At 67.2% G+C, this 41,964-nt stretch carries 37 protein-coding genes and 1 pseudogene (1 of these 38 cut by a window edge); 22 read left to right on the plus strand and 16 right to left on the minus strand.

What is annotated here, in order from left to right:
* The 8 genes in view from AC56KW_RS22165 to AC56KW_RS22200 are tightly spaced (at most 16 nt apart) and all read left to right on the plus strand, a layout consistent with a single transcriptional unit that may run on beyond the window.
* Positions 1-1,030 carry the 3' portion of a TldD/PmbA family protein gene (locus tag AC56KW_RS22165; protein WP_497172815.1) on the plus strand. The gene continues 608 nt to the left of window position 1, outside the view, so only the last 1,030 of its 1,638 coding nucleotides appear in the window; its start codon lies beyond the left edge, outside the window; its stop codon occupies positions 1,028-1,030.
* A 10-nt stretch (positions 1,031-1,040) separates the two neighbouring features.
* Complete coding sequence (locus AC56KW_RS22170; RefSeq protein ID WP_497172816.1) at positions 1,041-2,378, plus strand: TldD/PmbA family protein; 1,338 nt, start codon at positions 1,041-1,043, stop codon at positions 2,376-2,378.
* A 15-nt stretch (positions 2,379-2,393) separates the two neighbouring features.
* Positions 2,394-3,017: a DUF4159 domain-containing protein gene (locus tag AC56KW_RS22175; RefSeq protein WP_497172817.1), complete on the plus strand. Its 624-nt coding sequence runs from the start codon at positions 2,394-2,396 to the stop codon at positions 3,015-3,017.
* 3 nt (positions 3,018-3,020) lie between these two features.
* A complete protein-coding gene (locus tag AC56KW_RS22180) occupies positions 3,021-4,025 on the plus strand; it encodes an AAA family ATPase (RefSeq protein WP_497172818.1) in 1,005 nt (334 codons plus the stop codon).
* A gap of 16 nt (positions 4,026-4,041) precedes the next feature.
* A complete protein-coding gene (locus tag AC56KW_RS22185; RefSeq protein WP_497172819.1) occupies positions 4,042-4,926 on the plus strand; it encodes a DUF58 domain-containing protein in 885 nt (294 codons plus the stop codon).
* Between the two features lie 4 nt (positions 4,927-4,930).
* Positions 4,931-5,914 carry a BatA domain-containing protein gene (locus tag AC56KW_RS22190; protein ID WP_497172820.1) on the plus strand — a complete coding sequence of 328 codons (984 nt, stop codon included), beginning with the start codon at positions 4,931-4,933 and terminating at the stop codon, positions 5,912-5,914.
* Positions 5,898-7,991 carry a hypothetical protein gene (locus AC56KW_RS22195; RefSeq protein ID WP_497172821.1) on the plus strand — a complete coding sequence of 698 codons (2,094 nt, stop codon included), beginning with the start codon at positions 5,898-5,900 and terminating at the stop codon, positions 7,989-7,991. The genes AC56KW_RS22190 and AC56KW_RS22195 overlap by 17 nt, the downstream gene beginning before the upstream one ends.
* Positions 7,988-9,523, plus strand: coding sequence for a hypothetical protein (locus tag AC56KW_RS22200; protein ID WP_497172822.1), 1,536 nt, complete (start codon positions 7,988-7,990; stop codon positions 9,521-9,523). The genes AC56KW_RS22195 and AC56KW_RS22200 overlap by 4 nt, the downstream gene beginning before the upstream one ends.
* Before the next feature lie 12 nt (positions 9,524-9,535).
* Here AC56KW_RS22200 and AC56KW_RS22205 read toward each other — a convergent pair whose 3' ends face one another.
* The 3 genes from AC56KW_RS22205 to AC56KW_RS22215 all read right to left on the minus strand — a co-directional run bounded on the left by AC56KW_RS22205 (position 9,536) and on the right by AC56KW_RS22215 (position 11,530).
* Entirely contained in the window at positions 9,536-9,841 is a 306-nt protein-coding gene (locus AC56KW_RS22205) for a hypothetical protein (RefSeq protein WP_497172823.1), read from the minus strand.
* A 74-nt stretch (positions 9,842-9,915) separates the two neighbouring features.
* A complete protein-coding gene (locus tag AC56KW_RS22210) occupies positions 9,916-10,698 on the minus strand; it encodes a hypothetical protein (RefSeq protein WP_497172824.1) in 783 nt (260 codons plus the stop codon).
* Positions 10,699-10,729: 31 nt separating this feature from the next.
* A complete protein-coding gene (locus tag AC56KW_RS22215) occupies positions 10,730-11,530 on the minus strand; it encodes a hypothetical protein (RefSeq protein ID WP_497172825.1) in 801 nt (266 codons plus the stop codon).
* A 177-nt stretch (positions 11,531-11,707) separates the two neighbouring features.
* On the opposite strand from AC56KW_RS22215, the gene AC56KW_RS22220 reads away from it, so the two are divergent.
* On the plus strand, positions 11,708-13,564 hold the full coding sequence (locus AC56KW_RS22220; RefSeq protein WP_497172826.1) for a caspase family protein: 1,857 nt from the start codon (positions 11,708-11,710) through the stop codon (positions 13,562-13,564).
* Complete coding sequence (locus tag AC56KW_RS22225; protein WP_497172827.1) at positions 13,561-16,914, plus strand: CHAT domain-containing tetratricopeptide repeat protein; 3,354 nt, start codon at positions 13,561-13,563, stop codon at positions 16,912-16,914. Before AC56KW_RS22220 ends, AC56KW_RS22225 begins: the two co-directional genes overlap by 4 nt.
* 33 nt (positions 16,915-16,947) lie before the next feature.
* On the opposite strand, the gene AC56KW_RS22230 is transcribed toward AC56KW_RS22225, so the two are convergent.
* On the minus strand, positions 16,948-19,371 hold the full coding sequence (locus AC56KW_RS22230) for a TonB-dependent receptor plug domain-containing protein (protein WP_497172828.1): 2,424 nt from the start codon (positions 19,369-19,371) through the stop codon (positions 16,948-16,950).
* Between the two features lie 356 nt (positions 19,372-19,727).
* Between AC56KW_RS22230 and AC56KW_RS22235 the strand changes: the two genes are divergently transcribed.
* Positions 19,728-19,925, plus strand: coding sequence for a hypothetical protein (locus tag AC56KW_RS22235; RefSeq protein ID WP_497172829.1), 198 nt, complete (start codon positions 19,728-19,730; stop codon positions 19,923-19,925).
* Between the two features lies 1 nt (position 19,926).
* Positions 19,927-20,436: a hypothetical protein gene (locus AC56KW_RS22240; RefSeq protein ID WP_497172830.1), complete on the plus strand. Its 510-nt coding sequence runs from the start codon at positions 19,927-19,929 to the stop codon at positions 20,434-20,436.
* Here the strand turns inward: AC56KW_RS22240 and AC56KW_RS22245 are convergent.
* The 9 genes from AC56KW_RS22245 to AC56KW_RS22285 form a co-directional block, all read right to left on the minus strand.
* Positions 20,399-21,169, minus strand: a complete 771-nt coding sequence (locus AC56KW_RS22245) for a spermine/spermidine synthase domain-containing protein (protein ID WP_497172831.1) — start codon at positions 21,167-21,169, stop codon at positions 20,399-20,401. The genes AC56KW_RS22240 and AC56KW_RS22245 overlap by 38 nt on opposite strands.
* 59 nt (positions 21,170-21,228) lie before the next feature.
* Positions 21,229-21,543 carry a glutathione S-transferase N-terminal domain-containing protein gene (locus AC56KW_RS22250; protein ID WP_497172832.1) on the minus strand — a complete coding sequence of 105 codons (315 nt, stop codon included), beginning with the start codon at positions 21,541-21,543 and terminating at the stop codon, positions 21,229-21,231.
* 9 nt (positions 21,544-21,552) lie between these two features.
* Positions 21,553-22,914, minus strand: a complete 1,362-nt coding sequence (locus AC56KW_RS22255; RefSeq protein ID WP_497172833.1) for a sensor histidine kinase — start codon at positions 22,912-22,914, stop codon at positions 21,553-21,555.
* Between the two features lie 22 nt (positions 22,915-22,936).
* Positions 22,937-24,268 (minus strand): sigma-54-dependent transcriptional regulator, encoded by a 1,332-nt coding sequence (locus AC56KW_RS22260; protein WP_497172834.1) that lies wholly within the window; start codon positions 24,266-24,268, stop codon positions 22,937-22,939.
* Positions 24,269-24,298: 30 nt separating this feature from the next.
* Positions 24,299-25,528 (minus strand): FtsX-like permease family protein, encoded by a 1,230-nt coding sequence (locus tag AC56KW_RS22265; RefSeq protein WP_497172835.1) that lies wholly within the window; start codon positions 25,526-25,528, stop codon positions 24,299-24,301.
* A 15-nt stretch (positions 25,529-25,543) separates the two neighbouring features.
* Positions 25,544-26,854 (minus strand): ABC transporter permease, encoded by a 1,311-nt coding sequence (locus AC56KW_RS22270; protein ID WP_497172836.1) that lies wholly within the window; start codon positions 26,852-26,854, stop codon positions 25,544-25,546.
* Positions 26,855-26,864: 10 nt separating this feature from the next.
* Positions 26,865-27,578 (minus strand): ABC transporter ATP-binding protein, encoded by a 714-nt coding sequence (locus AC56KW_RS22275; RefSeq protein WP_497172837.1) that lies wholly within the window; start codon positions 27,576-27,578, stop codon positions 26,865-26,867.
* Between the two features lie 38 nt (positions 27,579-27,616).
* Complete coding sequence (locus AC56KW_RS22280; RefSeq protein WP_497172838.1) at positions 27,617-28,885, minus strand: efflux RND transporter periplasmic adaptor subunit; 1,269 nt, start codon at positions 28,883-28,885, stop codon at positions 27,617-27,619.
* A 159-nt stretch (positions 28,886-29,044) separates the two neighbouring features.
* A complete protein-coding gene (locus AC56KW_RS22285) occupies positions 29,045-30,823 on the minus strand; it encodes a YbhB/YbcL family Raf kinase inhibitor-like protein (protein WP_497172839.1) in 1,779 nt (592 codons plus the stop codon).
* Positions 30,824-31,042: 219 nt separating this feature from the next.
* On the opposite strand from AC56KW_RS22285, the gene AC56KW_RS22290 reads away from it, so the two are divergent.
* Entirely contained in the window at positions 31,043-32,611 is a 1,569-nt protein-coding gene (locus AC56KW_RS22290; RefSeq protein ID WP_497172840.1) for a MutS-related protein, read from the plus strand.
* A gap of 5 nt (positions 32,612-32,616) precedes the next feature.
* Here AC56KW_RS22290 and AC56KW_RS22295 read toward each other — a convergent pair whose 3' ends face one another.
* Positions 32,617-32,808: a phytase gene (locus AC56KW_RS22295; RefSeq protein ID WP_497172841.1), complete on the minus strand. Its 192-nt coding sequence runs from the start codon at positions 32,806-32,808 to the stop codon at positions 32,617-32,619.
* A 13-nt stretch (positions 32,809-32,821) separates the two neighbouring features.
* On the opposite strand from AC56KW_RS22295, the gene AC56KW_RS22300 reads away from it, so the two are divergent.
* The 4 genes from AC56KW_RS22300 to AC56KW_RS22315 all read left to right on the plus strand — a co-directional run bounded on the left by AC56KW_RS22300 (position 32,822) and on the right by AC56KW_RS22315 (position 35,062).
* Positions 32,822-33,154, plus strand: a complete 333-nt coding sequence (locus tag AC56KW_RS22300; protein ID WP_497172842.1) for a hypothetical protein — start codon at positions 32,822-32,824, stop codon at positions 33,152-33,154.
* A 198-nt stretch (positions 33,155-33,352) separates the two neighbouring features.
* Complete coding sequence (locus tag AC56KW_RS22305) at positions 33,353-33,844, plus strand: hypothetical protein (protein ID WP_497172843.1); 492 nt, start codon at positions 33,353-33,355, stop codon at positions 33,842-33,844.
* A 22-nt stretch (positions 33,845-33,866) separates the two neighbouring features.
* Positions 33,867-34,097: a hypothetical protein gene (locus tag AC56KW_RS22310; protein ID WP_497172844.1), complete on the plus strand. Its 231-nt coding sequence runs from the start codon at positions 33,867-33,869 to the stop codon at positions 34,095-34,097.
* On the plus strand, positions 34,094-35,062 hold the full coding sequence (locus AC56KW_RS22315; RefSeq protein ID WP_497172845.1) for an alpha/beta hydrolase: 969 nt from the start codon (positions 34,094-34,096) through the stop codon (positions 35,060-35,062). The genes AC56KW_RS22310 and AC56KW_RS22315 overlap by 4 nt, the downstream gene beginning before the upstream one ends.
* Position 35,063: 1 nt before the next feature.
* Here AC56KW_RS22315 and AC56KW_RS22320 read toward each other — a convergent pair.
* Both AC56KW_RS22320 and AC56KW_RS22325 read right to left on the minus strand, forming a co-directional pair.
* Positions 35,064-35,820: pseudogene (locus AC56KW_RS22320) on the minus strand (hypothetical protein); the annotation flags it as partial.
* Between the two features lie 563 nt (positions 35,821-36,383).
* Positions 36,384-37,289 carry an AraC family transcriptional regulator gene (locus AC56KW_RS22325; protein WP_497172846.1) on the minus strand — a complete coding sequence of 302 codons (906 nt, stop codon included), beginning with the start codon at positions 37,287-37,289 and terminating at the stop codon, positions 36,384-36,386.
* A gap of 99 nt (positions 37,290-37,388) precedes the next feature.
* Here AC56KW_RS22325 and AC56KW_RS22330 point away from each other — a divergent pair, with 99 nt between their 5' ends.
* The 5 genes from AC56KW_RS22330 to AC56KW_RS22350 form a co-directional block, all read left to right on the plus strand.
* Entirely contained in the window at positions 37,389-38,129 is a 741-nt protein-coding gene (locus tag AC56KW_RS22330) for an SDR family oxidoreductase (RefSeq protein ID WP_497172847.1), read from the plus strand.
* 342 nt (positions 38,130-38,471) lie between these two features.
* Positions 38,472-38,855 (plus strand): 30S ribosomal protein S12, encoded by a 384-nt coding sequence (rpsL, locus tag AC56KW_RS22335; RefSeq protein ID WP_005663517.1) that lies wholly within the window; start codon positions 38,472-38,474, stop codon positions 38,853-38,855.
* Between the two features lie 139 nt (positions 38,856-38,994).
* Positions 38,995-39,465, plus strand: a complete 471-nt coding sequence (gene rpsG, locus AC56KW_RS22340) for a 30S ribosomal protein S7 (RefSeq protein WP_137172371.1) — start codon at positions 38,995-38,997, stop codon at positions 39,463-39,465.
* A 129-nt stretch (positions 39,466-39,594) separates the two neighbouring features.
* A complete protein-coding gene (gene fusA, locus AC56KW_RS22345; RefSeq protein ID WP_497172848.1) occupies positions 39,595-41,700 on the plus strand; it encodes an elongation factor G in 2,106 nt (701 codons plus the stop codon).
* Positions 41,701-41,775: 75 nt separating this feature from the next.
* Positions 41,776-41,964, plus strand: a 189-nt coding sequence (locus AC56KW_RS22350) for a GTP-binding protein (RefSeq protein ID WP_235531897.1), incomplete at its 3' end; no start/stop codon positions are given.

Below are 41,964 nucleotides of genomic sequence, written 5' to 3' on the forward strand. Positions count from 1 at the left end.
CGACCAGGACATCCACCGCCTGTGGGCCCCGATCAACGCCACCGCCGTCGACAAGGCCACCGGCAAGTTCCGCTCGCGCGGCGGTCTTGGCGCACCGGCGTCGATGGGCTATGAATACTTCGACGCCCGCGCCGAGGACAAGGTGCGCGCCGCCGGCGGCGTCACCACGCTCTACACGCGCTCCTACGACATCGTCGAGGATGCGCGCCTGGCCGGCAAGCAGGCCCGCGAGAAGCTCAGCGCCAAGTCGGTCGAGCCGGGCAAGTACGACCTTGTGCTGTCGCCCGAACACCTGTTCCTGACCATCCACGAAAACGTCGGCCACCCGACGGAACTGGACCGCGTGCTCGGCTACGAAGCCAACTACGCTGGCACCAGCTTCGCCGGCCTCGACAAGTGGCAGACCAAGAAATTCAAGTACGGCGCCGAGCGTGTCAATTTTGTGGCCGACCGCACCACCCCGGGTTCGCTGGGCCTGATCGGCTATGACGACGAAGGCGTGCCGGCCAAGAAGTGGGACATCATCCGCGACGGCATCCTGGTCAACTACCAGGCGACGCGCGACCAGGCCCACATCATCGGCGAAAAGGAATCGCACGGCTGCTCGTATGCCGACAGCTGGAGCACGGTGCAGTTCCAGCGCATGCCGAACGTCTCGCTGGAGCCGGGCAAAGCGCGCCTGACGCCGGACGAGATGGTCAAGGACGTCAAGAAGGGCATCTACATCCTGGGCCGCGGTTCCTACTCGATCGACCAGCAGCGCTACAACTTCCAGTTCGGCGGCACGCTGTACTACGAGATCAAGAACGGCAAGATCACCGGACCGCTGGAAGACGTGGCCTACCAGGCGAATACCCAGGAATTCTGGAATGCCTGCTCGGCCATCTGCGACGAGCGCGACTGGCGCATGGGCGGCTCCTTCTTCGACGGCAAGGGCCAGCCGAGTCAGGTGAGCGCGGTGTCGCACGGATCGAGCACCACGCGCTTCAACGGCATCAACGTCATCAACACCGCACGCAAGATCGGATAAGGAGACCAGGATGAAAGCCCTGAACCAGGAACAAGCAAAACGCATCACCGATCGCGTACTGTCGCTGTCGAAAGCCGACGAGTGCACGGTGGCGATCGAAGGCAGCCGTGTCGGCAATGTGCGCTTCGCGCGCAACAGCGTGTCGACCGCCGGCCTGACCGAAGACATGCAGCTGGTCGTGCGCGTGGCCTTCGGCAAGCGCAGCGGCACTGCCGTGGTCAATGAATTCGACGACAAGTCGCTCGAAAAAGCGGTGCGCCGCGCCGAGGAGCTGGCCAGGCTGTCGCCCGAGAACCCGGAGTTCATGCCGGCAATCGCGCAGCAGGAATACCGCGCCACCAGTACCTTCGTGCCGAAGACCGCCGAGATCGACCCGGACTTCCGGGCCCAGGTCGCGGCCACCAGCATCGAGCTGGCGCGCAAGAACAAGCTGGTCACCGCCGGCTTCTTCACCGACCGCACCGCTTTCTCGACCATCGCCAACTCGAACGGCGTGTTCGGCCACCAGGACTTCACCGACCTGTCGTTCAGCCTCACCGCGCGCACCGAAGACGGCCGCGGTTCGGGCTGGGTCACTCGCTCGGCGGTCGACGCTGCCCGCTTCGACGCGCGCGAAGCGTCGGAAGTCGCGATCGAAAAGGCGCTGCGTTCGGTCGAGGCGCGCGCCCTGGAGCCGGGCCGCTATACCGTGATCCTGGAGCCGGCGGCGACCTCGGAAATCCTGGGCAATATGTTCAGCGCCTTCGATGCGCGTTCGGCCGACGAAGGCCGCAGCTTCCTGTCGAAAGCGGGCGGCAAGAACCGCCTGGGCGACAAGCTGTTCGACAGCCAGGTGAACGTGTGGGCCGACCCGTGGGACAAGGACGTGCCGGTCGCACCTTGGGACAACGAGTCGCTGCTGGCGCGCGAGCGCACGCAGCTGATCAAGGATGGCCGCATCGCTGCGCTGGACTACTCGCGCTACTGGGCCCAGAAGACCGGCAAGCGCGCCACCGCGGGCCACGGCAATATGATCATGGCCGGCGGCACCAAGTCGCTAGAAGAGCTGATCGAAGGCACCAAGAAAGGCATCGTGGTCACCCGCACCTGGTATATCCGCATGGTCGACCCGCAGTCGTTGTTGCTCACTGGCCTGACCCGCGACGGCACCTTCTATGTCGAGAACGGCAAGATCAAGTACCCGCTCAAGAACTTCCGCTTCAACGAGAGCCCCGTCACGATCCTGAACAATATCGACGAGCTGGGCAAGCCGCAGATCATCGGCGGCGACGAAGTGCCGTTCCAGATGGTGCTGCCGCCGATGAAGGTGCGCGACTTCAACTTCACCTCGCTGTCCGACGCGGTCTGACGATCGAGCGTTGACATGGCGAGTTTCGACTTCTACTTCACGCGCCTGATGTATGAATCGGGCAACTGGGACGTAGATATCCGCATGCCCAGCAACGTGCTCAACTCCCTGGTGGAGTACACCACGTTGCGGGTCGATACGACGGAGCGCATGGTGGCCCTGTCGGATCCGAAGATGCTGCAGGCGCCGTTCTGCTACCTGGCCGGCCACAAGCTGGTGCAGTTCACTCCAGCGGAACGGCGCAATTTCGAGAAATACGTGCGCGGCGGCGGCTTCGTGCTGGTGGACGACTGCAACCACGACATCGACGGCCTGTTCGCCAAGTCGTTCGAGGCCGAGATGGCGAAGATCTTCGGGCTGCATGCGCTCAAGAAGATCCCGAACAACCATCCGCTGTACTCGTGCTTCTTCAAGTTCGAGGACGGACCGCCGACGACGTCGATGGAACTCAATGGCTGGGGCGACGACCTGGTGCACGAGTACCTGAAGGCGATCGAGATTGGCGGGCGCATACGCGTGCTGTACTCGAACAAGGACTATGGCTGCGAGTGGGATTACGACTTTCGCAACAAGCGTTTCCTTGCGGTCGACAATACCCGCTTTGCGGTGAACATCATTCAATATGCGTTGGGAGCATGACCAGTGTCGCAACAAGATACAGTAGCGTGGAGTGAACAGGATATCGCCGCCCTGACGGCGAAAGTGGGCGCGCTGAAAGCCAGCATGGCGCGCGTGATCATCGGCCAGGAAGACGTGGTCGATCTACTCGTCACCTGCCTGCTGGCGGGTGGCCACGCGCTGGTCGAGGGCGTGCCGGGCCTGGGCAAGACGCTGCTCGTGAAGTCGCTGGCGCAGGCCACCGACATGCAGTTTCGCCGAGTGCAGTTCACGCCCGACCTGATGCCGTCCGATATCGTCGGCACCGAGATCCTGGAAGAAGACGCAAGCACCCACCAGCGCGTGTTCCGTTTCCAGCCAGGCCCGGTGTTCACGCAAGTGCTGCTGGCCGACGAGATCAACCGCGCTCCGCCCAAGACCCAGTCGGCGCTGCTGGAGGCGATGCAGGAACGCTCGGTGACCTTCGCCGGCCACACGCACAAGCTGCCGCGGCCCTTCTTCGTGCTGGCGACGCAAAACCCGATCGAGCAGGCCGGCACCTATCCGCTGCCCGAGGCCCAGCTCGACCGCTTCCTGTTGCGCATCGATGTGGTCTACCCGACCGAGGACGAAGAAGTGCTGATGGTCTCGCGCACCACCCATGCGGGCCTGTCGGACGCCGAACCGGTGATGGATGTCGAAACGCTCCTGCGCCTGCAGCAGTTGGTGCGCGACATCGAGATCGGCGACCACCTGGTGCGCTATGCCACGCGCCTGGTGCGCGCCACCCGCCCCAGCGAGACGACGGTGGACGCGGTGAAAAGGCATATCGGCTGGGGCGCCGGCCCGCGCGCCGGCCAGGCGCTGGTGCTGGCTTCCAAGGCGCGCGCGCTGATGCAGGGCCGCCTCGCCGTGACCCGCGACGACATCGGGGCCATGCTGCTGCCGGTGCTGGCGCATCGCGTGCTGCGCAACTTCGAGGCCGAGGCAGACGGCATCGCCATCGCCGACGTGCTGCAGGCGCTGCGTAACGAGATCAAGGTGCCGTAAGGGCAGCATTTGCACCATGTCGTTAGCGAATACAGCGCTGATCGCGCATACGCGGAAACTCGACCTCGTGATCCGCCACGTGCTGGCCGGCCTCGGGCACGGCATCCATGCCGGGCGCGAGCGCGGGGCGGGTGTCGAGTTCTCCGAGTACCGCGCCTACGTCCCCGGCGACGAGTGGCGCCGGGTCGACTGGAAACTCGCGGCGCGGGCCGACCGCTACTTCGTGCGCGAGGCAGAGCGCGACAGCCACGTGGCGGTCTGGCTGGTGCTCGACGCCAGCGCCTCGATGGCGGAGCCGAGCCGCAGCGTCGACGGTCTCGACAAGCTGGCCTATGCGCGCATGCTGCTCGGCTGCGTCGCCGCGATCGCCCAGCGCCAGGGCGACGCCTTCGGCCTGGTGGTGCTCGGCGACGGCAAGGTGGCGTTCACGGAAGCATCGCGTGGACCACGTCACCTGCAGCGCGTGCTGGCCCAGCTCCAGCGCGCCGAGCCGGCAGGCAGCCTGCCCGACGCCGCCACCCTCAAGGCCAGCCTGCATTTCGCCCAGGCGCCAAGCGCGATTTACGCGGCCAGCGACCTGCTCGACTGGCCGTCGCCGCTGTCGATCGCCCTGACGAGACTGCGCCAGATGCGCCACGACGTGCGCGTGCTGGGCTTGCAGACGCAGGCCGAGGTCGACGCCAGCTTTGCCAGCGAACTGGCCTACCGCGACCCGGAACAGGAAGAAGGCGTGTTCCGTTTCGGCGCCGACCTCAAGGAAGGCTACCGCCGCAACCGCGAGGCGCACTTCGGCGCGGTCACGGCGCAATGCCGCAAGAACGATATGCCGCTGACGCTGGCTGCGATCGAGCAGTCGCCGATCGAGGTGCTGCGGCGCTGGCTGCGGCGACCGGGAAGGTGACGTCATGAATGCATTCTGGTGGCTCGCGCTGCCCATCCTGCTGCTGCCGGTCTGGTGGCATCGCCGCAAACGCGTGCAGAACAAGGCCGCCTTGCTGTCGACCGCGCGCTTCCTGCCGCGCGCCGAACCGCGCCAGACCCGCATCTGGCGCTGGAGTGATCCGTTGCTGCTGCTGGTGCGCTGCCTGCTGCTTGTGGCGCTCATCGCCTGGCTCGCCGATCCGGTCTATCCATGGCGCGGCGATACGGTCGTCGTCACCCAGGGCGCCGATCCGGCGTGGGTCGAGCGCGAGGTGAAGCAGGCCGGCCTGGCAAGCGCCGAGCGCGTCGCGCTGCCGGCCGCGCAGGTGCTGGGCTGGGTGCACACGCACGAACGTGAATGGCGGTCGGATGCGCGCCTGCTGGTGCTGGGCGACGTGCCGATGCCGGCCGCGAAGCCGGTATTTGGCCGCCAGGTCGAGGTGCGCACCCAGGCCGCGGCGCCTGCCAAGGTCGAGCGCCACGTCCATATCGCCAGCGAACGCGGCGGCGAGTGGCGCCGCATGTTCGCCGCACAGGCAGGGCCGGAAAAGGTCGTCATCGACGACACGCCCGGCACCGCCACGACGCTGATCATCTGGGACCGTGCCGAAGCGCCGCCGGCCTCGCTGCGCGCCGGGTTGTGGTGGGTGACGCACCCATCCGCCTTCCCCGAACTGGCCAAGGCGCGTGACCTGAACGGCCTGCGCTACGCCGACAGCGCGCGCGGCCGCCTGTGGCATCATGCCGCCTGGCCGCCGCAACATCCCGACGCCGCGCGTGCGCTGCTCGACAGTTGGCAGCAGCTGCACGTCGGCCCGCGTCCGTTCATGATGTCGGCGCAGGTGTTCACGGCCACGCAGGGCGCCAAGGCCCCGGCGCCGGGCGGGGCGCTGCGCGGTATCCTGCTGGCCGTCCTGGCCGCACTCTTTGTTCTGGAAAGGAGTCTCACGCATGCACGGAGGCGTTGAGATCACCAAACGGGTATGGCGCGCAGCCCAGCTGCGCCGCCTGCCGCTGTGGATAGGCGGGGCCCTGCCATGGCTGGCGATTCCGTCGGGACCGGGCCTGCTGGCCTGGGCCGGCTGGTGCGCGCTGGACTGGGTCAAGTTGCGCCGCCGCGTCACCTTCGAATGGACCGCCTGGCTGGATGGCGCCGTGCCCGAGATGGAAGACAGCGCGGCCCTGCTCGAGCAGGCCGATTCCCCGATCGCCCGCCTGCAGCAGCAGCGCCTGTTCGACCGCCTGGACGCCGTCATCTCGCCGGCCCAGCTGCGCCAGATCGTCAGGCAGCATGTCTCGGCCGGCTATCCGATCATCCTGGTCAGCGCCGTGCTGGCGGCGATGGTGTGGTACGCCGCCGCCAGGCCGTCCGAGGGCGCCGCCCCCGTGGCGCCAAGCCCGGTCGGCAGCGCGACCGCCGCCACCCTGGCCCGGCTGAGTCTCAAGCTGGCGCCGCCGGCCTATACCGGCATCAAGCCGTCCGAATCGGCGCCGCGCGACCTGCAGGTGCCGGAACGGACCGTCGTCAGCTGGTGCCTGAAGGATGGCACGGCAGGGGACAACACGATTGAACTGGGCAACGGACAGATGCTCGATCCGGGCAAGGAATGCGCGCGCTGGACCGCCACCGAGTCGGTGGTATGGCGCTGGCGCGGCGCACGTCACACCCTGCGCGTGATTCCCGACCAGCCGCCTGAAATCCTGATCAGCGCGCCGACGCAGATGATCCAGGACCTGCGCGAGAATGCGACCAGCACCGCGATGGCCATCCAGGTGCGCGACGACTACGCGATCCGCCGCGCGACCCTGCACATGACGCTGGCGCGCGGTAGCGGCGAGAACGTGAAATTCACCGACCGCGAGATGCCGCTGCCGGCCTCGAGCGACCCGAAACAGCGCAACTGGTCGAAACAGTGGTCGCTGGCAGAGCTGGAGCTGGAGCCGGGCGACGAGCTGTATTTCTTCGTGCGCGCGACCGACAACGCCGGCCGTCCCCAGACCGTGCAGTCGCCCACCTACACCGTGCGCCGGCCGGCGCCGGAACAGGAGGCGGAAGAAGAGAGCGCGGCGATGCCGTCGCTGGTCAAGCCGGCCTCGCTGCGCAGCCAGCGCCAGATCATCATCGATACAGAGCAGCTTATCGCCGACATGCGCGGTACGAAGATGGCGGCGGATGATGTGCGCGACCGCAGCGAACGCATCGCCAACGACCAGGCGCAGCTGCGCCGGCGCTACGGCCAGTTCCTGGGCGAGGAGTCGACCCTGTTCGCCGACAACGCCGGTTCCGGCATGGGTGGCGCAAAAGAGCAGGACGACCACGACGATCATGAAGGCCATGACCACGGCCCCGGCGAGCATCCGCACGAGGAAGGCCACGGCCACGACCATGGCAGCCCCAATACCCGCAAGAGCGCCATCGTCAACGAAACCCAGCACATCCTGGAAACCTACGGACACGCCCACGACGAGGCCGAGAACGCGACGATGTACGACGAGGGCACCAAGAAGGTGCTGCGCCGCGCGCTGGTCGCGATGTGGGATGCCGAAAAGTCGCTGCGCGCCATTTCGCCCAAGACCGCGCTGCCGCCCGAGCACAAGGCGCTCGAAGCGATCAAGGAATTGCAGCAGGCCGAGCGCATCTACCTGCACAAGACCGCTTTTACTCCGCCGCCGATCATGGAAGAAAAGCGCATGACGGGTGAGATGGCGGGCGCCGCCAGCTACCGCCGCGAACAGGCCGGCCAGGATGCTCCGCTACCGGAAGAACTGCGTACGCTGGTCGGCGCCCTGTCCGGCCAGGCCCCGCTGCCGGCCCTGTGGATGCGCACCGCCAACGACTGGGTCCGCACGCGCATAAAGGACGACGAGCAGCGCCTGGCCGCCCAGCGCGCGATCCAGGACGTGGCCGACGGCTGCATCGCCTGCCGTCCCGTACTGCGCGCCTGGCTGCGCAGCGGCGCCGGCGAGGGCCAGGTGCTGCTGCAGGCCACGTCGACAGTCGAGACGCCGTTTGCACGCAACTGGCGCGAGGCGGGCCAGCCATGAACCAGACCTTGACCATCGCCGTCATCGCCCTGGCGGGTACCGTCAGCGCCTTGCTGTACCTGCGCGGGCGCCAATGGCTCGAATCGCTGCTGGTGGTCGTCGCCGCCATCGCCCTGGTCCTGCTCGCCGCCGACCTGCGCGTGCCGGGCGAAGCCGGCCGCACGCTGGCCATCGACCCGGCGGCGGCGCCGCTGTCGCTCGAGGGCGTGAACGCCTTCAGACTGGAAGGCGACGGCCTGCGTGCGGCCGCATGGAACGACTTGCCGGCCCTGCCGCTCGACTGGCAAGCCCCGAAGGACGGCGCGCTGCGCCTGGCGTTCCCGAGCCAGGTCGCGCTGGGCCGCCAGTTCATCCTGCGCGTCGAGCGTGACGACCAGACCGAGGCGCGCCTGGAGCTGCTGGCCGAGAACGGCCAACCCATCGCCCAGGCAAGCGGCGCGGGTACGCTCACGGTCGCATGGATGCCGCCGGTGGCCGAACGCCTCGTGCTCAAGGCGCGCCTGCTGGGCGCCGACGACAAGGTGATCGCCGAAGGCCCGGTGCCGTTCACCGTGCACGCACCGGCGCTGCTGCAGGTGGTGGGCCGTTTCGGCGCGCCATCGTTCGACCTGCGCGTGCTCAATGACCTGATGGCTGGCAGCGGTGCGCTGCTCGACTGGCGGGTCACGCTGGGCCGCGCCATCACCCGCACCGAGGCGCCGCGCGAGGAAATGACGGCCCCGAATCTGATGGTGATCGACGCCGCCTGGTTCGAGCGCATGGGCGGCGCCGAACGCAGCGCACTGCTGAAACGCGTAGCCGACGGCATGCCGCTGCTGGTGCTGGGAGGGAATGCGAACGATCCGGGGATCTGGTCGCGCACCCTGCAACTGCCGCTGCGCGTACAGCCGCTGGGCGGCAAGCTGGCGGCTCCGCTGGAAATGCCGCTGGCGCCGTTGCTGCCGGCGGCGCGCGACGCTGGCCCGTGGCGCGGTTCCGAGAACATGGTCTGGACCCGCGACTGGCAGAAGGGACGCATCGCCTGGCTGGGGGTGACCGAATGGCACCGTCATGCGATCGCCGAACCGCGCGCGCTGGCGTTGTGGTGGCAGGGTGTGCTCGACCGCGCCGGCGTCGAGCGCCGCCAGGAGAGCGAATGGCTGGCCCCGCGCGAGATGCCGCTGCCCGGCCAGCGCCTGGAAGTATGCGCACGCGGCGTCGGCGGCGAGGTCGCTTTCCCGCAACGCAAGCAAGCCATGCGCTGGCAGGCGCGCGCGGACCAGGCCGACGCGTCATGCGTTGCGCTGTGGCCGCAACAATCCGGTTGGCTGGAAATAAACGACAGCAAGGCTGGGGCGCACGCCGTGTATGTGTACGCCGCGGGTGACTGGCCGCAATGGCAGGCGATGCAAAAGCGCGATGCGACGGCGCGTTATGCCGCGCGTACGCCGGTGCAAGGGGAAGACGGGCCGACACGTCCCATGCCGGCCTGGCCGTTCGCGCTGGCGTTCGCCGCCGCGATGCTGCTGCTGTGGTGGCGCGAACGGCGCTGAACCGGCAAGGCCTTACTTGCAGACGTAGGCCTTGCCCACCCATTCGTTGGTCATGCTGGTGCCCTGTTGCGACCAGACCACGTCGGTCGCCTGGAGCCGCACGGCTTCGTTCATGGCTTTCGCTTTGGCGTTCTTGGAGCCGATGGCCGCGCTCAGGCCGACGAAGATGGCGTCGGAACCCTGGACCGGGCCGGCCAGCCTGCATTGCCTGACATGGCTGTCATTGACTTCGCGGATGGTGTTGGGTTGCACCGTGGTGCAGGCAGTCAGCAGGGCCAGGCTGGACAGGCAGGCGAGGGTCGGAATGGATTTTTTCATGGTCTTGAATCTTGTCGTTTGGATGAGAAGCAGAATGAACAGCGGGGGCGGCACGCCGCCCCCGGGACAGGTTTTTATTGCGCGTTCTGGCTGGCGAGAACGTTGCCCCTGCGGTCGACCAGTTCGACCTTGAGGATCTGGGCCAGCACCACTTTCGAGCTGACGTCGGCGTCCTGCACATAGCCGTACACCACCGTGCGCGGCGACTCGTACTTGCTGCGCAAGCCCTCGATCACGCGCGCCTTGGCTTCGTCCGGAACGCTCAGGTAGCGGAAGTCGGCGCCGTTGTTGAAGCCGATCTTGTAGTTGCTGTTGTCGCCGAAATAGCGGTACGAGCCTTTTTCCCAGACCGAGGAATCGAGCGGGAAGCCCTTTTGCTCGAAATCGTATTTCTGGATCGAGTCGGCGATCTCGAGCTTCACATAGCGCTGCTGCGCCGCCTGCGCCACGCCGGCGTCGATCTTGACCCTGAGCGCCTTGAGCAGGTCGTTCTTCATGAATTCGTCCGAAGCCGAGCGGTAGTCGCGTGAATAGGTGTTGGCCACTTCGTTGTAATCGATCGGCATGCCGGCGGTGCCCAGGTAGGCGAACATGATCTGGTTGCCGCTGTCGAGTTCGACGTAGTTGCTGGCCGGGGTATTGGGATCGCCCTTCGGCAGGTTGGCGAGCGCCTGCTTCTTGGCTTCTTCCTTGGCTTGTTCGGCCATGACGGCCGGCTGGGTGGCGTCGGCCAGGTTCGGCGCCGCGGCCGCATCGGCCGGCGCCTTGTCCTTGCAGCCGGCGAGGCCGGCCAGCAGGGCCAGCGCCAGCACGCTGGCGAGTGGACGACGAACGAGCGAATGTGGGTGGTGGGACATGATGTTCCTCGGTCAGAATGGTCGGGTTGGTTCAGGCCTTGGCGGCCAGGAATTTCATGAGGCCGCGGCCGGCCAGGTAGAGACCGGCGAGCAGCGACAGGTAGGCGCCGGCGCCGAAGGAAATGGCGCGCATGGCTTCGCGCAGCATCATGCTGCTGACGCTTTCGGCCATGCGCGCGGCCTGTTCGCCGCCGAAGATGCTGGCCGCGCCCTGCGCCTGCTTCACGCTGTCATTGATGCCGAAGTAGAACATCAGCGCCACCAGCAGCATGAAGGCCAACGGCAGCATGCCGCCGAGATGCGCGCGCTTGTCGCTCCAGAATTGCGGCAGCAGGGGCGCGAGCAGGGCCACGATGCACAGGATGCCGTAGATGCCGCTGCTGGCGCCGCCGCCGCTGAGCCCACCCATCAGCCCGGCCGGCGAATTGAGCACGCCCAGCAGCTTCCAGAACGACATGCCGACGCCGTATTGGGCCGACAGCTGGACCGCGATGGTGTTCAGGACGAACCAGCCCGCCGCCAGCGCGGCAATCGACACCAGGGTCGGCAGGCCGAAGCGCGCCGTCAGGCCCGCCGCGAGTGCGCCGCCCTTGGCCTTGGCAGCCTGCATGGCCAGTTCGGCCTGCTCCTTGGCGAGCTGGGAGTCGGCCACCGGCATCACCGCGGCCAGGCTGCCGGCGCCATCGAGCGCCACGTCGACCACCATGCCGACCTTCGGCGGCAGGTCGGATTTCCAGTGCGTCTCCAGGGTGAATGGATGCTGGTTGCCGCCGCTGCTGAGCAGGCCGGGGCCGGCGTTGGTGTCTCGCAAAATCTTGCCGCGATGGTTCATGATGGTGGTTCTCCCAGTGTCGGTTTTCAGGTCTGCGAGCGCAGCCTGTTGCTGTGTTATTCGTTGACCAGAACGCACCGGGCGGGATTATTTTCCGGATTTTCCAAAAATATTCACGGTGCATGGTTTGCGTCGATCTGGTCGACAGAACCCGATCGGCTGTTCATAATCTTTCTCATGGTCACCACTCCCGCCCCCCTGATGCGCCGCTGGCTCATTGCACTATGGCTGGCGGGCGCCGTCGGCATGCCGGCCGGGGCGGCCGAGCGGCACGCGTTGCTGGTCGGGGTGTCGAGTCCGCCTGCGCTGCCGCGCAGCGCCTGGCTGGGCGGGCCACGCCACGACGTGCCGGCCATGCGCAAGGCGTTGCAGGCGCAAGGCTTCGCGGCAGCACGCATCGTCAGCCTGGCCGATGGCGTCGATGGCGCGGCGGCGCCGACCCGCGCCGCCGTCCTGGCCCAGCTGGCGCGCTATGGCGCAACCCTGCAGCCGGACGACGTGCTGGTCATCTACTGGTCCGGCCACGGGCTCTTGATGCCGGGCCGCCCGAGCCTGTGGCAGACGCCGTCCGGACAGCAGGTGCAGCTGCTGGCGCAGGATGCCCGGATCGATGCCCGCAGCCGCCAGCTCGCCGGCACCGTCAGCAGCGCCGATATCGGCCGGGCAATCGACGCCCTCGCGGCGCGCGGTGTCCAGGTCGTGGCGATGTTCGACAGCTGCCATGCGGCCGGCAGCACCCGCGGCGACGCCGGCCTGGCCTGGCGCGGCCTGTCCAGCGCCGCCTTCGTCGGGACATCAGGCTCGCCCAGCCTGGCGCGGCGGCCCGCGTCCGCGACCTTGCTGAAGGCGCCAACGCCGGAGCCGGCGGCGAGTCCGCGCGAGCGGCCGCTGTTCATCGGCTTCTTCGCCGCCGAACCGCAGCAGCGCAGCGCCGAGGCGCTCGCCAGCGATTATCCCGGCCAGGCGCGCGGCATTTTCACGCGTGCCCTGATCGCCGGCCTGCGCGACAATCCGACCAGCTACCTGGCATGGGCCAGCCTCACCAGCGCTTACTACCGCCAGCAGCTCGACGCGCGCCAGCTGCCAGCCAGTGCGCGCCCTTCGCCGGTGTACGCCGGCGCACTGGAACAGGCGCTGTGGACGGCCGGCGAGGTGCCGGCATTGTGGCCGGTACGCCAGGATGAACGCGGCTGGTACGTGCCCTATGGCCGCCTCGACGGCCTGCGGGTGGACGACGTCCTGCAGCGCGGGGCCGGCGCCTGGCGCGTGACCGAAACCGGTTGGAACGAAGCGCGGCTGGCGCCGCTGGGCGACTCCGCCGCGGGCCCGGGATGGGCCAGGCGCCTGCCTGGGGCAGCGCCGGCGCTGACGGTGCTGGAGCGGCGTCGTGGCGCCAGCACGATCGGGCTGTCCCTGCCCGGCCTCGGCGCAGTCCGTCTGCGCGTGCGCGACGACGAATTGCCCGCCCTGCGTGAGCGCGCCGCCGTCGTCGGCGCCGTGCTGGCGCTGCCGTCGACGGCGGCAGCGGCCCCGCTGCTGCGGGCACGCATCGAGATCAGGGCGCCCGGCCGGGCTGGCCTTGGCCATCACCTCAGCCTGCCGTTCGTCGACCGCGACCTGGGGCAGCTGGCGCCCGGCACGCGCCTGCGCGTGATCGTCGAGAATGGTGGCGCAAGCTCGGTCGACGCCGGCATCGTGCACCTGCCGCTGGTTGGGCCGGCCACCCGCGTGTTTCCCCGTCATGAAGGCGACAGCAACCGGCTGCCGTCTGCGCTCGAGTCGGAGGCGGGCCGCTTCGAACGCGAATTCGAGGTCACGGTCCAGGGCGCCGCCGGTGCGCCGGAATGGCTGGTGCTGGTGGCCGCGCCGGCCGCCAATGACGCAATGCCGCGCCGGTTCGCCCTGTTCGACGCCCTGCGTGCGAACACGGCGGATGAGAATCAACGCGGCGCGCTCCATGCAAGCCGCCATCTTCCAGAGCAGGCGCAGGTGGCGCGCATCAGCTGGCAAGTGGCGCCGGGAGCCCGGCAATGAGGCGGCGCCCGCGCTGCGGCGCCACCTTGTCCACGCTCGCATTGGCCGGCTGGCTGTGCATGGCGGCGGGCGCATTGCCGGCACAGGCGGCGCTGGCAGCGCCGGCCGACGCCGGCAGCTGCCAGCCGGCGGCCGATGCGCTGATCGACTTGGGCGAACAGGCGTTCGACAAAGAGCGCTACCCGGAAGCGATCGCGTCGTACGAACAGGCGCTGCGCCTGTGCCGTGCGGCCCGTGACCAGCAGGGCATCTCGGCCAGCCTGCTCAGGTATGGCAAGACACTGCATCATGTGCACCGCTATACCGAAAGCGAGTCGGCCCTGCTCGAAGGGTGGGCCCTGCGCCAGCAGCTCGGCACCGCCCCGCATCCCGGCGATCCAGACCGAGAGGCCATGTATTACCCGGCCGAGCTGATGTATCTGTACCGCCAGTGGAGCCGCTACGACCTGGCCTGGGCGTGGGGCGAGAAGGCGCTGCAGGCCAAGGGACGGCTGATCGGCACCAAGGCCAGTTCCTACGGCACCAGCCTGTCGAATATGTCCGGCATCGCCCTGGTCACGCGCGACTACGCGCGCGGCCTGCCGTATGCACGCGAGGCCATGGACATCTGGGAAGGTACGTCCGGCACCGACAGCACCGACCACGCCTGGGGCATGCGCGATGTCGGCGCCTTGCTGCTCGGGCAAGGCAAGATGCAGGAGTCCTACCACTACCTGGAGCGCGCCTACCGGATCCGGCTGGCGGCGTTCGGCCAGGACCGCACCGAAACCCAGACCAGCACGCAGGATCTGGCTACCTGGCATACCCAGGCCGGCAACGACGCCGAAGCCCTGCGCTTTGCCGAGCTGGGACTGGCCAGTGCGGTACGGCGCCTCGGTCCCGATGCGGTGGACACCAGCTACGCGCTGGCGCGCGTGGCGCGCATTCACCTACGCCTGGGCGAGACCGCGCAGGCGGCCGGCGAGGCCGAACAGGTGTTGCGCATCCGCCGCGCGGCGCTGGGCGAGCACCACGCCCAGACCGTGAATGCCTGGCAGGACGTCGCCAAGACCCAGCTGGCCAACAACCGTCTCGGCCGCTCGGCGGCCGCGGCGCAGGCGGCGCTGAAAGCTTGCCTGGCCATCCCGGGTGGCGTCGCCGCCTCGTGCGTCGCGCACCAGCTCGACCATGCCAGGGCGCTGCTGGCGCTGGGCCAGGCGGACGAGGCGCTGGCGCAATCCGAACGCGCCGCCGCATTGGCGCGCGGCCATGGTGAGCTGGACGGCGACGAGCGCAGCGCCATCATGCTGGCTGCGCAGGCGCTGCGCGCATTGGGCCGGCTGGCGCAGGCCGAAAGCGTCCTCGCCGACTTGGCCCGGCGGGTGGCGGCCTTGCCCGATCCGGGCGCCAACGGGCAACTCGACATCGCGCTGGCGCAGGACGCGGTACGCGCCGAGCGGGCCGGCACCGACGCCGCCGACCTGGCCGCGCTGGCCGCGCGCAGCAGCGCGCTCGCGCAGCAGGTGGGCGCGCAGCGCGGCCTGTCCCATCCCGCTTACGCCAGCGCGCTGCTCGATGCCGCCGCGCTTCACGCGCGCGGCCCCGACCGGGCGCTGGCGCGCGTGCACGGCGCCCGCGCCATGGCGATCGGACTGGCCAATCGCTCCACGCTGCTGCAGGCCCGCGCCGCCGCCCAGTTGAGCGAACTCGATCAAGGGGCGCACGCCGTGTTCCTCGGCAAAGTGGCTGTGAACGCCTTGCAGGCGGCCCGCGAAAACACGACCGGCTTGCCGGTCGAGCAGCAGCACAGCTTCGTCCAGTTGAAGAAGGAGGCCTACCAGCGGCTGGTCGACCAGCTGCTCGACCGGCGCCGCATCGGCGAGGCCGAGCGCGTGCTGGCGATGGTGGAGCACAATGAATTCCATGACCTGGTGCGCGGCGCCGCTACCGCCGCCACCGCCGCTACCGACGATATCGTCGCTACCGACGGCGGCGAGGATGTCCGTATCGCGCGCCTGCGTTTCGACGGTATCGACGAAGCGCCGGGGCGCCAGTTCGCACTGCGCGTACGCACGCTCGAGCAGGCCGCGCAAACGCTGGCCGGGGCGCGGGCGCGCCAGGCGCAGGGCAACGCCGACGGGGAGGCCGCACTGGCGGCGGCGCAGGCGGCCATGCAGGGCGTACTGGACCAGGCGACCCGGGAGTGGAGTGCGCAGGGAGAGCCGCCCGCGGTGCAGCCCGCCGGCGCCGCGGCAGGCATCGAGCAGCGCGCAGGCACAGGACTGGCCACGCTGGCGCCGGGCCGCCTGCACCTGACTTACCTGGTCGGCGAACAGCGCATTCGCCTCGTGGTCCAGCATGGCAGCATCGCCCGCGTGGTGACGCTGGACGTCGACGAGTCGGGTCTGGTGCGCGACATCGCCCTGCTGCGCAGCCTGGCGCAAAATCCCGGCCGTGATCCACGTGCGCAGGCCCAGCGCCTGTTCCGCCAATTGCTCGATCCCGTGCTGCCGGAGCTTTCCCGCGCGCGCAGCCTGACGCTGTCGCTGAACGGCGTGCTGCGCTACCTGCCATTCGCCATGCTGCACGATGGCCGCCAGTGGCTGGTCGAGCGCCTGCCGCTGCAGGTGGCGGGCAGCGCCGACATCGACACGCACGGCGGCGTGCTCAAGCAGCCGGTCGCCCCGCGGCCACGGTCGGTCGCCCTGTTCGGGCAAAGCCAGGCCAGCGGCGACTTGCCGGCCCTGCCGTTCGTGGCGCGCGAGCTGCAGGCGGTCGGCGCGATCGGCGGGGAGGGCGGGATACCCAGCCATACTTACCTCGATGCCGGTTTTACCGCCGCCGCCCTCGAGCGCGCCCTGCAGCGTAGCAGCATGGTGCATATCGCCAGCCACTTCGTGCTGCGTCCGGGGCGCGACGACGGCTCCTACCTGGTGCTGGGCCAGGGGCAGCAACTGAGCCTGGCGGAACTGGCGCAGGCGCGCTTTCGCTTTGCCGGCCTGGACCTGCTGACGTTGTCGGCCTGCGAAACGGCGGTGCCGGCCGGCATCGACGCCACCGGCCGCGAACTGGCGGGTCTTGCGTGGCTGGCCCGCGCGCGCGGCGCGCGCCATGTGCTGGCCAGCCTGTGGCGCGTCCCGGACCGCTCCACCGCCACGCTGATGACCGACTTCTACCGGACGCTGGGACGCGGCGCCGGCAAGCCGGAGGCGCTGCGCACGGCCCAGTTGCGCCAGATCCGCCGTGCGGCGCCGGAAGGTGGCGCACGCACCACGCACGCGCGCGGCTTGAAGGCGGTCGACGAACCGGCCTCGCGGCCCGCCTATGGCCACCCCTATTACTGGGCCGGGTTCACGCTGCTCGGTTCCTGATCCGCCAGCGCGCCCGGGCCCTTTTGCATCACGTCAGAAGGTGTAGTCCGCCTTCACATACGCCGAGCGTCCGTTCATCCCGAACGGGCAAGTCTCCCAGCAATGCGTGAACCCCATCTGCGGGAACGGCGCCGCGCGCACCGGATCCCAGCGCGTCGGGTAGGTGTCGAACAGGTTGTTCACGCCGGCCGACAGCGACAGGTTCTTGTCGAAGGCATAGCGGCCGGTCAGGTCGACGATCCACTTCGCTTCCCAGGTCTGGACGAACGGCGCCGTGAACCCTTGTCCCTGCACCTCGCCAAAGTAGTTGGCGCGCGCCGTCACGTTCCACGGCCCGGTCGTGTAGTCGGCCGACACCACGTGGTGCTTGCGCGGCTGGCCGCGCTCGATCAGCGTCACCTGAGCGTCGTCGAACAGCTGCGCACCGGTGAGCACCGGCGACTGCGAGTGGCGATCGTCGACTTCGGTCTTGTTGAAGCCCAGCTGGCCCGAGAGCACCAGGGTCGAACCCTGGCCGCGGATGGTCTGCTGCGCCACCAGGTCCAAGCCGGTGGTGGTGGTGTCGATCGCATTGGTGAAGAACTGGGCCTGCCCTACGCGCAGCGGGTCGAGGATGGATCGGATCGGGCACGCGGCCGGGGTCGGGCAGGGGCCGGACTCCGGCGCGATATTGCTGGAGAAGACGATGCGGTCGTCGATCCTGGTGCGATATACGTCGGCCGTCAGCGAGAAGCCTTGGGTCGGGCGCAGGATCATGCCGATGCTGGCGCTCTTCGAGGTTTCTTCCTGCAGCGGCGCGATGCCGAAGGCGCGGGTGACTGCGCTGTCCTCGCGCGCGGTGAGGGTTTCGGTCAGCACACCGGCCGCGTTCAGGTTGGTCGAGACCGAGCTGTAGAACTTCTGCTGCACGCCCGGCGCCCGGAATCCGGTGGACGCGCTGCCGCGGATACCGACCGTGCGGCTCGGGTCCCAGCGCAGGCTCAGTTTGCCGATGGTAGTGTTGCCGAAGTCCGAGTAGCGCTCGTGGCGCGCCGCGGCGCCGAGCGTGACGTTGTCGCCGAACGTGCGCTCGAGGTCGAGGTAATAGGCCGTGTTATGGCGGCCCTCGTCGACCGCGGTCGCCGGGGTATAGCCGGGGAAGCCCTGTATGCCGGACGCCGCGATGCCGCCGTTCTGGTCGAGGATGCGGATCAAAGGGTTATTGGTGCGGCCATACTGGTACGACACCGGGTCGCCGGCCTCGATCTCGTAATTGTCACGCCGCCATTCAAAGCCGGTAGCGACGAACAGCTCGCCGCCCAGCAGGTTGACCGGGCCCTTGAAGTCGAGGTTGAAGGTGGTCTGCTCGTACTTGAGCGTGCCGGTGTCGGCGGATGTGGGCGACTCGCCGTTCTCGTACCAGTAGCTGACGTTGATCGAGTTCCGTTCGTGGAACTTGAGCTGGCTGCGGCCGTGGTTGACGCTCACGTCCGCGCTCCAGCTGTTGGCCAGGTCATGGCGGTAGCCGACGGCGAGCGAGGCATCCTGCACGGTGGTCACGATATTCGGCAGGAAGCCATTCGGATAGACCGCGGGCACGTTGCGTGAATCCTCCGCCGGACGGAAGAAGCCGCCCGAATCGCCCTTGCGCTTGGAGGCGCCGCCAAAGGCATACAGTTCCCCGCCGCCCATCGGGATGGCCGAATTCATCCACAGATAGTAGTCCTTGGCGTTGCTGTCGCCCAGGCGCTGGGTCACGCGCGGCGGGTTGACGCGCAGGGTGTCCGGGCCCGCGCGGTTGGTCTCGTCGCGCTTGCGCGCCTCGACCGACAGGTTCAGGTAGCCGCCGTCCTGGCCCAGCGCGAAGCCGCGGTTGGCGCTGGCCGAGTAGGTGTCGCCGTCGCCTTCGTCGGTGGTGCCGGCGCTGGCGCTCAGGGTGCCGTTACCGGCGCCCTTCTTGAGGATGATGTTGATCACGCCCGCGATGGCGTCCGAGCCGTACTGCGCCGCGGCGCCGTCGCGCAGCACCTCGATCGACTGGATCGCCGACAGCGGGATCGCATTGATGTCGGTGCCGGCCGAGCCGCGGCCGATCGTCTGCTGCACGTTGACCAGGGCCTGCTGGTGGCGGCGCTTGCCGTTGATGAGCACCAGCAGCTGGTCCGGACCCAGGCCGCGCAGGGTGGCGGGGCGGATGATGTCGGTGCCGTCGCTCACGAAGGTGGACGTGAAGTTGAACGACGGGTCCAGGTCTTGCAGCACCTTGCCCAGCTCGAGCGTGCCGGCCGACTGGAGGTCCTTGCTGTTGATGAGGCCTACCGGGACCGCGGTATCGAGCGCCGTCTTGGCCTGGGTGCGCGAGCCGAGCACCACGACTTGCGACATGCTGTCGTCGGCCTGCTGAGCGGCCGCGGGCGCCAGCGCCGCCATCAGTGCCGACGCCAGCAGGGCGCGTCGCGGCAATATATTCTTTGTCATCCTCTTGGTCATCTGTACCCCTGCAGTGAGTGTTGTCATGTCATCCGTCATCCGGATGTCATTTGATGTTAGCAATGGGATACCAGCAAGAAATACCAAGCAGTCGAAGTAAGTAAATACGAAGGTGAATTTTTGCGTAGTCGTATCGCAAAAGATACAGTCTATTCTCGCTCATGCCCGGTTCATGAGTATTGGATAATGCTTTGAGAATAAGGAAATTTTTTATGGGAAATCTTATGAGTAGATGCATGCGCGATTGTTACGTTCTCTAACAAGATTCCCCGTGGCGGGCTGTCGAGTCGCTTTAGCATGGAAACAAGTCGGCGCTTTCGCCGCATTTCGTAGGCAGCCACATCATGATCCAACGACGAATCGACGAGCGGTCGGCGCTCGCTACCGAATATGCGTTGTTCCTGGCCGAGACGCGCAGCGTCTCGGCTGGCCTGATGTACCTCGAGAGCTGCGATGTCTCACGCGAGATCCTGCTGCGCGCCATGCAGGATCCCGCCGCCCGCCGCAGTCGCGAGCGGCGCCAACGGCAACGGAACGACTAGCATGAATATCACCCAGCTATGCAGGCGCTACGGCCTGCAGCACCACGGCAGCCTGGAGCGTGCATGGGACGCCCATGGGCCGAACGGCATCGTACTGATGCAGCTCTGGCACGCCCCCAACCAGAAGGTCCACGACCATCCGCTGCCCGGGGCACAGCTGCGGGTGCGCTGCTCCCATGCCGATGACGGTACCGAGGCCGACAGAGAAGCGCAGGCTGCCCGCGTGCGCAGCATCGCGGCGGTCGAGGAAGGCGCGCGCGGCTATGCCGCGATGTCGATCCCGCCGAGCCAATCGCGCGGCGCCGGCGCCTGGGCCAAGTATGCCAACCTGGAGCGGGTATTCCCGGTGCTGGCGCTGGAGCGTGAACCTTGCGGTACGGTGTTCGCGCTGCTCGGCGCGCCGGTGCCGGCGTCCGAGCTGGGCGTGACCGACCAGCCTGCAGGACGCCGCCCGCCCAAGCCCCGTCATATGCTTACGCGTGGTCGCGCATCCACTCTTTCAGGCCGTTGACCCAGTTCTTGGCCGGCAGGTTCAGGCGCCGCTTGATCTCGCCAGCGCGTTCGTACAGCACCGAGAAGTCGATCTCGGGGGCATCCTTGAAGGCCAGCACCACCACGTTCGCATCGTGCACCTCGGGCAGCCAGGCGACGGCGTCGAAGACCTGCTCCATGTGCAGGAAATTCTTGTCGTAGTTGCCGAAGTCGCCGAACACATTCGCGGTCATGACGCCCCCCGGCGCAAGGCTGTCGTAGCAGCCCTGGTAGAACTCGAGCGAATCGAGGACCGGGCCGCGCGCGTCCTGGTCGTACAGGTCGACCTGCAGCACGTCGAGCGTGCGGTGGTTGGCCGGGTCGAGCACGAAGTCGAGCGCATTCATCTCGCGCACTTCCAGGCGGGCGTCGTCGTCCGGCAAGCCAAAGAGCGCGCGGCAGATAGCGATCACGTTAGGATTGAGTTCGACCGCCGTGACACGCGCATCGGGAAAGCGCTGGTAGCAGAACTTGGTCAGCGCGGCGCTGCCCAGCCCCAGTTGCGCGATATGGCACGGCGTTCGCTGGAACAGCGTCCACATCATCATCATCTGCACGTATTCAAGCTCGATCGCGTCCGGCTTCGCGATGCGCATTGCCCCCTGGACCCAGGATGTGCCGAGGTGCAGGAAGCGCACGCCCTCGAATTCGTCGATGGTGGCGGGCGGATGCCCGGGCTGGGCGAAGCGGGGATCGATGATGGACGGCGGCATGGCGGGAGCGGACGGGGAACAAAGCCGATCTTACCAGAGAGCGGGCGCCGCCTTGGCCATCAAGCCACGCCGTTGCCGCACCATGCGGCGAAGCCGGGGCGGGCGCCAAGGCGCGCATACCAGGCCGCCACGTGCGGATAGTCGGGCGGCAATAGCGAATGGCCGCCGTGATGCTCGCACAGGTGGCAGCAGATGGTATTCGACTCCCACAGCACGAAGCCGTCGCCGACCAGCACCGGGACCATGCGGTTCGGCTTCAGCGCCGCGTGGCTGCCCTGCCACGCTGCGCGCACGAACGGTAATCCGAGGCCGGTGCAGGTCCACAGTACCTTGCGCACCTTGATCGAGGTGGCCTTGCCGACGACGGTCAGCATGATGTCCTGTCAGGCGGAGGTAGAAGGCGCGGGAAGGACCGGCAGGATCAGCGTCACCGCCAGGCCGCCGCCGTCGCGGTTGGCCAGCAGGATGCGGCCGCCATGGGCCTCGGCGATCTCGCGCGCCAGCGCCAGCCCCAGGCCGGTGCCGCTGCGCTTGGTCGAGTAGAACGGCACCAGGGCCTGGGTCAGTACCGCTTCGCTCATGCCGCTGCCGCGATCGAGCACGTCGATGCGCAGCTGGTCTTGCACGCGCCGCACCTGCAACTGCACCGCGTCCGGCTCCGACCCGGATTCGTGCGCGTTCTTGAGCAGGTTCAGGAGCGCCTGTTCCAGCTGGGCGGGGTCGACCGAGGCTGGTTCGGGCGGCAATTCGCCCTCGACCGAGAAATCGACCTGGCCCGCCAGGCGTGCGACCAGGCCGGGCCAGGGACAGACTTCCAGGCGCGGCGCCGGCAGCTTGGCGAAGCGCGCATACCCGAGGATGAAGCTCTCCAGGTGGCGGGTGCGTTCGCCGATGGTCTGCAGGATCTGCGGCAGGCGCTCGACCTGTCCGCGCCGTACCAGCTCGGCGCCGGAATGGGCGAGCGAGGCGAGCGGCGCCAGCGAGTTGTTGAGTTCATGGCTGATCACGCGGATCACCTTCTTCCAGGTCTGCACCTCCTGGCGCCGCAGTTCGACCGTCAACTGGCGCAGCAGCAGCAGTTCGTGGCGGCGTCCGTTCAGGTTGAAGGTGCTGCGTGCCAGGTGGTAGACCTCTTCGTCCTCGCCCTCGCCGGCGCTGAACAGGCCGTCGCCCCCGCGCGCCAGCGCTTCGCGCAGGGCCGGCGCGGCCTCGTCGAGCACCGCGCGCAGCGCATGGCCTTCGAGCTTGCGGCCATGCGCCAGCAACTGGCGCGCCGCGACGTTCGCATGCACGATGACACCGGCATGGGCCGCGGAGTCGGCCACCAGCAGCATTGCCACCGGCGTGTTCTGCACCATCGAGTCGAGCAGCAGTTCGCGCTGGGCCAGGCCCAGGCGCTGCTCGCGCAGCACGGCGCCGAGACGGTTGTGGGCCGCGATCAGGTCGCTCAACTCGTCATTCTGCGGCCAATGCAGGCTGAACGAAAAGTCGCCGTCGCGGTAGCTGTCCACCGTGCCTTCGAGCGCACGAAACAGCGACAGGATGGGCTGGACCTGCGCACGCAGGGTGATGATCGCTACCGGCAGCAGCCCGATCAGGCACAGGGCCGCCACCAGCAGCGGGCGGCCGGGGAACAGGGCGTCGAGGCCGAGGACGGCCAGCATGCCGAGCACGAGCAAGGTGCCGACCAGCGCCGACAGGCGCGTGACCAGCGAAAACCTGGCCCGGGCCGAGGCCTGGCTCATGGGCATTCGCTCATGAATGCAGTCATGGACGTTCGATCCCGAGCCGTTCCATGCGACGGTACAGCGCCTGGCGCGACAGCCCGAGTTCGTTCGCCGCCTGCGCCACCACGCCGCCGGCGCGCGCCAGCGCGCCCACGATGGCGTCGCGGTCGGGTTCCACATCCTGGACCGGCAGGCTGGCCACCGGCAGGCCGAGGTCAGCCACCTTGATGGTGTCGCCGCTGGAAAGCAGGTTGGCGCGCGCCATCACGTTCTTCAGCTCGCGCACGTTGCCGGGCCAGGGATGGGCCAGCAGGGCCGCCTCGGCCGAGGGGTGCAGCGCCTTGCCGCGGGCCAGGAAGGATTGCGCCAGCGGCAGGATATCGCCGGGCCGGCTCGCGAGCGGCGGCAGGCGCAACTCGATCACGTTCAGGCGATAGAACAGGTCTTCGCGGAAGGTCCCGGCGCGGATCATCGCCGCGAGATCGGCATTGGTGGCGCTGATCACGCGCACCTTCACCTGCCGCTCGCGGTTCGAGCCGAGGCGCTCGAAGCGGCCAGTCTCGAGCACCCGCAGCAGCTTCATCTGCCCGGCCAGCGGCAGGTTGCCGATCTCGTCGAGGAACAGGGTGCCGCCGTCGGCCGCTTCGAACTTGCCTTCGCGCGCCTTCGAGGCGCCGGTATAGGCCCCGGCGTCGGCGCCGAACAACTCGGCCTCGATCAGCTCGGACGGCAGGGCGCCGCAGTTGAGCACCACGAAGGGTCCGCCGGCCACCTGTGAATTGGCCTTGATGATCTCGGCGATACGCTCCTTGCCGGTGCCGTTGGGCCCCGTGATCAGCACCGGCACGTCGGCCCGCGCCACCTGGCAGGCCAGATGCAGCACGCGCTCGGTGGCGGGGTCTTGCCACACCAGGCCGCGCAGGTCGAAGTTCAGCTCGAGCTCGCGCTTGGCGCGGCGTTCGCGCTGCAGGCGGCTGCCGAGCGCGCGGTTGGCCTGGCCCAGCTCGATCAGGTTGCCGACCGTGGCCAGCAGGCGCTCGTCGTCCCAGGGCTTTTGCAGGTAGTCGGCGGCGCCAAGCTTGACCAGGTCGACCGCCGCGTCCAGATGGGTCCAGGCGGTGAGCAGGATCACGGGCAGGTCGGGATGGCGCGAGCGGATCTCGCGAAACAGCGCCACGCCTTCCTCGCCCGACGTGGTGTCGGCCGTGAAGTTCATGTCCTGGATGACCAGGTCGACCGGCTCGCTGGCGAGAAGGGCCAGGCCCGCCTCGGGCGAGGCCGCGCGCAGCGCCGCGATATCGTGCAGCGAGAACAGCACATCGAGCGCCATGGCGACGGCGGCGTTGTCGTCAATGATGAGAACTGTGGGCATGGCCGCCAGCATAGCATTCTCCCGCGCGGCCTAGGTACTGCGGGTGGCCAGCGCAGGGGAGGTGCTGGCCGCGCGCCACGCCGGACCATAGGCGGCCAGGATGCCGATCGCCCAGAACAGGATGGCGCCGGCGAGCAGGTAGGGCAACGGCAGGCGCGTCATTTCCAGCTTGCTCACCAGTAGCTGGTTCAGGCCGACTCCCAGCAGCACGCCACCGCACACGCCGCCGCTCGTGATCAGGACGTTCTCGACGATGAAGTAGCGCAGGATGTCGATCTTGCGGGCGCCGAGCGCGCGCCGCACGCCGATCTGCTTGCGGCGCTGGGTCACCCACAGGCTGGCCATGCCGACAATGCCGCTGCAAGTCACCAGCAGCAGCAGCACGCTGACCGTCACCAGCATCCAGGACAGCGCCAGGTCGGCGCGGTAGCGCTTTTGGCGGTCGTCTTCGACAGTGGCGGCCTCGAGGATCATCGGTGTACCCGAAGATCCGCGCAGCGCCTGCTCGGCATCCTTCATCACGCGGTCGCGCTGGCCTGGTTCGGTGCGCACCGCGTAGATGGCGCCGGCTTCGCCGTACAGCCGGGCCGGCACGATCACGGAGTATTCGCCCAGGTCGCCGATTTGGACATGGGGGGTCTGGAGACGCTCGACCACGCCCACGATCGTCGCGTCCGGTGCGGCGCCGGTGCCAAAGTACAGCCGCTTGCCGATCGCCGAGGCGCCGGGCCAGATCCGGTCGGCCAGCGCCTTCGTGACGATCAGGTTGCGGGGCGGCGTGCGCTCCTGCTTCTCGTTGACATCGATGAATTCACCGGGGAGGAAATCGCGTCCGTCCACCAGCCGCAGGCCGAAAGCCTGCACCAGCGAATCGCCCGAGACGTACATCGCGGCCGCCGTGGTTTCTTTTTGCGGATCGCCGTCCGCCGACATGCTGCTGGTACTGCCGCTATTCGACAGCGGCATCTGCGAGACGTGCGCCGCCGCGACAACGCCGGGCACCGCGCCCAGGATCTCGGTATGCCGCTTGATGGAGGCCAGCATCTGTTCCGGCGTATCGTTGTTCAGGCTGCGCACCTTGAAGTAGAAGGTCGCGGCTTCGTCGAGCAGGCCCGAGGGGCGGGCGGCGACCTCGCGGCGCTCGTTGACGATGTGCAGCGCATTGGCGAGGATGGCCAGGCTGAGGGCGACTTGCAGCGCGACCAGAATCGGGCCGGTCTTGTTGCGCAGCAGCGCCACGAGGATGGGTCGGATTTCCATGATTGACTCCCGGGTTTACTGCGATTTGAGCTGGATGGCTGGCGTGACCTGGCAGGCGCGCCAGGTCGGCAGCAGGCCGGCGATCAGCGCGGCGGCGACCGACATCAGGAAGGTCAGGGCCAGCATCTGCAAGTCCATGCGCGCGGCGGCCGCCATTCCCGCGCTCTGCATGGCGATCAGGGCCAGCGCGCCGAAGGCCAGCCCCAGGCCAAGCAGGCCGCCGGCAAGGCCGATCACACCGGTCTCGACCAGAAATTGCCGGAAGATGTCGCGGCGGGAAGCGCCGAGTGCGCGGCGAATGCCGACCTCGCTCGCGCGGACCGAGAACTTGGCCAGCAGCAGGCCGATGGTATTGACCAGGCACAGCACGAGGAAAGCGAACGCCAGCCAGGCGGACAGCTTGCTGTCGTTGCCGACGACCTTGAGTTTTTCCATCCATTCCATCACGTCGTAGAGCATATTGGGCGCCTTGCGCTGCATCCGGCCCAGTTTGCGCTGGTCATCGGCATAGTTGTCGATGTAGGCTTGCAGTTCGCCACGGTCGCTGCTCGCGCGGGCCTCGAACCAGAACTGGATCCAGGTGCATTCGGACGCCAGCAGGGCGGCGTGGCCGCTTTCGCGGGGGCCGCTGCAACTCATGCTGCCGGCATGCGTGGTTTCGTGGCGGATGGCGCTGGCGAAGGGAATGAAGAACTCTTCGCCCTGGCCGGCATGGCGCCCGCCGACCAGCTTGTAGTAGCGCACCAGCGGCGTCCACGTGCCGGCAACCCCGACCACGGTGAAAGGGTGGCCCATTATCATCAGGCGCTGGCCGACCGGGTTGGTATCGCCGAACAGCTTTTCCGCCATGGCCCGGCCCAGCACGACCACGTCGGCTCCACGTGCGTCATCCTGCTCGCTCCAGGCTTGGCCGTGCAGGAAAGGCACGTCGAACATGGCAAAGAAATCCCGCGTCGGCGCCAGGCCGCTGGCCTGGAAGGCCGAGATGTCCTTGCGCGGCGGCTCGATCGGAAGCTGGACTCCGTACATCGCGGTGCGTCGCAGGCCCTGGCCGCTACGCAGCAGGTTTGCGGCATCCTGATAACTCATCTGCATGTCGTCGGGGTCGGCGCCCGGGGTATATCCCTCCGGATCGGCGGTGTCGAACTGCGGCACGAACAGGCGCCCACTCTTGGACGGGATCGGATCGCCCGACATCATGTGCAGGATGGTAAGCGTCGAGACGCTGGCGGCGACCCCGATCGCCAGGGTCAGCACCATCAGCGCGGTGAGCGCCGGGTTGCGGCGCAGGCTGCGTACGCCGAGCGTGAAATAGTAGCCGAACATGGAAAGCTCCTCAGGCCGGCTGGCCGTTCGAGGCGACGGCCAAGGAAGGGCCGCGCCGCACCAGGTCGGACACCTGGCCGTCGATGATGTGCACATTGCGGTGGGTGCGCACCGCCAGCTCGGGATCGTGGGTCACCATCAGGATGGTGGTGCCGGCGGCGTTGATCTCTTCCAGCAGCTCCATCACGCCGCGCGCCATCTGTGTGTCCAGGTTGCCGGTCGGTTCATCGGCCAGCAGCAGCTTGGGGCTGCCGGCCAGCGCGCGGGCGATGGCGACGCGCTGCTGCTGGCCGCCCGACAGCTCGGCCGGATAGTGCTTCATGCGCGAAGCCAGGCCGACCTTGGACAGCGCGTCCTCGATGCGTTCCTTGCGCTCGCGCGCATTGAAGCCGCGGTAGCGCAGCGGCACGTCGACGTTGTCGAACAGGTTCAGGTCGGGGATCAGGTTGAAGCCCTGGAAGATGAAACCGAGTTTCTCGTTGCGCAGGCGCGAGCGCGCCGCGTCGCCGAGCCCCTTCACGTTGACGCCGTCCAGGATGTATTCGCCGGACGTGAATTCCTCGAGGAGGCCCGCGATATTGAGAAAGCTGGTCTTGCCGGAACCGGACGGGCCGGTGACGGTCACGAATTCCCCCGGCTTGACCTGGATCTCGAAGCCGCGCAGCGCGTGAGTCTCGATCATGTGAGTGCGGTACACCTTGCTCAGGTTGGACATGCGCAACATGGTTTGCTCCTTGGTCTGGTTATGTTCTTGAAGTGGATTCACTGGTTGATCGAGACACGCTCGGCGTTCCTGAAGGCGTCGGTACCGGAGACCACGACCTGGTCGCCCTGCTTGAGGCCGGACAGGATCTCGACCGCCGAGATGCTGGTGGCGCCGAGCTGGATCGGCGTGCGCACGGCGACGCCATCGTGCATCACGTAGGCATGGCGGCCGCCTTCGTTCTCGACGAAGGGGCCGCGCGGCAGCAGCAGCACGTTCGGCTTTTCCTCGATCAGCAGGCGCGCCGTGAGACGCTGGCTCTGGCGCAGCCCCTTGGGCTGCTCGCCGTCGAAGCGCACCCGCGCCAGCACCTGGTTCTTGACCACCTCGGGCGACAGCGCCGACAGCTTGCCGGTGGCGCGGCCCGAGGGCAGGGTGATCTCGGCGCTCATGCCCAGGCCCAGGTCGCCCGCATAGGTCTCGGGCACCTCGAGTTCGACCTCCAGCCGCGACAGGTCGACCAGCGTCATCAAGGGGGCGTTGGCCATCACCACCATGCGGTTCTGGACGTTCAGGGTGCCGATGAAGCCATCGACCGGCGCGCGCACGGTCAGCTCGTCGACGCGACGCTGGGCATTGGCCATCGACAGGCGCGCGCGCTCCATCTCGTTGGTCTTGGTGCGTATCGCCAGCTGGACGTCGTCGCCTTCCAGCGCGGCCGCCTGCGCCGCATGCCTGGCGCGGATGCCTGCCGAGTTGAGCGCGTCCTGGGCCTTCTGGTAATCGATCTTGGCGATGATGCCGACCACGCCCACGCTGTCGTAGCGTTCCACGGTGCGCTGGGCCGACAAGCGCTCGATCTCGGCGGTGTCGGCTTCGCGCCTTGCCAGCAGCTTCTGCTTGCTGGCCAGGATCTGCTGGCGCGCCACCTCGGCCTTGAGCTGCTCGTAGGTCGACACTTCGCGCTTGAGGGCGTCGGTCAGGTCGGGCGACTCCAGCACCGCCAGCACGTCGCCCTTTTTCACGGTGTCGCCGGCAGCGACCTTCAGGTTGACGGTGGCGGGCGCGGTGGAATACAGGGTCGGGCTGACGGCGGCCACCACGCGGCCGTTGACGGCGGCGTCGCGCACCAGGGTGCCGCGGCCGACTTCTGCGATGCGCACGCGGCTGGCGGAGACGGAGTGCTCGCTGCCGCCCCAGGCGGCGAACAGGGCGAAGCTGGCGGCGGCCAGGGCGATGGCGCCGCCAGCCAGCAGTGCGCGGCGCTTGAGTGCGTGGCCGGCCGGCGGTGCGACGACGGCGTCTTGTTGGGATGTATCGCGAATCATGGAGTGTCCAATAACGACGGGTTGCCTGTCGTTACAGCACGATCCATGCCAGCGTGTAAGTTATTGATTCATAAGACAGGGGGCGGCGGACGCCGCTGTCCGCGGTGTCCGTCCGGCCCTGGGCGGTCGTTCGCGGACAGGATTGTCCGCGTCGCCATGCTACTTCTGCGGTTGCTGCTTCTGGCCGTACTTGCCGATGATGTCGCCCTTGGCCAGCACATGGCCCTTCATCGCCGCCAGCACCTGGTCGCGGTCGGCGCCGAATGGTACGTCGAGCATCTTGTCGAGCGCATAGACCTGGAAGTGGTAGCGGTGCGCCGGCTCGCCGACCGGCGGCTTGGGACCATAGTAGCCGGGCGCGCCGCGCGTGGTGCGGCCCTGCAGCACGCCGTCCGGGTCGGACAGGCGCGGCTGCTCCTGCACGCCTTCCGGCACGCTGGTGATATTGGCCGGGATGTTCCACATCACCCAGTGCACGAAGGGCGTGACCGGCTTGGCGTCCGGGTCTTCCATGATGACGGCGTACGACTTGGCGCCCGCTACCGGTTTCCACGACAGCGCCGGCGAGACGCCGTCCGCATACTCGGTGTAGCGCTCGTCCATCATGCCGTTGCTGGTGAAGCTGGACGACGACACGCTCAGCTTCCCCTTGGCGTCGGTCTCGGCACGCTGGTTCGCCAGCGGGACCTTGTTGCCTTTATTGGCCTGCTGTTCCATGGGGCCGGCCGGCGCCTTCGGCGGCGTGGCGGCGGCCGCCTTGGCGCCGGAGTAGGCGACGCGGTAGATCACGCCGTTGGCGTCGTCGGCCATCAGCAGCGCACCGTCCTTGGCCAGCGCCAGGCCGACCGGGCGCGCGATGTGGGTCTTGCCGCCGTCCGTCAAAAAGCCGGTGACGAAGGGTTCGACCGATGTCGGCTGGCCGTCCTGGTAGCGCACGCGCACGATCTCGTAGCCCGATGCCGGCACCCGGTTCCACGAGCCGCGCATGGTGACGAAGGCGTCGTCCTGGTATTCAGGCGGGAAGGCGCTGCCGGCGCCCCATACCCACTGCATCGGCGCCGCGTGGGCGGTATAGCCCAGCACCATCGGCGTGCTGCGCGCCTTCCACTCTGCTTTGCTGATCTCGCCCTGCGGCGTGCTTTGCGGGTAGATCTCGCCGGCCCCGTACACGTGCGGCCAGCCGTACTGCTTGCCCAGCTCGATCTTGTTGATCTCTTCGGGCTGCACGTCGTCGCCCAGGAAGTCGATCCCGTGGTCGAAGCCCCACAGCTCGCCCGTGGTTGGATGCCAGCCGAAACCGATCAGGTTGCGCAGGCCGCTGGCGTAGATGGTGCGGCTCTTGCCGTCGGGCGAGATGCGCAGCAGGGTCGCGTTCTCGGGGTTGCTTTCATTGCAGGTGTTGCAGGTGCTGCCGACGCTCAGGTACAGCATGCCGTCCGGGCCGAAGGCCATGGTACGGTTGGCGTGCTGGCCGGCGTCGGGCAGGTCGCCGGCCAGCATGGTCAGTTCGCCCAGGCGGCCGTCGGACTTGATGTCGGCCACGAACAGCTCCTTGACGGTGACGAGGTAGAACTTGTTGTCGCGGATCGCCAGGCCGTGGGCGCCGGCGCGGTTGGCCACCGTGACCGGCGCGCCGTCGGCGCGGCCGTCGCCGTTGGCGTCGCGCAGCAGCAGCACGTCGCCCTGGTCGCGCCGGCTCACGTAGACGTCGCCATTCGGCGCCACCGCGATGATGCGTGCATTCTTGAGGCCCGTGGCGAAGGCGCCGACCGTGAAGCCTTGCGGCGCCTTGAGCGCCTTGATGCGCTCTGGCGTGGCCTCTACCTTGTTGGGTTTCCAGACGTTGATCTTGGTGGAGAACAGGGTGCCGTCGCCTTGCTGGGCGTTGGCCCAGCCGAACACCAGGCACAGCGCGGCTGCGAGCGAAACGCGTTTCATCGGGGCCTACCTTTCTTGGTCGTTGTTGGTGGGAGCCTTGCGCAAGTGATCGTGCCAGCGATTCGGAATACGGTATGTTGGGAAACGTACATTGTCGAATTCCTGTTGGGCATGCGCCACGGGTAATTTCGTTCTGCAAATGTTTTCGATCTTGCAAGTTGGAAAATCCGTCCCTATGTTGGACTGGCACCCGGCGCCGCCGGTTCTGATGGACAGACCTTGTCGTTGTTCGACCGCCTGCACGACCTGTGGCGCAGCTGCGCGCCCACCACCCCGCCACCACCACCGCGTTACTTCTTCACGCCGGACGACGTCGCGCGCCTGCACCGCCAGGGCGGCGCCGCCGGCCTGGACGACCAGACCTGGAGCGACCTGCTGCTCGAATCGTACGAAGAAACGCTGGCGCCGCAGGCCAGCATCTTCGGGCGCCAGGTGCTGCACCTGCGCCTGCGCGCCGGCATCGACGATGCGGCCTGCAGCGCGCAGCGCACGCGGCTGCAGGCCTTGATGGACGACCCGGCACGCCTGGAAGCGCTCGACGCCAGCCTGCGTATCCTGCGCCATGCCGATGCCGAAGTGACCGGCCTGCTGTTTACGGATGCGGCGCCATCCATCCCGCCCTGGGCGCGCTGGCTATGGCTGCTGCCGCTTGCGCTGCTGCTGTCGCTCGCGGCCCTGGTCACGCTGCCGCTGGGATGGATGCTGACGCTGGCGGCGCTGGTTCCCCTGATGCTGCTGCAGATGCGCTACCACCGCCCGCTCGAAGCGTGGGCCGCCACCATCCGCGCGCTGCACGCGCTGCTGCGCACGACCAGCCTGCTGGGCAAGCAGGGCGGAGCACTGCTGGCGCCTTTCGTGGACGCCCGCGCAGCCAGCGAGCGCCTGCACGTGCGCCTCGCGCGCTCGCTGGGCCTGCGCATGATCCCGGGCGCCAGGCAGTATGCCGACTGGTTCGCCGCCGCCAACGTGGCGCATTACTTCAAGACGGCGCGCATCGTGCATGCGCAACGCGCCTTCCTGCGCGAGCGCTACCTGGCCTGCGCCAACCTGGAGGTCGACGTGGCCCTGGCGCGGCATCTGGCGTCGGTGGAGTGCTGGTGCTGGGCCGAACGCGGCGACGCGCGCACGCTGGTGCTGGAAGGCGGCGTCCATCCGCTGATGGCGCAGCCGGTTCCACTATCGGTGGCATTGGACGGCAGAAGCGCCTTCATCTCGGGCCAGAATGCCTCGGGCAAGAGCACCTTCCTGCGCATGGTCGGGCTGAACGCGATCGCCGCGCGCGCCTTCGGCTTTTGCTACGCCACGCGGGCCCGCCTGCCGGCGCTGCCGGTGCGCGCCAGCATGCAGAACGAGGATTCGCTGCTGGGCGGCGAGAGCCTGTACATGGCTGAGCTGCGCCGTGCCCGCGAATTGCTGGAAGCCGCCGGCCAGCCGCCTGGCATCTGCCTGATCGACGAAGTGTTCCGCGGGACGAATCACCTGGAATCGGTGTCGGCCGCCTGCGCGGTGCTCGAGCAGCTGGCCGCGCGCGACCTGGTGCTGGTGTCGTCGCACAACCTGGTGCTGGCGCCGCTGCTGCGTGGGGAGTTCGAGCCGTTCTTCATCGATACGGCAGGCGGTCGCCCGGCGCTGGCGCCGGGCGTGCTGAATAACCCGAACGGGATCGCGCTGCTGGCGACCCAGGGGTTCGGTGGACAGATAGAGGGGCGTGCGGCCGAAGTGGCGCGCTGGTTGAGCAGCCACCTGGTGGCGCCGGAAGCAGGCGCGCCGGGGTTGCGGCGCGCCTGACCGGATCAATCCAGCTTCAAGGCCCTGGCGATATCGTCCCAGGCCACCGCCTGGTAGTTCTGGGCGCCTTCCGGCATGCGCTTGAAGCCGTCGTGCACCACCAGCATGCCGCGCGAGAACGGGCCGCCGGAGTTGGCCGGGCTGACTTCGAGCCCGTCTGTTTCCGACGCGCCGTCGATGCCGGCCACCGGGTCCACGCACCGACCCGGAATGCGCCGCGCACCATCGAGCTGGCTCGACCGGCCACGGCCGCGCGCCAGCGGGATGGCGGCGCGCCTGGCGCAACAGGCCGCCGAGCAGGAACAATCGCGGGCGCCGGGCATCCTCGCCGCACTGTATGACTGCCTGCTGGCCAATGTGCGCATGGCGCCGACGCTCGAGCGCACGGCGGCCGGCTTCGGCGTCAGCCCGGCGACCCTCAAGCGCCAGCTGCCGCGCCACCACACCCACTTCCAGGGTGAGCTCGACCCATGTGGCGCTGTGGCTGCTCCAGGTCGAACGGGCCGACAACGAGGAAGTCGCGCACTACCGGGGCTTTCATGACGCGGCCAATTTCCGGCGCTCGTTCAGGCGCTGGACCGGCCTCACGCCGGGCCCGCTCCGGGCCGCTGGACGGTGAACCGGGCTGGTTCACGGGGGCGCAGGAGAGCCGGGAGGATAGGCGCCGGAGAGAATCCGTGCATATTCCATTCTTCGGGAAATGGTATCTTTCACAACCAAGACCGTTTTCGAAGAAGAGGAATGAGCGCCAGCCTGGTCCTGCACATCGTCTGCCCAACCCAGAAGCGCGGCTTCGCCGCGTGCATGTCCTTTTGCTTCGTCTGTCTGCTGGCCTACGGCCTGGCGAGCGGCGCGCGGCCCGACCTGTCCCCCGGCGGCGTCGTCTTCGCCGCCTGCGCGCTGGCCATTGTCAGCGTGGCCGCCTGGGCGCTGTACCGCAACTTCGTGTTCCAGGACGAGCTTTATATCGCCTGCGACGGCGAGCTGCCGCCGATCGAGCTGGCGTTCCGGCTGGAGGATATCTGCGCGGTGCGGCTGCTGCCGGCGCCGGAAGCCTGGACGCCCGAGGCAAAATGGGATGCGTTGGGCTTTGGCCACGGCCGGATCGAGATCGAGACCGCGACCCACCGCTACTTCTTCGGTGCGGGGCTCGACCAGGAGGGGACCGAGAAGGCGCTGGAACGGATCCACGGTTTTTGCCTGGCGCAGCGCGGCATGCCGGTCGCGGCGTGAACAACAATGAACAAGGAATGGTATGTCCAAGCTTGAAAGGAAGTGGTGGTTCGTGTCGATCGTGAGCGTTCTCACGGTAATCTCGACGATCGGGTTGCTGCATGCAGCCGGGCTCCCGCCTTTGCGCTACGGCGCGGCGCAGTGGGCGGTCTGGTTCCTGTGTTTCGTGGGCCTGCAGCGCTGCTTTTCCTTCCTGGGCTGGCTGGCCGTCCTGACCATCTCGCCCAAGACGATCACCGCGGAGCGCGCATGAGAGCCGCCGCCAGCCTGGTCGCCACCCTGCTGCTGGCCGCCGGCATCGCTTCGGGGCAGACGCTCGAAGAACACATTGCGCTCGAGACGCCGACCGGCCGCATCGCCGGCACCCTGCAGTTGCCGGCCGCCGCCGCCGACAAGCCGGAGGGAGCCCTGAAAGGGGTCCTGATCATCGCCGGTTCCGGTCCGACCGATCGCGACGGCAACAGTCCCCTGGTCCCCGGCCGTAACGACAGTCTCAGGATGCTGGCAGTGGCGCTGGCGGAGGAGGGCATCGCTTCGCTGCGCTACGACAAGCGCGGCGTGGGCGCCAGCCTGCCGGCGGGGCCGACGGAATCCGAACTGCGTTTCGAACATTATGTCGACGATGCCGCGGCCTGGATCACCAGGCTGAAAGCCGATCCGCGCTTCGGCGCTGTCGCCGTGATCGGGCACAGCGAGGGTTCGCTGATCGGCATGCTGGCGGCCCAACAGGCCGGCGCCGCGGCGTTTGTCTCGATCGCCGGCATCGCCGATGGTCCCTCCAGTGTCCTGCGCAAGCAACTGGCAGGCAAGCTGCCGCCCGAGCTGGACAAGGAGAGCGAGCGCATCCTGGCAGCGCTTGAAAACGGCACGACGGTCGACCAGGTGCCGCCTGCACTGCTGACGCTGTACCGCCCGAGCGTTCAGCCCTATATGATCTCGTGGTTCAAGTACGTGCCGTCGGAGCGCATCGCCGCCTTGACCATGCCGGTGCTGATCGTGCAGGGCAATACCGACATCCAGGTGGCGGTCGCCCAGGCTTATGGCCTGCACCGCGCCAGGCCGGATGCGACCCTGGCGATCATTCCCGGCATGAATCATATCTTCAAGCACGTGCGGGCCGACCCGGCGCTGCAGGCCGCAGCCTACAGCGATCCGAGCCTGCCGGTCTCGCCGCTGCTGGTGAAGGCGGTCGGCGACTTCCTGCGCAAGGTCGACTAGGGGCCGCAGCCACCATATTGCGCAGTGCCGGCAGCACTTCTTCCCAGTTGCGTTGTCTTGAGGCCGCAGTCGGGATTGATCCACAGGCGCCCGGCCGGGATGCCGGGGGGGCGGCCTTGCGCATCAGGTCACGATGTGGTCCGGGCTCGGGATATTGGGCGAATGGATGTCGTACACGCCCGGCCCGATCTCGTTCGGATACTGACCATCGCCGAAGGCGTCCAGCAGCGCCATGTCGGAACGCGAGGTCCCGATCGTGATCACGTCGGCATCCATGGCCGCAATGGCGGCGATGATGTCGTTAAACTCCGAATAGCACATATGGGTGTGGACCCGGGTCTCGTCGGCCACGCCGTTGGCGGCGATGCGCAACGATTCCACCGTCCACTCGAGGTAGGTCGCCCATTCCGAGCGCCGCAGCGGCAAGCCTTCGCTCGGCGCCGCCTCGTCGATCTGGATCACGCGCACGCCGGCGCGTTCCAGGTCCAGCACTTCCTCGCAAATTGCCATGGCCAGCTGGCGGCAGCTCATGGCGCGCGGCCTCGCCGTGCACGAACACGTCCAGCCCCAGCGCTTCCTGCTCGCGCACGCAGCGCGCGATTTCGGCGCGCGTCGCTTCTTCATAGGCCGCCGCATCAAGCGCGCCCTTTTATGGGCGCTGCGGGCCTGGCGGATCGCCGCCGTCTGCGGGGAGGAACCGATGGTGTGGGCGGGGCGTTCGGCAGCCGGAGCAGGGCGGCCTGCCTGGCGCTGCGTTCTGCCTGGCCGCTGGCGCGCTGGCCTGCTGCGAGGTGAGCGCGGCCAGGGCCTGCGCCACGATCACGCCCAGCGACAGCACCTTGTCCTGGCCCGGCGCCGCGATGACCGGCGCGGGCGTTGATCGCATCCAGGCGCAGGTCCTCGACCGGCAGCGCACAGGCCAGCGCCAGGTTGTCCTCCAGGCGGCCGAAATAGGTCGCCAGCAGCAGTTTCACGCCGCTGTGCTGGAGCGTGTCGTAGCGTTGGCGTAAGCCGCCTGCCAGCGCGCATCGGGTTCGGTGACCGGCGCCGGTTCGTCGACCTGCACCCATTCGGCGCCCTGGATGACGAGCCAGGCAGCAGCTCGGCATACACCGGCAGTCGGGGCAGCAGGTGGAGCCGGTCGCTGCCGTCGTTGGCCTTGCCCAGCCACAGGTAAGCGAGAGGGCCGACGATGCCGGTCTGGCCTTGACGCCCAGGGTGCGGGCCTGGGCCAGTTGTGCCTCGAGGCGCGCGGTGTCGAGCGCGAGGCGGGTGCCGGCACCGCCTACCTGGAAGCCTTCGTCGAGATGGCGCGCCGCACCTAGCTCATGGCACCCTCGCGCACATACCTGGCCGGCGGCACGCCCACGTGGCGCGCGAAGGCGACGCTGAACGTGCTCGCCGAGCTGTAGCCGACCCGCTGCGCCACCTCGGCGATGCTGCAGGCGCCGCGCCGCAGCAGGCCGGTCGCCAGCGCCATGCGCCAGGCCAGCAGGTATTCCATCGGCGCCTTGCCGACCGCGCGGCTGAAGCGCTCGAAGAACGCCGAGCGTGACAGCGCGGCCTCTTGCGCCAGTTCGGCCATGGTCCAGGCGCGCGCCGGCGCCTCGTGCATCCGGCGCAGCGCCTGCGCCAGGCGCGTGTCGGCCAGGGCGCGCACCAGTCCGGGCGACGGCGCGCTGCCTGCCGTCGAGCGCAGCGCTTCGATCAGCAGCACCTCGAGCAGGCGCGCCATCACGACCTCGCGCGCCGGACGCTGTCCACGCGACTCGTCACCAACCAGTTGCGCGAGCGTGACCAGGCGTGGCTCGCCGCGCACGTGCACGAATTGCGGCAGCAGCGACACCAGCAGGTCCGCATCGGGCGAGGAAAACTCGCAGTGGCCGATGATGAAGCGCACGTCTGGCGGGCCATCCTGCTCGCCAAGCCGGAATTCGCCCGGGCCTTGCGCCACCGGCGGCATGTCGAGGTCGCCAGCGGCCGGCGCCTGCATGCTCGTCATCGCGAAATTCCAGGCCGCGGGGACGAGCACGAAGTCACCGGGCTCGAGTACCGCTTCGGGGCTGCCGTCCACGGCGAGCCGGCAGCGCCCCTCGAGGACGATGCAATACGAAGGCTGGCCAGCCTCGGCGCGCCGCACGCGCCAGCGGCCGGCGCCGCCGACTACCTTCGTCAATCGCACGCCCGGCTGCAGCAGGCTGACTACTTCCGCCAGTGGATCCGTCATTTCTGGACGCTCGCAAAAGAAATATGGATTACCGATTGTAGTGCGTCCTGTCGTGTCGGGCTATCGTGTCAGCACCACAACCCACCACAGGAGTCCATCATGAAAACCGTTCTGATCACCGGCTGCTCGTCCGGCTTCGGCCTCGAGATCGCCCGTCACTTCCTCGAACGCGACTGGAACGTCATCGCGACCATGCGCACGCCGGATGCCGCCATCCTGCCGCCATCGGGCCGGCTGCGCGTGCTGGCGCTGGATGTGACGGACGAGGCCAGCATCCGCGCCGCGCTCGACGCGGCGGGACCCATCGATGCGCTGGTCAACAATGCAGGCATCGGCCTGATGTATCCATTGGAAGGCGTGTCGACGGAAACGGTGCGCAGCGTATTGGCGACCAACACGCTCGGCACGATCGCGATGACGCAGGCAGCGCTTGCCGGCTTCCGTAGCAGGGGAGCAGGGGTGATCGTCAACGTCACCTCGGCCGTCACCATCCAGCCCTTGCCACTGCTGTCGGTCTATACCGCCAGCAAGGCGGCCGTGAACGCGTTCACCGAATCGCTGGCGATCGAGCTTGCGCCGCTCGGCATCCGCCTGCGCCTGGTGCTGCCGGGTCGCTCGCCGGAAACGCAGTTTGGCGCCGGCGCGCGCGAGCGCATGACAGGCCAGACGCCCGAGGCCTACGCGCCGCTGCTGGCATCCGTCTTTGGTGGCGCGCGCGAACCGGGCCTCGTCACGCGCGCGCAGGACGTCGCCCAGGCGGTCTGGCGTGCGGTGACCGATGCGGCGACGCCGATGCGGATACCGGCGGGCGCCGACGCCGAGGCAATGATGGCGCTCTAAGCCAGCCGGCGCCATGCCATTCCCGCACCATGCGGGCGGGAATCCCCTACTGCAGAGCCAGCCTGTCGCAACCATGACACATTCACCACGGTTTACCGCCCAAAGGGCCGGGAGCGACTTGACGGTGCAGCAAATCGGTTGACCCGTCGTCACATTCAGCGTATATTCGCGAGTTCTCGTTTTTATTCTGCACATCGTATACGCATTCGCAGCCGCTCCTTTCGTTGAGTGGCTTTCGTCGCCTCCGCTGTCAGTTCTTACGGGACTAGGTTTAGTCCCCGGGCCAGCATGTTCGCCGTCTCGGGTCGTCAATTCAGTAGCAATTTTGTTGGATTAGGAACGATGCCAACCATCAATCAACTGATTCGCAAGCCGCGTGAAGCCGCGGTTGTGAAGAGCAAGTCGCCGGCACTGGAAAACTGCCCGCAAAAACGTGGCGTGTGCACCCGCGTGTACACCACCACCCCGAAGAAGCCTAACTCGGCACTTCGTAAAGTCGCTAAAGTGCGTCTGACCAACGGTTTCGAAGTCATTTCGTACATCGGCGGCGAAGGCCACAACCTGCAAGAACACAGTGTCGTGCTGCTGCGCGGCGGTCGTGTGAAAGACTTGCCGGGTGTGCGTTACCACATGGTTCGCGGTGCACTGGATACCCAGGGCGTCAAAGACCGTAAGCAAGCGCGCTCGAAGTACGGTGCCAAGCGTGCCAAGGCTGCGAAGAAGTAATATCTTCGGTCGTGCGTTCACAGGCACGTCACATTAATTAGATAAGTTGAGCCGGCCGCAAGGCCGAGTAAGTGAAGGGTCATGAGGGCCTTTCGCGAGTGCGGTCACCGCACTCAACTGAAGACAGGAAGGAATTGAAATGCCACGTCGTCGTGAAGTACCCAAGCGCGAGATCCTGCCGGATCCAAAATTCGGCAACACCGATGTCGCCAAATTCGTCAACGTTCTGATGCTGTCCGGCAAGAAGTCGGTTGCAGAAAACATCATCTACGGTGCATTCGAACACATTCAATCCAAGTCGGGCAAAGACCCGCTGGAAGTGTTCACGACCGCGATCAACAACGCTAAACCGCTGGTGGAAGTCAAGTCCCGCCGTGTCGGTGGCGCCAACTACCAGGTGCCAGTGGAAGTTCGTCCGGTTCGTCGTATGGCGCTGTCCATGCGTTGGTTGCGCGAAGCCGCAAACAAGCGCAGCGAAAAATCCATGCCGCAACGTCTGGGTGGTGAACTGCTGGAAGCGGCTGAAGGCCGTGGCGGCGCAATGAAGCGTCGTGACGAAGTGCACCGCATGGCAGAAGCGAACAAGGCGTTCTCGCACTTCCGCTTCTAAAAAAATGGGCAGATCGCAGGGGGAACTTTCTCCTGAGTATGCCCCTGCTGTATTCGTTGTTCAGGCCGGGCTCATTTTGATCATCAAGATGATGCTCGGTTTTGTCCATTCAAAGATTTAGGAAAAATTATGGCACGCAAGACCCCCATCGAGCGCTACCGCAATATCGGTATTTCGGCTCACATCGATGCTGGTAAAACTACCACCACCGAACGCGTCCTGTTCTACACGGGCGTCAACCACAAGCTCGGCGAAGTGCACGATGGCGCTGCGACGATGGACTGGATGGAGCAAGAGCAAGAGCGCGGCATTACCATTACCTCGGCAGCGACGACCTGCTTCTGGAGCGGTATGGCCAAGAACTTCCAGCCTCACCACATCAACATCATCGACACTCCGGGCCACGTCGACTTCACCATCGAAGTCGAGCGCTCGATGCGTGTTCTGGACGGCGCCTGCATGGTTTACTGTGCAGTCGGTGGCGTGCAGCCACAATCGGAAACCGTGTGGCGTCAAGCTAACAAGTACAAAGTCCCACGTCTGGCATTCGTCAACAAGATGGACCGTACCGGTGCGAACTTCTTCAAAGTGTACGAGCAGATGCGCGCACGCCTGAAGGCGAACCCAATCCCGGTCGTGATCCCGATCGGCGCGGAAGACAACTTCCAAGGCGTGGTCGATCTGGTCAAGATGAAAGCAATCATCTGGGACGAGGCTTCGCAAGGCATGAAATTCGAATACGCTGACATCCCAGAGCACCTGGTTGAGCAAGCGAACGAATGGCGTGAAAAACTGGTCGAGACCGCTGCTGAAGCGACCGAAGAGCTGATGAACAAGTACCTGGAAGAAGGCGATCTGTCGGAAGAAGAGATCAAGGCCGCCCTGCGCCAGCGCACCATCGCATCGGAAATCGTGCCGATGTTGTGCGGTACCGCGTTCAAGAACAAGGGCGTGCAAGCCATGCTCGACGCCGTGATCGAATACCTGCCATCACCAGTCGACATCCCGCCAGTGGCAGGTACCGATGAAGACGACCAGCCGGTCACCCGTAAAGCGGACGACAGCGAGAAGTTCTCGGCGCTGGCATTCAAGATCATGACCGACCCGTTCGTCGGCCAGCTGATCTTCTTCCGCGTCTACTCGGGCATGATCAATTCGGGCGACACCGTCTACAACCCGATCAAGGGCAAGAAAGAACGCCTGGGTCGTATTCTGCAGATGCACGCCAACCAGCGTGAAGAGATCAAGGAAGTCCGCGCCGGCGACATCGCCGCAGCGGTCGGCCTGAAAGAAGCGACCACCGGCGAAACCCTGTGCGATCCTTCGGCGATCATCACCCTGGAAAAGATGGTCTTCCCTGAGCCTGTGATCCAGCAGGCAGTCGAGCCGAAAACCAAGGCCGACCAGGAAAAAATGGGCCTGGCGCTGAACCGCCTGGCACAAGAAGATCCGTCGTTCCGCGTGCGTACCGACGAAGAATCGGGCCAGACCATCATCGGTGGTATGGGCGAGCTGCACCTGGAAATTATCGTTGACCGCATGAAGCGCGAATTCGGCGTGGAAGCAACCGTCGGCAAGCCACAGGTTGCCTACCGCGAAACGATCCGCAAGGCAGTCACCGACGTCGAAGGCAAGTTCGTCAAGCAGTCGGGCGGTCGTGGTCAGTACGGTCACGCAGTCCTGTCGATCGAGCCGCAAGAGCCAGGCAAGGGCTTCGAGTTCATCGACGCGATCAAGGGCGGTGTGGTTCCACGCGAATACATCCCTGCAGTCGAAAAAGGTGTGCGCGAGACCCTGACCACCGGCGTGCTGGCTGGTTACCCAGTGGTCGACGTCAAAGTCACCCTGACCTTCGGTTCGTACCACGACGTCGACTCGAACGAAAACGCGTTCCGCATGGCCGGTTCGATGGCGTTCAAGGACGGCTGCCGTAAAGCAAGCCCGGTCATCCTCGAGCCGATGATGTCGGTCGAAGTGGAAACGCCGGAAGACTACGCCGGTAACGTGATGGGCGATCTGTCGTCGCGTCGCGGCATGGTCCAGGGCATGGACGAAATCCCGGGCGGCGGCGGCAAGATCATCAAGGCCGAAGTCCCGCTGTCGGAAATGTTCGGTTACTCGACCTCGCTGCGTTCGGCGACCCAGGGCCGCGCGACCTACACGATGGAATTCAAGCACTATTCGGAAGCTCCGAAGCACGTGATTGACGCCATCGTCACCGCGAAGTCCAAGTAATAGATAATGGAGGGATGGGACGTCCCGTCCCTCCAGTTCAACAAAATATATCGTTTCTCTTAAAGGAATTTGGAAATGGCAAAAGGTAAATTCGAACGGACCAAGCCGCACGTGAACGTCGGCACCATCGGTCACGTTGACCACGGCAAAACCACCCTGACGGCTGCAATCGCTACCGTCCTGTCGAAGAAATTCGGCGGCGAAGCCAAGGCCTACGACCAGATCGACGCGGCACCGGAAGAAAAAGCACGCGGCATCACCATC

Source organism: Telluria sp. RT2P19, from assembly GCF_059685725.1.

Coding starts and splice junctions, on each gene's coding strand:
- AC56KW_RS22170 (WP_497172816.1), top strand. CDS start 1,041: ATGAAAGCCCTGAACCAGGAACAAGCAAAACGCATCACCGATCGCGTA.
- AC56KW_RS22175 (WP_497172817.1), top strand. CDS start 2,394: ATGGCGAGTTTCGACTTCTACTTCACGCGCCTGATGTATGAATCGGGC.
- AC56KW_RS22185 (WP_497172819.1), top strand. CDS start 4,042: ATGTCGTTAGCGAATACAGCGCTGATCGCGCATACGCGGAAACTCGAC.
- AC56KW_RS22190 (WP_497172820.1), top strand. CDS start 4,931: ATGAATGCATTCTGGTGGCTCGCGCTGCCCATCCTGCTGCTGCCGGTC.
- AC56KW_RS22195 (WP_497172821.1), top strand. CDS start 5,898: ATGCACGGAGGCGTTGAGATCACCAAACGGGTATGGCGCGCAGCCCAG.
- AC56KW_RS22200 (WP_497172822.1), top strand. CDS start 7,988: ATGAACCAGACCTTGACCATCGCCGTCATCGCCCTGGCGGGTACCGTC.
- AC56KW_RS22205 (WP_497172823.1), bottom strand. CDS start 9,841: ATGAAAAAATCCATTCCGACCCTCGCCTGCCTGTCCAGCCTGGCCCTG.
- AC56KW_RS22210 (WP_497172824.1), bottom strand. CDS start 10,698: ATGTCCCACCACCCACATTCGCTCGTTCGTCGTCCACTCGCCAGCGTG.
- AC56KW_RS22215 (WP_497172825.1), bottom strand. CDS start 11,530: ATGAACCATCGCGGCAAGATTTTGCGAGACACCAACGCCGGCCCCGGC.
- AC56KW_RS22220 (WP_497172826.1), top strand. CDS start 11,708: ATGGTCACCACTCCCGCCCCCCTGATGCGCCGCTGGCTCATTGCACTA.
- AC56KW_RS22225 (WP_497172827.1), top strand. CDS start 13,561: ATGAGGCGGCGCCCGCGCTGCGGCGCCACCTTGTCCACGCTCGCATTG.
- AC56KW_RS22230 (WP_497172828.1), bottom strand. CDS start 19,371: ATGACAAAGAATATATTGCCGCGACGCGCCCTGCTGGCGTCGGCACTG.
- AC56KW_RS22235 (WP_497172829.1), top strand. CDS start 19,728: ATGATCCAACGACGAATCGACGAGCGGTCGGCGCTCGCTACCGAATAT.
- AC56KW_RS22240 (WP_497172830.1), top strand. CDS start 19,927: ATGAATATCACCCAGCTATGCAGGCGCTACGGCCTGCAGCACCACGGC.
- AC56KW_RS22245 (WP_497172831.1), bottom strand. CDS start 21,169: ATGCCGCCGTCCATCATCGATCCCCGCTTCGCCCAGCCCGGGCATCCG.
- AC56KW_RS22250 (WP_497172832.1), bottom strand. CDS start 21,543: ATGCTGACCGTCGTCGGCAAGGCCACCTCGATCAAGGTGCGCAAGGTA.
- AC56KW_RS22255 (WP_497172833.1), bottom strand. CDS start 22,914: ATGAGCCAGGCCTCGGCCCGGGCCAGGTTTTCGCTGGTCACGCGCCTG.
- AC56KW_RS22260 (WP_497172834.1), bottom strand. CDS start 24,268: ATGCCCACAGTTCTCATCATTGACGACAACGCCGCCGTCGCCATGGCG.
- AC56KW_RS22265 (WP_497172835.1), bottom strand. CDS start 25,528: ATGGAAATCCGACCCATCCTCGTGGCGCTGCTGCGCAACAAGACCGGC.
- AC56KW_RS22270 (WP_497172836.1), bottom strand. CDS start 26,854: ATGTTCGGCTACTATTTCACGCTCGGCGTACGCAGCCTGCGCCGCAAC.
- AC56KW_RS22275 (WP_497172837.1), bottom strand. CDS start 27,578: ATGTTGCGCATGTCCAACCTGAGCAAGGTGTACCGCACTCACATGATC.
- AC56KW_RS22280 (WP_497172838.1), bottom strand. CDS start 28,885: ATGATTCGCGATACATCCCAACAAGACGCCGTCGTCGCACCGCCGGCC.
- AC56KW_RS22285 (WP_497172839.1), bottom strand. CDS start 30,823: ATGAAACGCGTTTCGCTCGCAGCCGCGCTGTGCCTGGTGTTCGGCTGG.
- AC56KW_RS22300 (WP_497172842.1), top strand. CDS start 32,822: ATGCGCCGCGCACCATCGAGCTGGCTCGACCGGCCACGGCCGCGCGCC.
- AC56KW_RS22305 (WP_497172843.1), top strand. CDS start 33,353: ATGAGCGCCAGCCTGGTCCTGCACATCGTCTGCCCAACCCAGAAGCGC.
- AC56KW_RS22310 (WP_497172844.1), top strand. CDS start 33,867: ATGTCCAAGCTTGAAAGGAAGTGGTGGTTCGTGTCGATCGTGAGCGTT.
- AC56KW_RS22315 (WP_497172845.1), top strand. CDS start 34,094: ATGAGAGCCGCCGCCAGCCTGGTCGCCACCCTGCTGCTGGCCGCCGGC.
- AC56KW_RS22325 (WP_497172846.1), bottom strand. CDS start 37,289: ATGACGGATCCACTGGCGGAAGTAGTCAGCCTGCTGCAGCCGGGCGTG.
- AC56KW_RS22330 (WP_497172847.1), top strand. CDS start 37,389: ATGAAAACCGTTCTGATCACCGGCTGCTCGTCCGGCTTCGGCCTCGAG.
- rpsL (WP_005663517.1), top strand. CDS start 38,472: ATGCCAACCATCAATCAACTGATTCGCAAGCCGCGTGAAGCCGCGGTT.
- rpsG (WP_137172371.1), top strand. CDS start 38,995: ATGCCACGTCGTCGTGAAGTACCCAAGCGCGAGATCCTGCCGGATCCA.
- fusA (WP_497172848.1), top strand. CDS start 39,595: ATGGCACGCAAGACCCCCATCGAGCGCTACCGCAATATCGGTATTTCG.